We start from the raw sequence: 55,546 nt of genomic DNA, 5'->3' as shown, positions 1-55,546 counted from the left end.
AAACGGTTGGTATCGATGGGCTTGCCGGGGCCGATCATATTGTCCCACCAGCCGGCGGCTTTATCGTCTTCGCTATAGCGGCCTGCCACATGGTGGTGGCCGGACAGCGCGTGGCAGATCAGGATGGCGTTACTGCCTGCGGCGTTCAGCTGGCCGTAGGTTTCAAATACCAGCTCGTAGCTGGGCAGCACCGTACCGCCGGCAAGCGGCAGGGGTGTGTCGAACAGCGCGCGTTGTGCGCTGACAATACCGACAGAGGATGCGTTACTGGACATGGTTGTCTCTTTGATAGTCGGCCAGGGGCGGGTAGCGTGGCTACGGGTGGCCTTTGCGGCTCTGCCGCCCCTTTTTTCAAGGCTTCTCCCGGGCAATGCTGCGATTATATAGGCATCGCTGGCTTGCGCACCTGTCCTGTCGCTGCCAATAATCGTGCCCTCCCTGCTGATGGATGCTTTTGATGATAGGTCGCCTGTTTCGTCTGGCCCTGCTGTGCCTGGTGCTGGTGATGGTGGTGCGCTGGCTGCTGAACCGCCGGCAACGCGCCAGCGTGCACGAGTTTGTGCATACCTTGGCCATTGCCCTGCTGGTGAGCGGGGTGCTGTTTCTGGGCCTGGCGCTGGCAGGCATCCGCCTGTAGGCGCATGCTGGGCACAGCGGCCACCGGCCGCCCGAGAATTTTTCTGCCACGGGCCTGTCAGAAAGCCGGCTGCCACACGACTGATTGTCGATTCCCTCTGGAGCCCACGCCATGCTGATACGCCGCGCCACCGACATCCTGCCATCCGAGATTACCCCGCACAGTGTGTACCTGAACCGCCGCCAGTTCATGCTGGGCAGCGCAGGCCTGCTGCTGCCGGTGGCGTCCATTGCGGCGCTGCCGGCCAGCAAGAGCCGCTATTCCACCACGGACAAACCCAATAGCCGCCAGGACATCACCAGCTACAACAATTACTACGAGTTTGGCACCGGCAAGGACGAGCCGGCGCAGTACGCCGGGCGCCTGAAAACCCGGCCATGGACGGTGGCCGTGGGCGGCGAAGCGGGCAAGCCGCGCAGCTTCAGCATCGAGGAGCTGCTGAAGTTTCCACTGGAAGAGCGCATCTACCGCCTGCGCTGTGTGGAAGGCTGGAGCATGGTGATACCGTGGGTGGGCTTCCCGCTGGCCAGCTTGCTCAAACAGGTGGACCCTACCAGCCGCGCCAAATACGTGGCGTTCGAAACCGCGCTGCGCCCGGGCGAGATGCCCGGCGTGGCGCGCCGCGTACTGGACTGGCCCTACCGCGAAGGCTTGCGCATCGATGAAGCCATGCACCCGCTCACCATCCTGGCGGTGGGCCTGTACGGCGAGGCGCTACCCGGCCAGAACGGCGCGCCGGTGCGCCTGGTGGTGCCGTGGAAGTACGGTTTCAAGAGCATCAAGTCCATCAGCCGCATCACGCTGCTGGAAAAACAGCCACCCACCAGCTGGAATATGGCCGCCCCCAACGAGTACGGCTTTTACTCTAACGTGAACCCGGCGGTAGACCACCCGCGCTGGAGCCAGGCCAGCGAGCGCCGCATCGGCGAGTTCCTCAAGCGCAAAACCCTGCCGTTCAACGGCTACGCCGACCAGGTAGCCGGGCTGTACCGCGGCATGGATCTGGTGAAAAACTTCTGATGCGGCCAACCTTGCTCTATAACCCCTCCCCGGCCACCATTGGCCGCATCAAGGTGCTGCTGTTCGTGCTGTGCCTGCTGCCGCTGGCCGCCAGCCTGTGGCAAGCCTTGAGCGGCCAGGCGGTGAACCCGGTAGAAACGCTCACCCGCGACAGCGGCAGCTGGGCGCTGAACCTGCTGCTGGCCGGGCTGGCCATCACCCCGCTGCGCCGCCTGGGCGCGCCGGGCTGGCTGCTGCGCCTGCGCCGCATGCTGGGGCTGTACGCCTTTTTTTACGCCAGCGTGCACCTGCTGATCTACCTGTGGCTGGACCAGCTGTTCGACTGGGGCGCCATCGGCCACGACATCATCAAGCGCCCGTTCATTACCGTGGGCATGGCGGCGTTTGCCCTGCTGCTACCGCTGGCCATCACCTCTACCGACGGCTGGCTGCGGCGGCTGAAACGGCGCTGGGGCCAGCTGCACCGGCTGGTTTACCCGCTGGCCGTGCTGGCGGTGGTTCACTACCTGTGGCTAGTGAAGCGCGACCTGACCGAGCCGCTGCTGTACGCCGCGGTGCTGGCGCTGCTGCTGGGCCTGCGCCTGTGGTGGCGCTTGCGGCCAACCCTGGGCCGGCAGGTACAATAGCGCCCTGTCCTACCCTGCCCTATCGATAACCATGTCCAAGGAAAAAGCCCCGGTCACCCAGGCCGTGCGCATGCTGCGCGAACACCAGGTGGCCTACACCGAGCATCTGTACAAATACGAAGAAAAAGGCGGCACCCGCGTGTCGGCCCGCGAGCTGGGCGTAGACGAGCACGCGGTGATCAAAACCCTGGTGATGGAAGACGAACAGCGCAAGCCGCTGATTGTGCTGATGCACGGCGACTGCGAGGTGGCCACCGGCATGCTGGCCAAGCAGATAGGCGCCAAGAAAATTACCCCCTGCGACCCGAAAACCGCCGACAAACACAGTGGCTACCAGGTGGGCGGCACCAGCCCGTTTGGCACCAAGAGCAAGATGCCGGTATACATGGCAGCCGGCATTGCCACACTGCCGCGCATCTACATCAATGGCGGCAAACGCGGCTTTCTGGTGGGTATGGCGCCTGCCGAGCTGCAGCGCGTGCTGCAGCCGGTGCTGGTCGACGCCAGCGCCTGAGCGCGGCGGCTACACCGGCCGCTGGATACGGCGGCGGTAGGCGCTGCGCAACACAAAACCCGCCACCAGAAACACCAGCATGGTCAGCGCCAGGCTTTGCACGCTACCCCACACCAGCGGTGAAATCACCCCCGCCAGCAGGGTGGAAAACATGGTCTGCACAAAACCCTGCACCGACGATACCGTACCGCGCAGGTGCGGAAACTGGTCCATCAGCGTGAGCGTCATCGACGGCGCCGACATCGACATGCCCGTGGTGTACAGCGCCAGCGGCAGCACGGCCCACGGCACCGCCGGTGTCAGCAGGAACGCCTGCAGCAGGTTGGCCGCAGTGGCGGTAAACATCAGCGTGTAGCCAATATTGACGATGGTGCGGGTATCGCGCCGCCCCGCCAGCTTGCCGGACAAAAACGCGCCAAACATGATGCCGGACACGATAGGGCCGAACATCCACAGAAAGTCGTTATGCCCCAGCCCCAGGTGCTGCATGACAAACACCGGTGCCGACGGAATGTACACAAAAAAGCCGGCAAAATTGCACGACACCGCCAGCGCCAGCAGCTGGAATTCGCGCTTGCGGCCAACTTCCAGGTAGTTGGCCAGCAGCTGCCGCCAGGCAAACGGCGTACGCGCGGCGACCGGGTGGGTTTCCGGCATGGCCCGCCAGCACACGGCAAAAATCGTGAGCCCCAGCAGGGCCAGAAACACAAAGATGGACCGCCAGCCCAGTGCGCCAAACAGCAAACCGCCCACCAGCGGTGCCACCGCGGGTGACAGCGAAAACAGCATGGTGACCTGCGACATCATGCGCTGCGCATCATGGCCGTGGAAGGTATCGCGGATAATGGCCCGCCCCACCACCAGCCCCGCACCGCCACACAGGCCCTGCAGGCCACGGAACAGCAGCAAGGTGCCCAGGTTGGGCGCCAGCGCGCAGCCTACCGACGCCACGGCGAACACCAGCGTGGAGGCCAGAATCACCGCGCGGCGGCCTACCGAGTCGGAAATGGCGCCGTGCCACAGCATCATCACCGCGTAGCAAAACAGGTAGATCGACAGCGTTTGCTGCATTTCGATAGGAGATGCGCGCAGCGACGCGCCCATATCGTGCATGGCCGGCAAAAAGGTATCGATGGAAAACGGCCCCAGCGATGCCAATGCGGCCAACATCAGCGCCAGCACGCCAAAACGGCGGTTTGATGAATCAGACATGTGAAAAAAGACTTTCTTGCCCAGAAAACTGCGATATAAAAGTGACACTCTCGCAGCACATGGAAAGCATCATGATTCGTTACTACCACAACCCGCGCTGTTCGAAATCCCGCGAGGGCCTGCAGCTGCTACAGCAGCATGGCGCCCAGCTAGAGGTGATCGAGTACCTGAAAACCCCACCCACAGCCACCGAGCTGGCCGCCATCATTGCCCTACTGGGGGGCGACCCGCGCAGCATGATGCGCAAGAAGGAAGAGGAATACACCGCCCTGCACCTGGACGATGTCACGCTGGAAGACAAGCACCTGATACAGGCCATGCTGGCGCACCCCAAGCTGATAGAGCGCCCGCTGGCAGTGAGCGACAGCAAGGCTGCCATCGGCCGGCCGCCAGAAAACCTGCTGTCCGTATTATAGGGCAAAGGCGCGGCGTGCTTGCGCCGTGGCCAGGCCTGAAGGCCTGTTGCGGTGGGCAAGCCAGCCCGCCGCCTCAAAAAAATCATTCGTTTCAACAAGATAAAAAAATCCCCGGCGTGCCGGGGATTGTTCTTGCTGGTAGACCAGTGTGTTTACCGCCTTTTAGAACAGCTGGTCTTTCACATTTTCCACCGCATCCTGTACAGGTGCTGCGGGTTCTTCGGCCCCCGCTTCGGATGCATCGGTTTCGGTGCTGCGACCAGCGCCAGGTACCGAGCCACGGTTATTGATGCGCAGCTCCGGGTTGGTACGCTGGAACTCTTCCAGATAGTACTCATCGTTACCGCGCAGGCCGGCACCAGGTTTCACCACCACGCCAGCAGGTGGCGGCAGCTCGACATCCGGCACGCCTTTCAGCGCGTTACCCATGTAATTGACCCAGATAGGCAGCGCCGCCGTACCACCGTAACCGTAGCGGCCCAGGCTACGCGGCTGGTCGAAGCCCACCCAGGTGACCGCCACCAGGTTGGGGTTGAAGCCGGCAAACCAGGCGTCGCGGAAATCGTTGGTGGTACCGGTTTTACCGGCGATATCGTTACGGCCCAGCGCCATGGCGCGGTTGGCCGTACCGTAGCGCACCACGTCGCGCATCATATTGCTGATGATGAAAGCATTGCGCGGATCGATGGCCTGCGGGGCGTTCTGCCCGGCAATGGCCGGCAGGGTACGGGCCAGCACGCGGCCACCGGCGTCTTCGATACGGTCGATAAAGTAGGCACGGGTGCGGTAGCCACCGTTGGCAAACACCGAGTAGCCTTCGGCAATCTGCATCGGTGTCGCGGTGCCCGCACCCAGCGCCATGGTCAGGTAGGCCGGAATATTCTTGCCATCAAAACCGAAGCGCTGCACGTACTGCTGGCCAAAATCGGTACCGATAGACATCAGGATGCGGATCGACACCAGGTTTTTGGACAGCGCCAGCGCACGGCGCATGGTGATCATGCCAGAGTAGCGGCCGTCATCGTTTTTCGGATCCCAGCTCTGGCCACCGATGGTTTGCGGATCGACCGTGATCGGCGCATCGTTGATCATGGTCGACGGGGTAAAGCCCCGGTCCAGCGCTGCCGAGTAAACAAACGGTTTAAAGGTGGAGCCCGGCTGACGGATGGCCTGCGTCACGTGGTTGAACGGACTGCGGTTAAAGTCGAAGCCGCCCACCAGAGAACGGATGGCCCCGGTGCGCGGGTCCATCGACACAAAACCGCCTTCCACCTCCGGCATCTGGGTAATCTGCCAGCCGCCCTTGGCGTCTTTCACCACGCGCACATGGGCACCGGGGCGCAGGCGCTGCGCGGGGGTTACCCGCTCGGATAGCGCAGAACGGGCAAAGCTCAGGCCGCTACCGGTGATATCGATTTTTTTACCACCCCGCAGATAGACACGCACGCGGGACGGGCTGGCGGCCAGCACGATGGCAGGCTGCATATTGCCGCTGTCGCGGATGGCAGCCAGCGATTCGTCCAGCGCTTCTTCCAGCTCTTCCGGTGCAATGGCCGACAGGTCGGTAAACGATTCCGGGCCACGATAGGCCTGGCGACGGTCGTAGTCGATCAGGCCGGCGCGCAGCGAATCGAATGCCCATTGCTGATGCTTGCTATCCAGCGTGGTGTACACACGATAGCCCTCGGTATACGCCGCCTCTTTATAACGGCCATACATGGCCTGGCGCACCATTTCGGCCATGTACTGCGCCGGCAGGCTGGCCTCTAGCGTGGGTTTGGCCAGTACCAGGGGTTCGACCTTGGCCTGCTCGTACTCGTCCGTGCTGATGAAGCGCAGTTCGTGCATGCGACGCAGTACATATAGCTGTCGCAGGCGGGCGCGTTCCGGATTAACAACAGGATTGTAGCTGGAAGGGGCCTTGGGCAAACCGGCCAGCATGGCCATTTCCGCCACGCTCAAATTGGCCAAAGGCTTGCCATAGTAGGCTTGAGCAGCCGCAGAAAAGCCGTAAGCGCGTTGTCCGAGATAGATTTGATTGATATACAGCTCTAAGATTTGGTCTTTCGATAAAGTATGCTCAATTTTGAATGACAACAAAGCTTCATTGAATTTACGCGTGAAAGTGCGCTCACTCGATAAGAAGAAATTTTTTGCCACTTGCATAGTGATGGTGCTTGCACCAGAGTGCGCGCGACCGGATACTATATTGCCTACCGCCGCACGCAGTACGCCCAGGTAATCGATACCACCGTGTTGATAAAAGCGTTCGTCCTCGGCAGCCAGCAGTGCTTGCTTCATGTGCTGCGGCACATCCTGGATGCGGGTAAAAGAGCGGCGCTCTTCGCCAAATTCGCCAATCAGGACGTTATCGGCCGAGTAAACGCGCAACGGCATCTTGGGCCGGTAGTCGGTTAATACATCCAGACTAGGCAAGCGCGGGTAGGTAATCACCACGGCAATCAGCAACAAGCCCGCTACAATAACGGCCAAGCCGGCGAGCAGGCCTGCGGTAACGGTAAAGAAGCGCTGGAGCATCATTGTTCTAGCCTATAAAAGTGATGGCGCATTATAACCGCAAGGCAGCGCCTTAAGACGAATCGCAAACGTGCACCCTCGTGTGCGCTGCAACAAGGAGGTTGGTGACCAGCCCGCGATGGCGGCACCAGATAATGATGCCCGGAGAAAAAAGTCGTTTCGATAGAAACCGCCTTCAACAGCTGCTGAGCAGCTGGCTCCCCTCCTCACGTCAATCCATGCTTGGCCTGGATATCAGCTCCACTTCCATCAAGATGGTAGAACTCAGCCGCAGCGGCCGCACCCCGCAGCTGGAACGCTATGTGGTAGAGCCGCTAGCCAAAGACCTGATTACCGATGGCAACATCAATAATATGGACGAAGTGGCCGACGCCATTCGCCGTGCCTGGCACCGCCTGGGCTCGCCGACACGGCGCGCAGCCATTGCCCTGCCTACGTCCATGGCCATTTACAAGAAAATCCTGGTGCCGGCCGGTGCACTGGGGGATGACCTGGAAATGCAGGTTGAAAACGAGGCCAACCAGTACATCCCGTTTCCGCTGGACGAAGTGAACCTGGACTATCAGGTACTGGGCCCCTCCAGCAATAGCGCCGACGACCTGGACGTGATGATCTGCGCCTCACGCAAAGAAAAAGTGGAAGAGCGCGTAGCGGTAGCCGAAATGGCGGGCCTGAAAGTCGAGATTGTCGATATCGATGCTTTTGCCATGATGACCGCCTTCGAGCAGATTCAGCAGCAGCTGCCAGACCAGGGCATGAACCAAACCTTTGCCTTGTTCGATATCGGTGCCAGCAAGATTCACTGCTCGGTCATACGTAATGGCCAACAGCTTTACTATCGGGAACAGGTGTTTGGCGGCGTGCAGCTCACCCGCGATATCCAGCGCCGCTATGGTTATACCTATGAGGAAGCGGAAACGGGCAAACGCAGCATGTCGCTGCCGGACGGCTACGAATCCGAGCTGCTCTATCCCTTTGTGGATTCGCTCGCGCAGGAAATCCAGCGCGCCTTGCAGTTTTTCTATACCACGGTGAGTGTGTCGCAATACCTGCGCGTGGACTACATTCTGCTAGCAGGCGGCTGCAGCATGCTGTCCGGCCTGGACGACGCCATCCTGAACCGAACACAGATCAGCACCATGATTGCCAACCCGTTTACCACCATGACACAGGCACAGGGCATACAGCTCAAAGAGCTGCTACTCGATGCGCCGTCGCTCCTGGTGTCGTGCGGCCTGGCCCTGCGGAGATTTGACTAGATGATCCGCATTAACCTGCTGCCGCATCGCGAACAGAAAAAAGCGGCCCATCGCAAACGCTTCCAGACCTTGCTGCTAGGTAGCGTAATGCTGGCGCTAGGCCTGACTTACCTGTGCCATATGGCGCTGGAAGACCAGAAAGCCAGCCAGCTGGCACGCAATCAGCGCCTGGAAGAAGAGATCAACAAGATCAATAGCAAACTCAGCAATATCGAGTCGCTGCGCCAGAAAAAAGCCGTTCTGTTGTCACGCAAGCAACTGGTAGAAAAGCTGCAGTTCGACCGTACGCAGGCAGTCTACGTTTTTGACGAGCTGATCCGGCTGGTTCCGGAAGGCGTCTACCTGAAAGACTTCCGCCAGACTGGCAGCAGTATCGCCCTCAGTGGCTATGCCTTATCCAGCGCCCGCGTGTCTGGACTCATGCGCAATATGGCCGAATCCAGTACGTTTGCCGACCCGGTATTGATCGAAGTCAGCGCGGCCAACGTCGACAAAATACGCGCCAACCAGTTTAGCCTGAGCGTGGCACTCAAAGCCCAGCACGCACCCGCTACCGGAGCAGCACAATGACCCTAGACGAAGTACGTAACCTCGACTTCAAGGACATGCCGAACTGGCCCCTGCCCGGGCAGCTGGCCGCCCTGTGCCTGCTGGTTTTGCTGGTGTTGGGTGCGGCGTATATGGCCGTGTTCTCGTCGGTGCAGGACGAGATCGAACAAGCTCGGCTACAGGAAGAACAGCTGCGCCAGACCTTCGTCGACAAAAAGCGCCAGGCCAGCAACCTGGTCGCATTGGAAAACCAGCTCAAGCAGATCGAAGTCTCGTTTGGCACCCTGCTCAAACAGCTGCCGACCAAGTCGGAAATGGATTCGCTGCTCACCGAGATCAACCAGGCGGGTATCGGCCGGGGCCTGCAGTTCGAGCTGTTCCGCCCGGCTGGCGAGGTAAAAACCGACCAGATGGCCGAGCTACCCATCCAGATACGCCTGACAGGTACCTATAACGAGTTGGCCGCATTTGTTACCGACGTCTCCCAGCTGTCGCGCATTGTTACGATCAGCGACATCTCGCTCACCCCGGTGGGCGACGCAAAAAGCAACCGTCTGGTCATGATGGCCACCGCTAAAACCTATCGCGCGCTGGAGGCAGAAGAGAAACTCTCTGCACCGAAATGACCATGACGCGACTCATTCCACTGCTACTGCTGCTGGCTGGCTGCAGCTTTACCGAGCAGGACGACCTGGAACAATGGATGCAACAGGCCGGTAGCGGCCTGCACGGCCAGGTAGAGCCCCTGCCGCAAATCGAACCCTACAAACCTTACCAGTACCGCGGGCAAGACCTGATTTCGCCGTTTGAAACCAACCGCCTGCAGATAGCGCGCAAGAACACCGCCGGCAACCTGCCCGACACCGGCCGGCCGCGCGAGATACTGGAAAACTACGAGCTGGACAAGCTCAAGCTGGTCGGCACCATGCTGCTGAAATCAGAGCGTCTGGGGCTGATCCAGACACCGGAAGGGGGCATTTACCGTGTACGGGTGGGCAGCTTCATCGGCCCCAATTACGGCATGGTACGTGCCGTGGCAGAAACCGAAATCAAACTGGAAGAAACTGTCGAGGATGTGAACGGCGAGTGGGTAAAACAGGACAACAGCCTCTACCTGCTTCAGGAACAAGGAAAAACACCATGAAAACAATGACCCTGACGCACCTCGCTTGTGCCATATTGCTTGCCGGCCTGACCCAGGCCGTATGGGCAGCCAATGGAATTACCGGTATCGAGCTGATCAAGAACAGCCAGGACCAGCAAGTCCTGGCACTGACTTTCAATACCGCCCTGCCTGCCGCACCCAACAGCTTTGCCATTTCGAACCCGCCACGTGTCGCCTTCGACTTCCCCGACACGCGCAACCTCACCGGCAAGAGCCAGCTGCCGTTTGCGGCCAGCCTGCTTAATACGGCCACACTGGTAGAAGGCCAGGGCAAGGCACGCCTGGTACTGAACCTGAGCAAATCCACCGCGTACACCAGCGCGGTGCAGGACAACAAACTGCTGATCACCCTGAATGGCCCCAGCACCGCCAACCCGCAAAGCCCGGCAGTTGGCCGCACCGAAACCCCGACCGAGATTTTGCCGCCTGTCGTGGCTGCCGCCCCGCACGCCATGGCGCCGAATGGCGTCGTACAAAATGTTGATTTCAAACGCGGTGATAACGGCGAAGCACGCATCCTGATCGACCTGAACAGTGCCAGCACGCCGGTAGATATCAAGCGCGAAGGCAAGTCCGTTGTTATCGACCTGGCTGGCGTAAAAGTACCGCGCCACCTCGAGCGCCGCCTGGATGTGACCGACTTTGCCACCCCGGCACGCCGTATCGATGCCACCAACCAAGGCAGTGGCAGCCGCATCACCGTGCAATCCGAAGGCGACTGGGCTTACTCCTCTTACCAGACCGACAAACGCCTGGTGGTAGAAGTACGCAAGAGCTCGGCAGAGGAGGTAGAAGCTGCACTGCTGGCGCAGGGCAAGGCCAACTACAAAGGGGAAAAACTGTCGCTGAACTTCCAGAACGTGGAAGTTCGCTCCCTGCTGCAAGTGATTGCCGAATTTACCGGCATGAACATCATCACCAGCGACTCGGTCAATGGCACGCTGACACTGCGCCTGAAAGACGTCCCCTGGGATCAGGCACTGGACTTGATTCTGGCACAGAAAAACCTGGAAAAACGCCAGGTAGGCAACGTGGTACGCATCGCCCCGCGTGAAGAGCTGCTGGCCATAGAGCGCCAGGCCGCCGAGTCGCAAAAGCAGCGCACCACGAATGAGCCCATCATTACCGAAACGTTCCAGATCAAATACCGCGCCGCTGAAGAGATTCGCGAGGCACTGAAAGACCTGGCCGGCTTCTACAGCGAAAGCAGTACCTCGGCACAGGGTAGTACCAGCACGAGTAACAGTACCAAGGCAGCCATTCTGGTTGACCCGCGCTCCAACAAGATCATCATCCGCGAGCGCATCTCGGTCATCGAAGAAATCCGCAAGGTGATTCAGACGCTGGACATGCCACTACGCCAGGTGCTGATCGAAGCACGTATTGTCGAGGCCAAAGACAACTTCCAGCGTGACCTGGGCGTACGCCTGCAATACACCCGCGCCGGTGGCGATACCTCGGTTGGTTCGCTGGCCAATGGTGGTACCGTGCCTATTGGTGGCATTCCGGCCGGTGACGTGACCTTCAACCCGAACGTAAGCCTGCCATCGTCGCTATCTGGCGCCTCGATTGCGGCCATTTTCAAGGGAGCCAGCTCGATTATCGGCCTGGAGCTGTCGGCCATGCAGGCAGAAGACCGCGGCAAGGTGGTATCCAGCCCGCGCATTCTCACTGCAGACCGCACCAAAGCCACCATTACGGAAGGCACGGAAATCCCTTACCAGACCGTAGACGACAACGGCAAATCGTCCACCACCTTCAAGAAAGCCAACCTGAGCCTGTCCGTTACCCCGCAGGTAACGCCAGAGGACGATATTGTCCTGAAGCTGAACATCACCAAAGACACCCCCAACACCAAGCTGAAAGTGGGTGAAAACCCGGCTATCGATAACAAGACCGTCGATACCGAAGTGCGCGTAGAAAATGGCGGTACCGTGGTGATTGGTGGCATTTATATCCAGGAACAAAACACGGTAGAAAACCGTGTGCCCCTGCTAGGTGACCTGCCTGTGGTCGGTGCATTGTTCCGCAACAGCTCCAATACCAACAACCGCCGCGAACTGCTGGTTTTCATCACGCCACGTATCGTGGAGAATGAGTTCATCAGCCGCTAAGCTAGCAGACACGTTATGAAGTCATCCGATACAATGCCTGCCATGGAACTGGCAGGCAATTTTTTTCTGGTGGGCCTGATGGGCTCCGGCAAAACCACGGTTGGCCGCACACTGGCAAGGCATACGGGCAAAACCTTCTACGACTCGGACCATGAAATCGAGCGTCGTACAGGCGTGCGTATCACCACGATTTTCGATATCGAGGGTGAGCCGAAATTCCGCGAGCGCGAACGCGATACCATCGCCGAGCTGTGCCAGCAGCAAGGCATTGTATTGGCCACTGGCGGCGGTGCTATCCTGGCACCGGAAAACCGTCAGGCACTGCGCAAGCACGGCACGGTGATCTACCTGCGCGCCCAGATCGACGACATCCTGGCGCGCACCCAGCACGACAAGAGCCGCCCTCTGCTACAAACTGCCGACCCGCGCAGCAAACTGGAAGAGCTATTTGCCGTACGCGACCCGCTGTACCGTGAAATCGCCGATATCGTGATAGATACCTCGCACCAGAATGTAAACGTGCTCATTCACCGGCTGGAACAACGGCTGTTATCCCTTCAAAGCAAACCCCGCTAAACGCTATGATCACGCTGAACCTCACCCTGCCAGACACACGCTACCCCATCTATATCGGCCAGCACATCCTGGGTAATGCCGAACTGCTCTTGCCTCATCTGAAGCAGAAAAAAGCCGTGATCATCAGCAATACCACCGTAGCGCCGCTCTATCTGGCACCACTCAAAGCCGCATTGGAGCAGCACGGTGTCAGCGTTCTCACCGTCACCCTGCCCGATGGCGAAGACTTCAAAACCTGGGAAACCCTGAACCTGATTTTTGATGCCCTGCTGCGCCATAAGTGCGAGCGCAGCACCACGCTGATTGCCCTGGGCGGTGGCGTAATTGGCGATATGGTGGGGTTTGCTGCAGCCAGCTACCAGCGTGGCGTTCCGTTTATCCAGGTACCCACCACCCTCCTGTCGCAGGTAGATTCCTCTGTCGGTGGCAAAACCGCCATCAATCACCCGCTTGGCAAAAACATGATTGGTGCGTTCTACCAGCCCAAAGCCGTTATCGCGGACATGATGCTGCTGGATACGCTGCCTGAGCGCGAGCTGTCGGCCGGTCTGGCGGAAGTTATCAAATACGGCCTGCTGGGCGACGCCAGCTTTATTGGCTGGCTGGAAGACAATATGCCAGCGCTACGCGCCAAGGACAAAACCGTGCTGGCCGAGGCGGTACGACGCTGCTGCGCCATGAAGGCCGACATCGTGAGCCAGGATGAACGCGAAAGCGGTGTCAGGGCACTGCTGAACCTGGGCCATACCTTTGGCCATGCGATCGAAGCCGGGCTGGGGTTTGGTACCTGGCTACACGGCGAGGCCGTGGCTGCGGGCATGATGCTGGCAGCAGAAGCCTCCCGCCAGCTGGGTTATCTGAGTGAGGCCGATGTTGGCCGCATCGAAGCCTTGCTGCATGCTGCTGGCTTGCCGACGATCAGCCCCAACCTGGGCTACGAGGCCTGGCTGGAACACATGAGCCATGACAAAAAAGTGAGCGATGGCGCCATCCGCTTTGTGCTGATGCGCGAGCTGGGCCATGCCATTGTCGCAACGCTACCAGAGACGGTACTGCACGCTACCCTGCACAGCCGCTTCATCGGCGAATAGCGCCGTACAGATACTACGAATTTCTACGAATAGGCAGCGCTGCCTGAAGGCTGGAGAATAGCAACACTCGCTCAGGAGATTGCTATGCTAGGCCTTGTCAGAATACTTGCCGATAAAGTACAAACCAGCCAGGAATGCGGCCTGCTTAGCCACCGGCTGAGCCCGTGGCGCTATGTACCGCCGCGCGAAAGACTGATCGACCCCATTGGCGAGGCCGAAGTGTTCCTGGCCTACGGCAAACGCCGTGAAGCTTTGCAGGTGCTAAGCCATACATTGCGTAGCGAACCGGATAACCTGGAGGCCAAGGTGCTGTTGCTACAGACGCTGGCCTACCTGCGTGACATCCCGGGTTATTGCAAGCTGGCAAGAGAGCTGGCGCCACAACTTTCCGGCCAGCCATCCTGGCAGACCATCTGCGCCGCAGGCCAGGAGCTGGCCCCTTACGAACCCCTCTTCATGTACCAAGCCTGAGCTAGGCCAAACGGCAGCGCTCTTTGCTGCCATCGGGCATGCAGTATTTCATGATGCCGGTCTGCGTCAGCTCGACATAACCCAGCTGCGCGTCCACCGCAGTCGCGCGCAGCACAAAATAGCCATTGTCGGTATTGCGTGCGGCAGCGGCGAAACCCAGCGTATAACGTGCCGTCCCCTGCGCCGGGTACTGCGTATAGGGCACGTCAGGCCAGCTTGCTGCCGTTTCTTTGTAACGGCCATGCTGGCTGTAATACTGCTCCATGAACACGGCATTGTGTTGGAGTAGTGCTGCTACGGCAGACTGTGCTGCACGCTCTTGCTCGGCCTGATAGCGCCATACAGCCAACATGGTCAGCATGGTGGCGATCGCCAGAGCCATCATCAGCTCCAGCAGTGTAAAACCGCGGCTGGCCATCAGCAGTCACTCACTTGGCGAAAGCCCGTGGCACTCACCTGCAAACGCCGACATAAACCACTCGCCAGACCACGGGCGGTATAGCTGACACCGCCATGGGCAGACAATACACCGCTAGACCGGATGCGGTAGCTGGGAACACTGCTAAACAGCTGCAGGCGTACACTGGGAGGCAAGGTCAGCACGTCGAAAGCTTCCTTGCTGTCGTAGATGCCCGCCCTGCCGCCCGCGTTATCGATAAAGAACAGAATGCCCTCGCCCAAGCGATAACCATCCGCTTCCCTGGCAACCTGCTGGCAGCCCTGGATATCCAGGTTTGATTTCAAATTGCCGATGCAGATATGTACCGAGGCGTTACGGGTAATCGCCTCGCTACGTACACGCATCAAGCTAGATGCAATACGCGATAACTGCGTATCGACGGCCTGCTGCTCCTGAAAGCGGGCGTACGGAGCGGCCGACCAGCTCCATAGCAATACCAGCAGCGCCATCACCAATAGCAGTTCCAGCAAGCCTATTCCGTGTTGTGTGCGAGACATGGTGCCCCCACCGCACCGCGGCAACGCAAAGATCGCCGCCATGCCGTATGAATGAGATGAGGCAGCTTAGGAAAGTCGTTTTATCCATGTCAATGTCTTTTTCACATCCTGCGTCAGCGGTGTTTCTATTCATGAAAATGGTTCAAACTACGCAGCTCATTCAATAACCCACGCCCAAAATAAAAAACCGCAGCGCCAGGCTGCGGTTTGGTGTGCCATGAATCGGCTATTCCGTAAATTGCATGCTATGCAGCCTGGCATAAAAACCTTCGGCTGCCAGCAGCGACTGATGGGTACCCGTTTCCACGATCTCGCCCTGATGCATCACCACGATGCGATCGGCTTGCTCAATCGTGGACAGACGATGCGCAATCACCAGCGTGGTGCGGTTCTTCATCAGGTTATCCAGAGCTGCCTGCACCAAGCGCTCGGACTCAGTATCCAGTGCAGAAGTCGCCTCATCCAGAATCAGTAACGGTGCGTTTTTTAACAGGGCACGAGCAATAGCCAAACGCTGGCGCTGCCCACCCGACAGTCGGGTACCGTTTTCACCAATCTCGGTATCAAAACCCTGTGGGAGCGCCTCGATAAAGTCCAGCGCGTTAGCCGCACGGGCCGCCTCGACAACCTGCTCGCGGCTGACCTGATTCAAGGCACCGTAGGCAATGTTGGCCGCTACGGTATCATTGAACAGCACCACATCCTGGCTCACCAACGCTATCTGTTGGCGCAACGCCGGCAGCGCATAGTCTGCCAATGGTTTGCCATCCAGCAGCAGCTGGCCGCCTTCTGGCTCGTAAAAGCGCGGTACTAGGCTAGCCAGCGTGGTTTTACCCGAGCCTGACGAGCCCACCAGCGCAACGGTTTCCCCGGCACGTATGGTCAGGTTGATCCCTTGCAAAGCACGCTTCTCGACCCCCGGGTAGCTGAACGACAGGTTCACCATCTCCAGCTCGCCACGCGTTTTGTGCAGCATGGCCGCACCGGTGTTTTTCTCTTCCGGCTCATCCAGAAACTGAAAGATGGTTTCGGCCGCAGCCAGGCCGCGCTGCAACGCCTGCGAGATACCGGTAATGCGTTTGATCGGCGCGAACAGCAGCATCATGGCCGTGAGGAAAGACATGAAGTCGCCCGCACTGAAGTCACCATGCTGTGCACGCAGCGCGGCGAAATACAGGATGGCAGCCAACGCACAGGCAATCATCAGCTGGGTCACACCCGTATTGGCCGAGCTGGCCGCGCTTTGCTTGACCTGATTACGGCGCAGCGCATCGGCGGCCTCGTGAAAGCGGCCGATCTCATAACTTTCGCCACCGTAAATCTTGACCACCTTCTGGCAATCGATACTTTCGCTCACCACCTGCGTCATCTGTGCCATACGCAGCTGGTTTTCGCGCGCCAGGCCACGCAGGCGCTTGCCGACAAAATGCATGCAGGCAGTCACCGCAGGCATCACCACAAAGCAGATCAGTGTGAGCTGCCAATCGGTGTACAGCAGTAGCGCCAGCAAACCCAGCGTGGTGACGCCATCTTTTACCGCCACGGTAATCACGTTGAAACCCGCTTCGGTCACCTGGTTCACGTCGTTGGCGATACGAGAAATCAGTCGCCCGGACTGGCTCTCGTCGTAAAAGCTCACCGGCAGGCGCAGTAGCTTGGCAAACATTTCCTCACGCAAGGTCTGCACCAGGCGGCCAGTCAGCCAGCTGGCCGTGTATTCGTTGATAAAGCTGGTAAGGCCACGCAGCATGAACACACCGATGATGGCCAGGGGTACCCAGCGGATAGTGTCCGGGTCTTTGCTGACAAAACCGCCATCGATCAGCGGTTTGAGCAGGCGGGCAAACGCCGCCTCGGTCAACGCAGCGATGGTCATGGAAATCAGCGACAGGATCAGTACTTTCCAGTAACGCTGGATATAGGCGAGCAGCCGGCGATACACGCGCCAGCTATGGTTGAATGAATCGTTCATGGTCACTTCACGGCAGTAGCGGCCAACCCTGCCAGCGCCAGCAGGCGGGCAGTATTGGTATGGGGTGAAAAGCGGTGGCGCACGTCCTGGCGGCCCGCTTGGGCCAGGCTTTGCATCTTGTCTGGGTGCGATAAGGCATGGTCAATGGCGCTGGCCCAGGCCTGCACCTCACCCGGCGGCAGCAAGCAGCCGGTTTGCCCGTCGGTAATGGTTTCGGGAATACCGCCGGTACGGCTAGCCAGTACGGGCACGCCCAGGCCCAGCGCTTCGATCTGCGACATACCCAAAGGCTCGTAGCTGGACGGCATCAGTACCAGGTCGGCCCTGGCCAGCAAGGCAGCCACCGGCTGCACCATCCCGGCTAACAAGACATTCTCTGCCAGGCCAAGACGGGTGATTTCTGACTGCAAATGCGCAAGCTCCGGGCCTTCGCCCGCAATAACATAGCGTAGTTGCGGCCAACGTTCCCGCAGCAAAGCCATGGCCTGCAAAATCGTCTGGTGGCCCTTTTCGCCGCGCAGCATGGCAGCCTGCACCAGCAGTGGGCCGGGGTGTTCGCCCAGCCATTGCTGCACCGGCAGGGGCAAAGCGGCGTGGGCATCGCGGTCGATACGGTCAAAGTCGATACCCGGGTACACCACGTGCAAACGCTCAGCCCGGATAGCCGGGTTCTGCAGCAGGGCATCGCGCAGATACTGGCTAGGCAGCATGGTGGCATCCACCAGCTGGTTATACGACCACGCCGACGCCTTGCCCGGCTGATAGGTACGCGAACGCAACAGGAAGGGGCGGCGGCATACCAGGCGCGCCGCAATGGCCAGGTTGTTGCTATCGTGCCCGCTATGGCAGATGGCCAGCCGGGGCTGATAGGTAGCGATCCAGTGCCGCAGAATGGCAATGGAAGGCAAATGCACGCTGTTACGGAAACGCACCGGCAACACCTGCAAGCCCTGTTCTTGCGCTACGGTAGCCACCCGGCTGCCTGGCCGGCAAGCCAGCACCGGCTGGTAGCCCAGCAAGGCCAGCTGGTGCATTTGCTGCATCAGCTGCAGTTCCTGCCCGCCGACATTGGGGGAGGATTCGGTGAAAAGAACGTGACTAGACATGCGATTTACCAGCCTGCTCCTGATGGATATGGGCAAGCAGTGCCGCTACCGTAAACAAGAAAATATGCAGCATATGATCTTTACTGACACTTTCCAGCACCATGCGTCCAAGGAAGCCGCAGGTCACCAGCATCAGTGCCAAGCCAGCCACTTCGCGACGCAGGACAAAAGCCTTTAAACCGATCACAATCAGACTAATGCAAAAAGATAACCATAGCAGGACACCCGGGATACCAAGCCCGACCCCTAGATCGATAAACCCGCTATGGCTATGGCCAATCTGGTTCGGTTTACCAACGGTAAAGAGTGCCTGGCTAAACGCCCTGCGGTCATAGCCGTAACCCATGGGCCGCTCTACCATCAGATCCAGACCGGCACGAATCCACGCCACTCGTTCATAAGCAGAACTGTCTACTGTCCGGCCATCAGCAAGCGATGGGAAAGGCGCCATACGCAGCCACCCTAAGCCATCGCGATCCTGCCACCCCATGGTAGCGGACTGTACGAAAATCTGATTACGTGGATCCTTTTGGATGGCTTTGAACAAAAAACCGGTCATCCCGACACCCACTATCAGCAATAAAACTGCTAGTCGCGCTCGGGACAGTTGCTGACGATGCGTCAGTACATAAATGAAGGTAAATGACAGCACCAGGTAGCTGAGGCCAATCAAGCCATTACGCGCACCAGCATGAAAACTGGCAAAAAACATCAAGGTGCCAATGGCTAGCAGACTCCACAATGGGAAGCGGGTTTGGCCCTTGCCAAATCCGGCCAATACAGCAACAAATGCCATGACAAAGTTCACAAAAAACGTGAACTCGAGCTTAGTCGCAGTGGTGAACACATCCATATTAAGCCACGAGCCGTGTTGGTAGTAGTAACGCACAGCCATGAATACTTCAGCCACCACCAGCAGAAGCCCTGCAGTCACCACGCAATCCAGTATCGACAAAAGGCGTGGGCGGCTAAACAGTACCGTTCCAGCAATAAACCACAAGCCCCCCATCAGTAGCTGACTGCGCCACTCGGCCAACGATGTCGCCATCCAGCCGGACAGCACCACACTGTGTAGCAGGGCGTACAGCAGAAAGCCTCCCAGTAACAAGGTCGGTACGCACCAACCAGATAGCGTACGCAGCAACACCCGCCTCTCGACAGCGGCCCACACAAGAAAAACAGTCAGCAGCACGTAACGTAGTGCGATCGTATGGGAAATATTGGATACGGTCAGAAAGATTATGGCCAGCAGAACCGCCCAATAACCCGACTGACGCCATATGGCAAATGCCTTCATGTGATGAGTCCTGCTGTCAGAATAGAGTGAAGCACCGCCTCCGGCCGTACCGCCGCCATACATTGCACCTGCCTGCAACCGCCCGGCTGCTCGCCGGCGGGCCGGAAGCAGCGTAGCGCCCAGTCTACCGGGCGATGATGCACGCTACGCTGAAAACGGCAGGGGAACAGGGCCGGGCCGGCACCCAGACAGGTGTAACGGCTAAAGAAATGGCTGGCACCGAATAGCGTTTCACTGCCCGGGCCAAACAGCATGACCAGTGGCACCCCGGCGATCTTGGCCAGGTGGGCAATACCGGTATCCGGGCACACGCAAGCCTGGGCGGCGGCCAACACCGCACGCAGTTGCGGCAAGGAAAGCGTGCCGGAAATAACCGTATCTTGCGGCAGCGGGGCCACCCGCTCGATAAGGTGGTGCTCGCCAGGCCCGCCGGACCAGACCACCGCCAAACCCCGCTCGCGCAACGATGTCGCCAGGCTTTGCCAGTATTCGCTAGGCCAGTAGCGCGTGGGGGAGCTGGCCCCCACATGCAGCACCACATAGCGCTCTGGCAGGGCTGGCAGGCTTTGCTCACCCAGCGGCCAATGCGCCAGGTCGAACGGCTGCGGTGCGGGGCCGTCTACCAGCCTGGCGGCGGTATCCGTCCACGCTTCCGGCTCATCGGCGTAGGGGATGCGCTCGTCCACCAGCCAGTTTTTGTAATGCGGTATCTCGCCGTCAAAGCCCACAATCCAGCGCGCACCGATGGCGCGGGCCAGGTAGCTCAGGCGGTTCTCGCCCATCAGGTAAACCATATCGATACGCGGCAGGGCAAACAGGCGGCGGATGCTGGCAAAGTCACGCGGGTGCCACGGGATGGCACGCACACCGTAGGGGCGGCTATCGTACAGGCCGGCTTGCAGTGGCGGGCAGGCCAGCACGATGTCCGCAGCGGGGAAACGCTCGCGCAGCTTGGCCAGCAAGCTGGTGGCCATCAGCGCGTCGCCCAGCAAAAACTGGTGCAGCACCAGGATGCGCTGCACGGTGTGCGGCTGCGGTTTGCGCCGCAGCCATTGCCACGGCATACGGAACAACAAGGTAGCAAAAATCAGCACACGGCCCGGGAAGCGCCCTTTCATGCCAGGCCCTCCGCGTCGGGCAACAGCCGGGCGAACAAGGCCAGCATCTGCCCTACCATGCGCTGCTCGGTATAGGGCAGCACGGCCTGGCGCGCTTGCGCACCCATCTGCGGCCAACTAGCGCGTGCGGCCAACCATTGCCCTACATTGTGCTGCCATTCGTCCGTGGCATCAGGCGCGGCCAGCCAGCCGGTTTGCCCCGGCTGCAGCAGCTCGCCGCCACCGCAACGCGTGCTGGTAAGCACCGTCAGACCGCAGGCCATGGCTTCGGCGACCACCAGGCCAAATGGCTCGTAAATAGACGGCAGGATGAAACCATCGGCCATGCCGTAGTAGCTGCGTACATCGCGCTGGGCGCCGGCAAAATGGACGCGCCCCGCCACACCCAGCTGCTGGGCCAGGGTGTGGTAATGGCGGCTTTTCTTGTCGCTGCCCACCACCACCAACTGCACCTCGGGGTGAGGCACGATGGCTTGCAGGGCTTGCGCTAGGCCTTTGCGCTCGAAACCGGAGCCGACATACAGCAATACCGGTGCGTTGGCGCTGACACCGTATTGCTGGCGCAGGCTATCGCGCTGGGCGCGGGCATCCTGCGGATTGAAAAACGCGCTGTCGATGCCGTTGTAAACCACGTGGCAACGCTCGGCCGGCAAGCCGGTGTATTGCATCACGTCGCGCTTGACCATCTCGGAGATACACACCACGCCGCGGAACGCCGGGTCGCGGTACATGCGCTGCTCCATGGCCAGCATGTAGTGGTGGTACGGGTTCAGCGCCATCGCCACGCGGGCGCCGATGCCGCCGCGCTGGCGGCGCACCGCAAGCCAGGCTGCGTGCACGCCATCATCCGCGCGATACACATGGCAGCCGGGAATGCGCTCGTGCGATAACACCAGTGCCGCGTCCAGCGCCTGCCACAAGCGGCGCGCAGCGCGGGCAAAGCCCCAATCCCGCCACACACTGCCCAGATAAAACGGGTTGACGCTATGCGCCTCGATACCCGGCACCGCTTCCCATTTCCGGTTTATCAACAAGGTATGCAGGGCAGCATGGCCCTGTAGCTGGCGCAGGATGGCGCTCACCACTCGCTCGGCACCACCGGCGGGGTTAAATTTCTGGCGGATGATGGCAATACGCTTCATGCCAGCTCCTCTTGCAGGCTATCTACCGCGGCCAACACCTGCTGCACGCTGATTTTTTCCAGGCATTCGCTGCGCCAGCTGCCACCGCAACCGGCATTGCCACAGGGGCGGCAGGCCATGTTGGCCGCCACCACGCGGTGCGCGACCTGCCACGGGCCCCATTCGATATCGCCGGACGGGCCAAACAAGGCCACGCAGGGCGTTTGCACCGCAGCGGCAATATGCATGGGGACGGAGTCCACACCAATGTACAAACGCGCCGCGGCAATGGCGGCAGCCAGCTCTTTCAGGCTGAGCTGGCCTGCCAGGCTGGCAACCGGCCGCTGCAAACGCGCGGTAATGTCGGCCAGCATGGCCATTTCGTCCGCGCTAGGGGCCGCCGTCAGCAAGATCTGCTCGCCACGGGCGGTAAGCTGGTTGATCAGCTCGGCCATTTTGTCTGCCGGCCAGCTTTTGAACAGCCAGCGCGAGGTGGGGTGCACCAGCACGTAACCACCAGGGGTCAAGCCCGATGCGGCCAACTTGGCGGCCAGGCTGGCTTCGGCGTCGGCACCCGGCATTAGCGTGAGGTGGCGGGCATCTGGCGCGGGGTAAATACCGATACGACGCAAGGCATCCAGGTGGATTTCCACGGTGTGGCGGTGGTTACCCGGTACCTGCAGGTAGCGGTGGGTAAAGGTTTTTTTAAAGAAGCGCCCATAGGGGCCATGCGGCCCGACCGACCAGCGCGGCTTGAGCAAGCGGACCAGCCAGGCACCGCGGTTGTGCTCGGTCAGGGTGATCACCAGGTCGTACTGACGCGCTTTCAGCGCCGACAGCAGCTGCCACTCGGCACGCAGCTGGCCCAGCGGGCCTAACTTTTTCCACTGCCGGTCTATGGTGTGCAGCTGCGACAACGCCGGGTGGCCGGACAGCATCTCGCGCGTGTCGTGGTACACCAGCGCGTCTATCTCGGCGTGCGGGGCGTGCGTCTTCAGCGCCGACAAGACCGGCGAGGACAATAGCACGTCGCCGTGGTGGCGTAGCTTGATCAGCAATACGCGGCGCACGGCAGTCAGATCGATGGCGTCTATGAGCATGAAAAGAAAAAAGCCGGATCAGGCGTCCGGCCCGGCATTCAGTTGTGTCAACAAGTCAGCGATTCTATCAGGGTCTTCGCTGCGCAGGATACGCGCGACCTGCGGGGCCAGGGTATCCAGATGGCTGTTGAGCACATTCTGTTTGACGGCCAGCAGGTTGGCCGGGTGCATGGAGAAGCGGCGCAGCCCCATACCCAGCAGCAAGCGGGTCAGGCGCTCGTCGCCCGCCATCTCGCCGCATACCGACACCTGCACGCCAGCTTTGGTAGCGGTCTTGATGGTGTGGGAAATCAGCTTCAACACCGCCGGGTGCACCGGGTCGTACAGGTGGCTGACCGAATCATCGTTACGGTCTACCGCCAGCGTGTACTGGATCAGGTCGTTGGTACCGATAGACAGGAAGTCCACGTATTTGACAAAGCTGCCCACCACCAGCGCGGCAGACGGGATCTCGATCATGGCGCCCACTTCTACCTTGTCGGCAAAGGGGATGTTTTCTTCGCGCAGCTCTTTCTTGGCGTACTCCAGCTGCGCCAGCGCCTGTTTCAGTTCCCCCAGGCCGTTGATCATGGGGAACAGGATACGGATCTTGCCGTACACGGTAGCGCGCAGCAGCGCACGCAGCTGCGCACGGAACATCAGGGGCTCGGCCAGGCACAGCCGCACGCCGGTCAGGCCCAGTGCCGGGTTTTCAGCGGCGCCGTGGTTGAGCCAGCGCGGGTTTTTGTCTGCGCCCAGGTCCATGGTGCGAACCGTAACCGGGGCACCACGTGTGGCCTCGGCCACCTCGCGGTAGGCGGCAAACTGTTCGTCTTCCGACGGCAGGCTGTCGCGCCCCAGAAACAGGAACTCGCTACGGAACAGCCCTACCCCGACGGCGCCAGACTCCAGCACGTTGGCCGCATCCTGCGGCAGCTCGATATTGGCCAGCAGCTCGATGGGCGTACCGTCCTGGGTCAGCGCGTCGGTCTTGCGGATGCTGGACAGCTTGCGTCGCGCTTCTATCCAGTTACGCTGGCGGCGGCGGTATTCGGCCAGCACGCTTTCTTCCGGGTTGATGATCAGCACACCTTGCTGACCATCCACCACAATCAGCTCGTCCTCACGGATCAGCTCGCGCGCATGGTGCAGCGCGATGACCGACGGCAGGTCCAGGCTGCGGCCCAGAATGGCGGTGTGGCTGGTGGCGCCGCCCACGTCAGTGACAAACGCGGCGACGCTGGAATCCTTGAAATACACCATATCGGCCGGTGACAAGTCGTGCGCCACCAGAATGGCGTCTTCGTCCATGTCTTCGACAAACTGCAAATCGGTACTGTGGCCGGCCAGGTTCTTGAAGATGCGCTCTACGACCTGCAGTACATCGTGCTTGCGCTCGCGCAGGTAGTCTTCCTCGATCGCGTCAAACTGCTCTACCAGGGTATCGCACTGCAGCTTCAGTGCCCATTCGGCATTGCAACGCTGGCTCTCGATCAGGTCGCGCGGGTCGCGCGAGATGGTCACGTCCGACAGCAACATGATGTGCAGGGATAAAAATGCGCCCAGTTCAGCAGGCGCATTTTCGGGGATACTGCCCCACAGCAGCTCCAGCTGCTTGCGGGTATCGCGCACGGCGCTATCGAAACGCTGCTGCTCGGCGGCGATCTCGCTGTCTTCCAGCGCCAGATGCACCACATCGTCCATGCTTTGCGATAGCAAATGCGCCCGCCCGATGGCGACGCCGCCACCGATCGGTACACCGTGCAGCACGATACTCATGTTTCCTCCCCTGCCTGTTTATTATCGCGGGCGTTTATTCCGCCTCGTCGAAGCGGTTGTTGATCAGTTCGACCAACGCCGCCATAGCCTGCTCTTCATCTTCACCGTTTGTTTCCAGCTCGACCGTGGCACCTTTTGCGGCAGCCAGCATCATCACGCCCATGATGCTTTTACCGTTCACACGGCGGCCGTTGCGCGCAATCCAGACCTCGGCCTTGAAGCGGCTGGATATCTGGGTAAATTTGCTGGAAGCCCGTGCGTGCAGGCCCAATTTATTGATGATTTCAATTTGCTGTTTTTGCATTTTTTCCCTCCGGAAGCATATAGAAGACCCCTTCCAGGCCCCCGGTAATGGCCTTGCTGACCACAATCTCCAGCGGCTGGCTGCTATAACTCAGCGCCCGCACCAGCATGGGCAGATTCACGCCTGCCACGGCTTCTACCCGGCCTGCCTGTACCAGGCGGCCGGTAATATTGGCCGGTGTGCCACCGACCATATCGGTCAGTACCACCACGCCATCCCCTTGTTCCAGCCGGGCAATCAGGTCCTGCGCTTCTTGGCGCTTGACCTCGGGGTCGTCGTGCTTTTCCACCCCCATGATGGCCAGGTTGTCCGGCACACGGCCCAGCACGTGGTGGGCACAGTCGGCCAGGCTCAAGCCTAGATTGCCATGCGAAATTAGTAATACACCAACCATATTCTTCACCCCGGCGCATGCCGGCTATTGCCAACACGTGAACACTGCCCGGCGGGCAGCCCCTGATGGCCGTGCCCTCAGCCCCCCGCCACAGAGCTGCGATACCAGCCCAGCTGCGGTGCCAGCGACACCACCTCACCTACGATAATCAATGCAGGTGAGCTGATACTATTCGCACGAATCAAGGCAGGCAAGGTTTCCAGTGTCCCCAGCACGGTTCGTTGCCGGGGTGTCGTAGCTTGCTCCACCACAGCGGCCGGCGTGGTGGCAGCCTTTCCATGACTGATGAATGCCTGGCAGAGTTCCTCCGCCATGGCCAAACCCATGTACACCACCACCGTTTGCCCGCTACGCGTCAGGGCTGGCCAGTCTAGCGTAATGCTGCCGTCCTTTTTATGACCTGTGACAAAGGTCACCGACTGCGCATGGTCGCGGTGTGTCAGCGGGATGCCAGCGTAGGCGGCCGCACCACTGGCAGAGGTAATGCCGGGCACCACTTCAAACGGTATGTGGTGCGCCGCCAGCAGGGCAATTTCTTCGCCACCACGGCCAAAGGTAAACGGGTCGCCGCCTTTCAGGCGCAACACGCGCTTGCCCTCCTGCGCCAGGCGCACCAGCAGGGCGTTGATGTCTTCCTGCGGCAAGGTGTGGTTGGCGCGCTGTTTACCGACAAACACGCGCTCGGCGTCGCGGCGTACCAGCTCCAGCAGCTCGGGCGCCACCAGGTTATCGTACAGCACCACATCGGCCTGCTGCATCAGCCGCAGGGCACGAAAGGTCAGCAGGTCCGGGTTGCCCGGCCCGGCCCCTACCAGATACACCGCACCTGCCGGCGCCGCATCCGCTGCGGCCAACCTGCGCTGCATGTCTTCACGGGCGGCCGTTTCATCGCCATTCATGACCTGCTCGGCCAAGGGCCCTTCCAGCACGGCTTCCCAGAACGCACGGCGCTCTTCCACATTACTGAAGCGCGCTTTCACCTGCTCGCGAAAACCCGTGGCAAAACGCGCCAGGCGGCCAAACCCAGCCGGGATCATGCTTTCCAGCCGGGCACGCACCAAGCGCGCCAGCACCGGTACACCGCCGCCGGTGGACACAGCAATCACCAGCGGGGAGCGGTCAACAATGGCGGGGGTGATGTAGCTGGATAGCTCCGGGTCGTCTACCACGTTCACCGGAATGCCCAGCGCCTGCGCGGTGTCCGACACCACACGGTTGACTGCACGCACATCGGTAGCGGCCACCACCAGCTTGTAACGGCCGATCTGTGCCGGCTCGAAGTTGGCCGCAATGTGTGCCACCTCGCCACGTGCAGCCATCTGTGCCAGCTCGGGCGCCAGCTCGGGGGATACCACGGTAAGGCGCGCCCCGGCGGACAGTAACAGCCGCGCCTTGCGCAGGCCGACTTCGCCCCCACCTACCAGCAAGCAGGGCTCGCCCTGCAAGCGCATGAAAATCGGAAAATACTCCACATTGCCTCCTGCCAGAATGCGCTCGAGCATACCCCGCAGCGCCACGCTTGGCGACCGCTACACCACAGATAGTCCCAGACCGATCATGAAAAAGGCATGATCCAGCATGCATTTCATGACAGCCCGACTTTTATCGCTACAATCCAGAGTAAGCACGGTCTGTCCGTGCATGCCCAGCCATGGAGAACAATGTGCCGGCCATTGCTACACTGGAAACAGCCCTCAGCGCCCTGCCGGGGGGGTACCTGCTACTGGATGAAAACCACCTCGTGCGCTTTGCTACCGCACGCTTCTACCAGCTATTACATTGCGAACCGCTGCAGTGCGGGCAAGCCCTGCCAAGCGGCTTGCTACCGGCGGAAATGCTGCCAGCCTTGCTGGCCGGCCAGGCGCACGCCAGCCAGCAGCTTTACACCGGCCAACTGCTGGACTGGCTGCTGACACCGCTGCCGGATGGCACCATGTTAAGCATTCGCGAAGACCGGCAAACCTTCCGCAACCTGATAGAAAACTCGCCGGACATCATCAGCCGCTATAACCCGCAGCTGGTTTGTCTGTATGCCAACAGCGCACTTGCCCGCTACTCGCCCCTGCCACCTGCCTTGCACGTCGGCCTGGGCATAGAAGAACGTGGTTTGCCGGCTCACGTGTGCGATGCGTTTCGCCACGCCAGCAGCCAGGTACTGGCCAGCGGCAAACCGGTGATTTTTGAAAACCAGCTGAACCACCACGACAAACACTACGTTTTTGAGTCGCGCTTGTTTCCCGAAACCGACGAGCACGGCCAGGTGCAATCGCTGCTGTGCATCGACCGCGATATCAGCGAAGAACACGCCATGCGGCTCTGGCAGGCTGACGAAAACCGCCTGCTGGAAATGATTGCCAACGACCGGCCCATGAAAGAAGTCATGGTGTGGACCTGCCACATGATCGAGTCGCAGATTGAAGGCTCGATGTGCTCCATCATGCTGCTGGACGATGACGGCATCCACCTGCACGTGGCTGCCGGCCCCAGCCTGCCAGACGAATACAAGGCGCAAATAGACGGCATCGCCATAGGCCCCGGTGTAGGCTCCTGCGGTACGGCAGCCTTTACCGGCGAGGCCGTCATTGTGACGGATATCCAGCAGCACCCGTACTGGGCAGATTACGCCGCCTTGGCCAGCAGCCATCAGCTGCATAGTTGCTGGTCTTACCCGATCAAGTCACACGATGGCCGTGTACTGGGCACCTTTGCCATCTACTTTTCCCACCCTAGTACGCCGGACAACCATAGCGAATACATCACCCTGCGTACCTCGCACCTGATGGCCATTGCCATCCAGCAAGAGCGCCGCGCCAGCCAGCTGTTCCAGCTGGCCACACAAGACTCACTTACCGGGCTATACAACCGCCGTCACTTCATGACCCTGGCGGAAGAAGCGTGTGATCACACCCTCGTACACCCCAAACCACTGTGCATGCTGATGTTTGATCTGGACCATTTCAAACAGGTCAACGACCGCTACGGCCATGCCGCCGGCGACGACGCGCTACGCTCGTTTGCCCGCATCCTGCAAGACAGCCTGCGCGCGCAAGATCTGGTGTGCCGCATGGGCGGGGAAGAGTTTGCCGCCCTGCTGACCGACACCAGCGCAGAAGATGCCATGACTGCGGCGCAGCGCATTTGCAACCTGGTGGCGCAAACCCCGGTGCTGAGCCACGGCCAAAGCATCCCGCTCACCGTCAGTATCGGCCTGGCCAGCTGCGTACCCGGCCAGGCACTGGGCGACATGATGCGTCAGGCAGACAAAGCGCTGTACGAAGCCAAAAACGCTGGCCGCAACCGTGTGCATGTCGCCCAATGCCCTTAAGGGCCCGCCTGTCCGGCTGCCACAATGCAGTTGCGGCCGGCGCGCTTGGCTTGATAAAGCAAATCGTCAGCCTGGTGCAGGCATTTTTCGGGGTTAACCTCGGCATCGTCCCAGCTCACCAGACCCACAGAAAAAGTACAGTGCAGCGTGTGCCCCCCTGCCTGCAATGGCAGCCGGGCAAACTGCTCGCGCAGGGCATCGAGCTTGCGCAGGGCATCTGCCGGGCCAGCGCCCGGTAACAGCACACAAAACTCCTCGCCACCGTAGCGGGCAAACACATCCTGCTCGCGCAATGACTGCTGGAAAAAACGCGCCAGCGCACGCAAGACCTCATCCCCTGCTGCATGGCCATAGCGGTCGTTGACCTGTTTGAAGTGGTCCACGTCCAGCATGGCCATCGCCACGCGCCGGAACGGTGGTACCGCTAGGCGCAGCTGCTGCAAGGCCTCGTCCAGCCCGCGACGGTTCAGCGCACCGGTCAGGCTGTCTTGCAGGGTTTCGCGCACCAGGTGCAGGGTACGGCGGCGCAAGATCACCATCAGAAAACCAAAGCTGCCATAGATGGTAGCCGTCGACACAAACAGATAGAGCAGCGGGTCGGACATATCCACCAGCACGATACTGCCGCCCTCCCAAGCCAGCGCAGCCAGGCGCAGGGCAAACGTAATGGCCCCCAGCGCGTACAGCGTGGTCAGGATAGGGTAGCCTGGACGGATATGCTGTTCGATCTGCCAGTGCAGCCACGACAGGCGTACAAACACGATGCCCAGCGCTACCACATTCCACATGGCCGCCCACTGCGCCGGCAACAGGTCGGTATTGGCCAGCAGGGTCAGCAGGCAGAGCACGGTGCCCACCACGTACCAGGGCTTGCGCCCCTGCAGGCTGGCCAACACCAACGCAAACTGCTGATAACCACCCAGCAACAAACCCATGCTGAACGCGTCCAGTACACGCCAGTGCAGTACCGGCTGCGCCTCGATCACCATGCCGAAGGCAATACACAGGCAACCCTGCAGCCAGATACGCCGCTCGCGCACCAGCTCGGCCTGGCTGGCGGCAAAACGCCAGCTGCTCCAGCCCACCAGAATGATAGTGAGGGCAATGGGCATAATATGGACATCGATCATGACAAGCGTTGCATTCGATAAACAGACTTACTGTTTTATAGCGCAGCCCTTGCGACCGCTGCGGCCAACCTGCCGCTGGCCCGCACAATCAGCTAGCCATCAATGCGATCTGCCACCGCGGCATCGTGCAGGGCACGGGTGGTCTGACAGGCGGCACGTTGCAAGCACCGCCAGCTGCGCCACCGCCAAGCAAAGAAAAAACCTGGCTGCAGGGCAACCAGGGTGCGGTATCGGGGTAGCAAGGCCGCCCGGCGGGCGGCCTTGCGCTGGCCACTGCGGCCAACCTTGTCGGCCAGGCGATGCTTAGTGAGCGGCCTCCCAGCTATCGCCTACGCCCACCTCGGCCAGTAGTGGCACCTTCAGCGCCGCCACACCCGCCATCAGCTGCGGCAGGCGCGTCCGCACCAGCGCCAGCTCGTCCTGCGCCACTTCCAGCACCAGTTCATCGTGTACCTGCATGATCAGGCGGCTGCGCAGGCCGTCCTGCAGCAGCCAGCCCTGCACCGCGATCATGGCCAGCTTGATCAGGTCGGCAGCGGTGCCCTGCATCGGCGCGTTAATGGCGGCGCGCTCGGCACCGGCGCGGCGTGCCTGGTTACCGGCGCGGATGTCCGGCAGGTACAGGCGGCGGCCGAACACGGTTTCCACGTAGCCCTGCTCGGCGGCCTGCTCGCGGGTGCGCTGCATGTAGTCGGCCACGCCGGGGTATTTGCGGAAATAGCTGTCGATATACACCTGCGCCGCGTCGTTGCTGATGCCCAGCTGCGCGGCCAGACCGTACTTGCCCATGCCGTAGATCAGGCCGAAGTTGATGGCCTTGGCAGCGCGGCGCTGCTCGCTGCTTACCTCGGCCAGCGGTGTGCTGAACACCTCGGCGGCGGTGGCCTTGTGAATGTCCTCGCCGCTGGCAAAGGCGGCCAACATGCCTTCGTCGCCAGACAGATGCGCCATGATGCGCAGCTCGATCTGCGAATAGTCGGCGCTGACAATCACGAACCCCGGCTGGGCGATGAAGGCCTCGCGCACGCGGCGGCCCTCGGCGGTCCGTACCGGGATGTTTTGCAGATTGGGCTCGCTACTGGCCAGGCGGCCGGTAATGGCCACGGCCTGTGAATAAGTAGTGTGCACGCGGCCGGTCTGTGGATTAATCAGCGTCGGCAGCTTGTCGGTGTAGGTGGACTTCAGCTTGGCCAGGCCGCGGTACTGCAGGATCAGCTTGGGCAGCGGGTGGTCCAGCGCCAGTTTTTCCAGCACTTCTTCGTCGGTAGAGAAGCCCCCCGACGGCGTTTTGCGCACGCCCTTGGAGGGGATGCCCAGCTTGCCGAACAGGATTTCCTGCAGCTGCTTGGGCGAATTCAGGTTGAACGGCTGGCCGGCCAGCGCGTAGGCCTGCTGCTCCAGCTGCAGCATCTCGCTACCCAGCTGGTGGCTTTGTGCGGCCAACTTGTCGCGGTCGATCAGCACGCCGGTGCGCTCCATGGCAAACAGCACCTCGGCCACCGGCAGCTCCATGTCGCGGTACACACTGCCCAGCGCGCCATCAAGCTGCGGGGCAAAGTGCTGCGCCAGGCGCAGGGTGATGTCGGCGTCTTCGGCGGCGTAGTTGGCCGCTACATCTACGGCCACTTCGGCAAAGCCGATCTGCTTGGCGCCTTTACCGCAAATTTCCTCGTAGGTCACCGTGGTTTCGCCCAGATGGCGGCGCGCCAGGTCATCCATGCCGTGGCGCTCGTGGCTTTCGATCACGTAAGACGCCAGCAGGGTGTCGTCCACCACGCCGCGCAGGGTAATGCCGTGGTTGGCCAGCACGTGGCGGTCGTATTTCAGGTTCTGCCCCAGCTTGGGACGGCTGGCGTCTTCCAGCCACGGTTTGAGCTGTGCCAGCGTGGTGTCGAAGTCCAGCTGCTGCGGCGCGTCCGGCCCGCAGTGCGCCAGCGGCAGATAAGCAGCCTCGCCCGCCTGCACGGCAAAACTCAGGCCAACGATGCGCGCCTGCATCGGGTCCAGGCTGGTGGTTTCGGTATCTACCGACACCACTTCGGCGGTGGCCAGCTTGTGCAGCCAGGCGTCCAGCTGGGCCTGGGTCAGGATGGTTTCGTAGCTGCGCGCTACCGCCGGCGGCGGCGCCAGCTGCGGCTCGATACCGGCGGCGATGGCCGACACGCTGTCCAGATCGTCGCCAAACAGGCTGCCGCTCACGTGCAACGGTGCCTGCACAGGCGCCGGGTTGGCCGCCACCGCACCGCCCAGCTTGTCGTTGACCTCGCGCAGGAAGGTGCGGAAGCCACACTGGGCAAACAGCACCGCCAGCTGCGCGTACTGCTTGCTGCCGTGGCGCAGGTTGTCCATGCCCTGCGGCAGCTCGTGGTACAGCTCCACATCGCACTTGATGGTAATCAGCTCGCGCCCGCGCGGCAGCCAGTCCAGCACTGCGCGCAGGTTCTCGCCCACCTTGCCGCCCACGTTGGCCGCATTCTCCATCACAGCCGCCAGCGAGCCGTACTGCTCCAGCCATTTCACCGCCGTCTTCGGGCCGCATTTATCCACGCCCGGCACGTTGTCCACCTTGTCGCCGATCAGCGTCAGGTAGTCGATGATCAGGTCTGGCGGCACACCGAACTTTTCCTTCACGCCGGCTTCGTCCAGGTTTTCGTTGGTCATGGTGTTCACCAGGCTCACCGCCGGGCTCACCAGCTGCGCCATGTCCTTGTCGCCGGTGGAGATGATCACCTTCATGCCGGCTGCCTCGGCCTGGCGCGCCAGCGTGCCGATCACATCGTCGGCCTCCACGCCTTCCACCATCAACAACGGCCAGCCGCTGGCGCGCACCACCTCGTGCACGGTCTCGATCTGCGCGGCCAGCTCGCTGGGCATGGACGGGCGGTTGGCTTTGTACTCGGGGTACAGGTCGTCGCGGAACGTCTTGCCCTTGGCGTCGAATATGCAGGCGCTATAATCGAATTGGACTTCCTTTTCCAATCGGGCCAGCATGTTCACCATGCCGTAGATGGCACCGGTGGGCTCCCCCTGCGGCGAACGCAAGTCGGGCATCGCGTGGAAGGCGCGGTACAGATAAGAAGAGCCATCGATCAATAACAAGGTTTTCATAATCAAAAAGGGCTAAGGTATGGGCTTGCACGATAAATTACCGCAAACAAGCGACCGTTACGCGATGATGCAACGCTTCCGGGCGCGCGAAGCGTGGCACGTGATGAAGATTTTGTCGGAATTCGTCGAATCCGCCGAAGAGCTGCAGACCATTACCCCGGCGGTGAGCATCTTCGGCAGCGCACGAACCCCGCGAGACCACCCGTATTATAAGCTCACCGAGGACATCGCCCGTCTGCTTTCGGACGCCGGCTTTTCGGTGATCTCCGGCGGCGGCCCCGGCATCATGGAAGCGGCCAACAAGGGCGCCTTCTACGGCAAGAGCCCGTCGGTGGGCCTGAACATCGTGCTGCCACACGAACAGCGCCCCAACGAATACCAGGACCTGAGCCTGACATTCGACCATTTCTTCAGCCGCAAGGTGATGTTTGTCAAACACGCACTGGCCTACGTGGTGATGCCGGGCGGCTTTGGCACGCTGGACGAAATGTTCGAGGCGCTCACGCTGATCCAAACCGGCAAAAGCCGCAAAATGCCCATCATCCTGTGCGGCAGCGCCTTCTGGGGCGGCCTGCTGGACTGGGTACGCGAACGCCTGGCCGGCGACGGCATGATCAACCCGGCCGACCTCGACCTGCTGCAGCTGATCGACGACCCGCAGGAAATTGTGGAAACCATCTTCCGTTTTTACGAAACCCGCGGCTTCGAAACGCTGCCGGAGGAGCGCGAACAGCTGCTAAACCTGTAGAATTGGCCTGACAGAGGGGGCAATAGCCCCCCACCACCAAGCCCAGGACCAAGGAAACCCTCATGCAGCGCCTTTTGCTGGCTACCCTCATGGCAGCCTCGCTCGCGGCTTACGCCGACACGCCCCCCGCCACCGTTCCGCCACCACCGGCCACACTCAGCGGCCCGCAGCCGGAAGTACGCGTTTACCAGAACGGTCCGGACACCGTGGAAGAGTACCGGATGAACGGCAAGGTCTATATGGTGAAAGTAACCCCGCAGGGTGCACCGGCCTACTTCATGATGGACGAAGAAGGCAAAGGCGTGATGCAGCGTGTTTCCCCCTCCCAGCAGCAGGTTACCCCGCGCTGGGTGCTGATGACGTTCTAGGAGGCCGCCATGTCCGTGTACACCTCGGTTTCCAACGACGACATGCAGGCCTGGCTACAGCGCTACGCGCTGGGCGAGCTGGTGGAACTCAAAGGCATTGCCGCCGGCATCACCAATACCAACTACTTTGTCACCACCACGCACGGCCGCTACGTGCTGACGCTGTTCGAAGTACTGCAACTGGCCGAGCTGCCGTATTTCCTGCAGCTCAAAAGCCACCTGTCGCGTCATGGCGTAGCCTGCCCGGCGCCCATTGCCGACCACAACGACCAGTTTGCCTCCTTGCTGGCCGGCAAGCCCGCTTGCCTGGTGAGCTGCCTGCAAGGTAGCGATGTCAGCCACCCCAATGCCGCACAGTGCCACGCCGTGGGCGAAATGCTGGCGCAAATGCACCTGGCCGGCAGCACCTTCCCGCTGCGCATGGACAACCCGCGCGGCCCGGCCTGGTGGGCGCATACCGCCAGCACGCTATACCACGCCATGCCGGCAGCCGACGCCGCCATGTTGCGCGACGAAATTGCCTTCCAGGCCAGCCACCGCTTCGACTTCTTGCCACACGGTGTCATCCACGCCGACCTGTTCAAAGACAATGTGCTGATGGATGGCGACCGCATTGCCGGCTTTATCGACTTTTACTACGCCTGCAACGACATCCTGCTGTACGACGTGGCCATTGCGCTGAACGACTGGTCACGCCTGCCGGATGGCCAGATAGACGATGCCCTGGCCAGCGCGCTGCTCGCCGGCTACCAGGCGGTACGCCCGTTCACCCACAGCGAAATCGCCGCCTGGCCGGTGATGCTGCGCGCCGGTGCGCTGCGCTTCTGGGTATCGCGCCTGCTGGATTACCACCAGCCGGCCAGCGGTGAACTCACGTTTACCAAAGACCCGGGCGTGTTCCAGCAACTGTTGGCCGCACACCGCCAGCGCAGCAGTTTCTGGCTGTAATAGCAGAGAAAATCTATCGAAATAACAAGCCGCGCACAATCATACATAGGTCATATTGCGACCTGCGCGGCTTGCCACTAACATGCAGCACTACCTCAACGCATGGAGCATCAAGATGAAAAAGAACCTGCTACTGCTGGCCCTGCTGGCACCACTGGCGGCCTACGCGGTTGACAGCAGCAAAGACGAATACATCGGCGGCAACCTGTCGCTGACCCGTCATAGCGTGAGCATGCCGGGCTTTACCACCACCAAAACCGACAACAACAGCAATGGCTACGGCCTGCGTGCCGGTTTTTATAGCCACGACCAGCTGTCGTGGGAGCTGGACTACCAGAACTACGGCACCAGCGAGCGCACCCTGAGCAATGGCAGCAAAGTAGAATCCGAGCTGTCCAGCGTCGGCATCAGCGCCATTGGCCACCTGCCGCTAAACGACAAGCTGGGCCTGTACGGCCGTGCCGGCATGGCCCGACTGGAAAGCAAAACCAGTGGCGCCAACAGCTTCAAGGCACGCAAGACCGTGCCGGTTATCGGCCTGGGCGTAGAAACCCAGCTGCAGCCGGATCTGCGCGCTTATGTAGAAGTCGCCAAGACCGGCAAGGTAAAATCCAGTACCGGCAGCCAGGAAGACACCCACTCCGGCACCCGCCTGAGCGGTGGCATCACCTATCATTACTGATACCGGTCTGCCGTACGCAACAGCCCGCCTGGCGGGCTGTTTTGCATTGATCGCCCCTAACCCGCTAGACGAGACACCGCATGTCCCCACGCCTGCTACTAGTAGAAGATGACCAACGCCTGGCCGACCTGGTACGCGTATACCTGAGCAAACACGGCTACGAGGTACTGCACCACGGCCGGGGGGATACCGCGGCCGAGCTGATCCTGGCGGAAAACCCCGACCTGGTGATACTGGACGTGATGCTGCCGGGCAAGGACGGCTTTGAAGTCTGCCGCGATGTCCGCCCGCGCTACCACGGCCGCATCCTGATGATGACCGCGCGCGACGAAGAAATAGACGAAATCCTGGGCCTGGAGCTGGGCGCCGACGACTACCTGACCAAACCGGTAGAGCCGCGCCGCCTGCTGGCGCGCATTCGCGCCCTGCTGCGCCGTAGCGAAGGCGAGGCCAGCCAGGCCGCAGAAGAAGGCCGCATCGTTTTTGGCCAGTTCAGTATCAGCCAGGCCACGCGCGAAGCCATGCTGGGCAGCGACACGCTGGAGCTCACCACCGCCGAGTTCGACCTGCTGTGGCTGCTGGCCAGCCACGCTGGCGAGATCCTGTCGCGCGACGACATCATGAACGCCCTGCGCGGTATCGGCTTTGACGGCCTGGACCGTTCCATCGACGCCCGCATCTCGCGCCTGCGCAAAAAACTGGGCGACAACCCAGACACCCCGACCCGCATCAAAACCGTCCGCGGCAAAGGCTACCTGTTCTCGCGGAGCGACTGGGAGTGAAGCCCCCCGCCACGTTGGCCGCACTGTTTGCGCGCTACTTCGTGCAGACCATGGTGGTGCAATTTGTCCTGCTGCTGGGCTTTGTCACCCTGCTGATCTTTCTGACCTCCGGCGCCGACCGCGACCGTATCCAGCAGCAAATGGATGGCACCGTGCGCATGATCCAGCGCCAGCTGCTGTCGCAACAGCCGGCACGGCGCCCGGCCGAGCTGGCCACCATCAACGAGCTGTTCACCTACCCCATCAAGCTGCTGCCCGCCATACCCGCCGGCCTGGACGACGAAGCCCGCGCCCGGCTGGCCAGCGGGCAAAGCTGGCTGGACTACGGCAACGAGCTGCTATACGCCCCACTGCCCGGCACCAGGCAGATACTGCAGCTGGGCCCGCTGAACCAGGAAGCCGAACCGCATAACTTCCTGCAAACAGAATGGGGGCTGTTCTTGCTGTGGTTCGGCTTTTTTGGTGTGCCCATGGGCCTGCTGATTTACCTGAACCTGCGCCCGCACTGGCAGTCGCTCATTACCCTGCGCAGCACGGCCAACCAGTTGGCAGAAGGCGATCTGTCGGCCCGCGCCGCTGCGCTGAAAAGCCCCTTGTTTGCCCCGCTGGGTAGTGTCATCAACGACATGGCCACCGCACTGGAACGGCAGGTAGAAACCCGCCAGGCCCTGGCCCACGCGGTAGCCCACGAGCTGCGCACCCCGGTAGCGCGCCTGCGCTTCGGGCTATCCATGCTGGACGAGGCAGATGATGATGACGAACGCCAGCAGTACCGCGAAGGCATGGAGCGCGACCTCACCGAGCTGGACGAGCTGCTGAACATCAGCCTCAGCTACGCCAAACTGGACCGTGGCGAAGTGGCCTTGCAGTACGAAACCATCGACCTGAACGAATGGTTCGACGATCTGATCAACCTGATGCAGCCCTTGTGCCCCGGCCAGCTGCAGCTGGGCCTGAGCTGTGAGCCCGGCAGTGCCACCTTCGACCGCAAGCTGATGTACGTGGCCACGCGCAACCTGCTGCTGAACGCGTTCAAATACGCCAGCAGCCAGGTACACATGACCGTCAGCCTGGCGGATGCCCAACTGCATATTGCCGTGGAAGACGATGGCCCCGGCATCCCGGCCGCCGAACGCGAGCGCATTTTCGAGCCATTCCAGCGCCTGGACCGCTCGCGCGACCGCGCCACCGGTGGCCACGGCCTTGGCCTGTCGTTTGTCCGGCTGATCGCCCTGCACCACGGCGGCCATGCCCACGCCGGCGTGGCCAGCCTGGGTGGTGCCCGCATGGCGATTACCGTGCCGCAGCACCCTGCGGCCAACTAGCACCGCCCGCCAGGGCCGCCCGGCGCGGGCGGCCCTGTCACACAGCGTCACACAACGGCATGTTGGCCGCACATTCCCCGCACGCAAGCGACATAGTGTTAAGACCCACTGCTGGGCACAATAGCCCCATCGAGTTCACAGATGACCCAACAGGAGCCTCACATGAAAAAGCTGATTATTGCCACCCTCTTCGCCGCTGCCGGCACCACCGCATTCGCAGCCGATACCGGCACCTACGTATTCGGCAATCTGGGCGTGTCCGCCAACCAGTGGACCCTGAAAGACGGCTCGGCCGCCAAAGCCGGCGTGAGCGACAAGAAAGTGAAAAACGACGATGCCACGTCGGGCATGTTTGAGATCGGTGCCGGCCAGCGCATCAACGACAACTTTGCGGTAGAGGGCAGCTACCTGAGCCACGGTGACGCTACCGAACTCAAAGGCGCAGGCAAGCTGGACTACGACGCCTTTCGTGTCGCTGCACTTGGCATTATCCCTGTAAACGACCAGTTTGAAGTGTACGGCAAGGTATCGGCCAACCACATCCGCAGCAAGTTCACCAGCAGCACCGCCGCGCTGCAAGGCAGCAAGGACAGCACCTTCGGCATGGGCCTGGGTGTGGGTGCCAACTACAAGCTGAACAAACAAGTGAGCCTGCGTGCCGAATACGACGGCATCGGCAACATCAAGCACAAAGAGATCACTGACACCGCCCCGGTGGGCGCGCTGAAAGTGGGCCTGACTTACCGCTTCTAAGCCCCAGGGCGGCCTGATATCAGGCACCAGGCCGCCTGCTTTACCTGTTTTACCCCGTTTCTCCTCGTGTGTATTCCCGGCCCGCTTTGCGGTGGGCCTCTCCTTAGTGAGTGCTAGTGCGTTGCTTGGCCCGTCCGCTGGACGGGCATTTTTTTTGCCGCCAAACGCTCAGGCGGGGGCGCCTTCCGGCTGGCGGCGCTGGCGTATCCACGACTCGAATTGTGCCGGCGGCAAAGGCTTGGCATACAGATAACCCTGCCCCAGCACGCAGCCGCGATTGTTCAGGCACAGCTCATCGCCCTCGGTTTCTATGCCCTCGGCCACCGTGGTCAGGTTCATGCGCTTGGCCAGCTCGATCACGCTATGCACCACGTTTTCCAGGTGGGATTTGTTGCTGATGGACTGCACCAGCGACTGGTCGATCTTCAGCTCGGTAAACGGGAAGCGTACCAGCTGCTGCATGGTGGCAAAACCGGTACCGAAATCGTCTATCGACAGGCCAAAGCCCGCCAGCCGCAAGCGCGCCGCCACGCCCATGGCTTCGGCCAGGTTGTCGGCCACCGCGGTTTCGGTAATCTCGAAAATGATATAGCGCGGCGGCACCTTGCTCTGCGCCACTTGCTGTTCGATGCGCCCCACCAGCTCGTCGCTATCCATGGACAGGGCCGACAGGTTGATGGACATGGGCAGGCGCAGGCCGCGCCGTGCCCATTGCTGCCACTGCGCCAGGCCCTGCTGCAGCATCAGTAGCGTCAGCTCGGTACTCCAGCCGCACTGCTCTATCACCGGGATAAAACGCGCCGGCATCACCACGTCGTCGCCTTGCGGCCAACGTGCCAGCAGCTCGGCCCCTTTCAGCAGCTGCCCATGCAGCGTCACCTTGGGCTGGTAGTAGGGCACGATCTCGGCGCGGTCCAGCGCCAGGCGGATATCGCTATCGGTACACAAGGCCTGCTGGTGGGCGCTATTGCCCCCCTGCTGGTACGCCCGGCTCACCAGGTCGCCCAGTTCGGCCAGGCTGATGGGCTTTTGCAAGGCGCCCAGTACCGGCAGCCCCAGCTCGCGGCCCATCAGCTCTACCGTGGCAATCAGCATGGGGTCTTTGGCCGATGCCACCACCACCGGTGTCACCAGCCCTTCGCGCGCCATGCGCTGTAGCACCTGCACGCCATCCACTTTAGGCATTTCCAGGTCGAGCAACAGCAAAGAAGGCAGGCGACTGCGCATGGCTTGCAGCGCCTCCTCGCCATTGCGTGCAGTACGCACCTCGCTCATACGCATCTTGCGGCACAGCTCGGACAGCAACACCAGCTGCGACGAGCTGTCATCAACGATCAGAACATCTTGCAAGGTAAACTTGGGCATGGGCCGCCACTCTGCTAATCGAACAATACAAGCAGGCGCCTGGCATCAGGTGCCCTGTCATGTTTTTATATTAAACACGGGTTATTAAAATTCAAGGGCATACAGGCACTAGTGTTTACTAATGGCCCCCGGTAGCGCATCCAGCGACAGCACGTCGCGGGCGGCACCCAGTTTGATGGCTTCTTTGGGCATGCCGAATACCACGCAGCTTTGTTCGTCCTGGGCAATGGTATGCGCGCCGGTATCGTGCAGCTCTTTCAGCCCCTTGGCGCCGTCGTCGCCCATGCCGGTCATGATCACCCCCAGCGCGTTGCGCCCGGCAAACTTGGCGGCCGAGCGGAACAGCACGTCCACCGACGGTTTATGCCGGCTCACCGGCGGCCCGTCCACAATGTCGACGTGGTAAAACGCCCCGCTACGCTTGATCATCATGTGCTTGCCGCCCGGCGCAATCAGCGCACGGCCGGGAATGATGCGGTCGCCGTTGGCCGCTTCTTTTACTTCGATCACCGATAGCCGGTTCAGCCGCTCGGCAAACGACGAGGTAAAGCGCTCCGGCATGTGCTGCACGATGGCGATGCCCGGGCAGCCACGCGGCAGCCGGGTCAGAATATGCTCCAGCGCCTGGGTACCGCCGGTGGAGGTGCCAATCACCACAATGCGCTCGGTGGTGCTGAACATCTCGCGCCCGGTAGGCGCATCCAGCACCGCATCCGCCGACAGCTTGCTGGGCGTGGCCAGCAACGGCTTGCCACTGGCGCCAGCCTGCGGTGCTGCCGCCGGGGCAACACGCACATTGCCCATACGCGCCGAGGCGGCGGCTTTTACCGCCTGCACCAGCGCATTGCCGTTGGCCTCCAGAAACGCTTTTACCCCGCCGGTGGGCTTGGCAATCACCTCTACCGCGCCCGCGGCCAGCGCGTTCATGGCCATGTCCGAGCCTTTTTGCGTCAGCGAGGAGCAAATCACCACCGGGGTTGGCCGCGTGCTCATCAGCTGCTTGAGGAAGGTGATGCCGTCCATGCGCGGCATTTCCACGTCCAGCACAATCACGTCTGGCCAGCGTGCTTTCATTTTCTCCATGGCCATGATGGGGTCGTGCGCCACGTCGGCTACCTCGATGCCCGTGGCCTGGGTAAACACGGCAGTCAGCACCTGGCGCACTACGGCGGAATCATCTACCAGCATTACCTTGATCGTCATGTTGACGCCCTCCTTCTATGACTTACGCGGCTGCCGGCCGGCACGTCGCGTTCATTACTCTGCCGCACCCACACATCGCCGCAGGCCACGTCAAACAACACCAGCCGTGCACCGCTACCGCCAAAGTCTTCTGCCTGCACATTCAGCCCCAGCTGGGTAGCCAGTAGCCTGGCCATGACGATGTTTTCACCAGGTACATCGGTGACCTGGCCATCGCGCTCGGTGCCGGACAGTACCGACGCGCCGCCGATCAGCTTGACCTGGAACTCGCGCAGCGGCCGCCCGCTACGCAGTGCCTCGCGCACCAGCAGCAGCATGGCCTCGTCGGCGTAGCGCCCGCTGAAGGTGTCGCTGATCTCGCCGTTTTTGCGCTGCGACAGCAGGTAGTGGCACATGCCACCCAGCTTCAGCCGCGGGTGCCACAGGGTGATGGACACACAGGAACCCAGCAGGGTCTTGATCAGCGCCTCGGCACCGCCGAAATACCATTCACCGGGTTTCAGGAATACCTCGGTACGCTGGTGGGATTCGCTCATGACAGTTTCCGGTAAATACCCGGTGCCACCAGCTGGATAGGCAGCGGCAACCCGTGCAGGCTTTCAGAATGGCTCACCAGCAAAAAGCCGCCCACCGACAAGCGGCCCAGCACGCGCTGCACCACTTGCAGCTTGGTGGCTGCATCAAAGTAGATCAGCACATTGCGCAGGAAAATCACGTGGTACGGCCCGATGGTGGGCAGCTCTCTGTCCAGGTTGATCAGCTGGAAATTCACTTTGCGCCGCAGCTCCTTGCACACCATAAAGGTGCCCGCGTGCTGGCGTACCCCTTTCAGACAAAAGCGGCGCAGGTAGTCTGGCGGCATGCCTTCACAACGCTGCAGGGTGTAGTGCCCTTTTTCGGCGCGCGCCAGCACCCCCTGGCTGATGTCGCTGCCCATCAGGGTCCAGTCGCCATCCAGCCCGCGGATATCGGCCAGCAGCATGGCAATGCTCCACACCTCTTCGCCGCTGGACGACGCCGCGCTCCAGATACGCAGCGTGCCGGCGACCGGGTGCTGGCGCAGCTGTGCCTCCAGCCAGTGAAAATGCTTGGGCTCGCGAAAGAAAAACGTTTCGTGCGTGGTCAGCAGGTCAATAGCGGCCTCGCGCTCGGCCAGCTCCGCCGGGTCCTGCAACATGCGGAAATACGCCTCGAAGGTGGCCACATTGCGTGCGGCCAACCTGCGGGTCAGGCGCTGGTGCACCAGGGTTTTCTTGCCAATGGGGAAATGCACCCCGGTCTGGGCCTTCATCCATACGGCAAAACGTGAAAATGTCGCATCAGATAACTGCATGCTCCCCTCCTTGCGGCCTGCCGGCCAGGCGCCGGCAGCCAGTGCGCTGTGTCGCCCGCCCGGGCCGTAGCCGGGGCGGGCCGTTTTATACTTCGGCTTCGCGCAGGTCTGCTACCTCGCCGCCATTCATGGCAGACAGCGTGGCCATTTCTTCTACCGACAAGACTTTTTCCACGTCCAGCAGCACCACAAAGCGGTTATCAACCCTGGCCATGCCCGAGATGAAATCCACGCGGATACGGCTGCCAAACTGCGGCGGCGGTTCGATGTCGGCAGCGCGTATCGCCAGCACCTCGTGCACCGCGTCCACCAGAATGCCGATGTACTGCTGCATCTCCTCGTTGGCCACCTCGATAATCACCACGCAGGTGCGGCGCGACACGCCGGTTTCGTTACGGCCAAAACGCACGGCCAGGTCGATCACTGGCACCACGGCGCCGCGCAAGTTCATCACCCCGCGGATAAACGCCGGCATCAGCGGCACCTGGGTCAGCGTGGTGTACTCCAGAATCTCCTTGATGGACAAAATACCGATGGCGTAGGTCTCGCCGCTGAGCTGAAAAGTCAGGTATTGCAGGACGTCCTCGTGGACCTCCTCGACCTGGGCGGCATCCCGCCCCCGGCGTATGGTGAGTGCACCCATAGTGGTCTCCCCGCTTAGAAGCGCACGAAATCGTTTTCGTCCGCCTCGCCACCTGCGCTGCCGTGCAGGTTGGCCGCAGGCTGACTGCTGGCCGTGCCACGCCCGCTGCTGCGACGGCGAGCCAGGCCCGATGTTTCGATACGGAAGAACGAAATCAGGTCTTGCAGGTTTTCCGCCTGGCCGCTCATTTCCTCGGCGGTAGACGCCAGCTCCTCGCTGGACGACGCGCTTTGCTGGGTCGCCGAGTTAATCTGCTGTACCGAGGCATTGATCTGCCCTACGCCGGTGGCCTGCTCCATCGAGGCGGCAGAAATCTCTTGCACCAGGTCGGCAGTTTTGGAGCTGGAACGCACGATTTCTTCCAGCAGCTGGCCAGCACGCTCGGCCATGGACACGCTGCCGCTGGCTACTTCGCCAATTTCCTGCGCCGCCACCTGGCTGCGCTCGGCCAGCTTGCGCACCTCGGCCGCCACCACGGCAAAACCTTTGCCGTGTTCGCCGGCCCGCGCGGCCTCGATCGCTGCGTTCAGCGCCAGCAGGTTGGTCTGGTAGGCAATATCGTCCACGATGCTGATCTTGTCGGCAATCTGGCGCATGGCCACCACGGTCTGTTTCACCGCGTCGCCGCCTTCTGCTGCCTCGCGTGCGGCCTTGGTGGCAATGCTCTCGGTGAGCTTGGCGTTATCGCTGGTCTGGTTGATGGACGAAGACATTTCTTCTACCGACGCCGAGGTTTCCTCTACGCTGGCAGCCGATTCGCTAGCGCCCTGCGCCAGCGACTGGGCGGTGGCGCTCACCTGCTGCGAGGCAGACGACAGGTTGTCGGCATTGCTGCGTACCTCGGCCATGATGCCGCGCAGCTTGTCGATGGTGGTGGCAATGGACGCCGCCAGGCTGGTGGTATCGCCCGGTTTTACCACCACGTTCACCATCAGGTTGCCGTTGGCCACTTCGCGCATGGCGTCGGCCACATAATGCGGCTCGCCACCCAGCGAACGGGCGATGTTACGGATGATCAGGATAGCCACCACAATGCCGACCACCAGCGCGATGATGGACACGGTCAGCATCTGCATGAAGGCGGCGTTGTATTTGTCGTCCGCCTCTTTGGCCATGTCAAAGCTCAGCTGGGTTTCGTAAGCCGACAGCTCAGCAATCAGGCTGCGCAGCTTGCCCATGGCCGGGTTGGCCTGCTGCTGCATCATGGTGGCGGCTTCTTCGTTCTGGTTGGCCGCCCCCAGCTGCACCACGCGGTCCACCAGCGGGAAGGCCACCGCTGCCTGCGCCGCAATCTGGTTCATCAGATCGCGCTCTTTCTCGCTTATCGGCTCTACCTGGCCGGCAAACAGGTCTTGCAGTTTGCGGTACGCGTCCGGGTATTTGTTTTTGTTGCTGTTATAGATTTCTACGGCCTTGCTCAGCTCGGCAGCGTCGGTAAGGATGATCACGTTGCGGTACTGCACGCGCATTTCCTGCACCGCGTCGTTCATGGCGTTGATCTGCACCAGCTCGGGACTGTTTTCCTTGGTAATGGCATTGAGCTGCACATTGATCTGCCTAAAACCATTCATGGCAATGACAAACACCAGCAGCATGAAGAAAATCACGGCACCAAAGCCCAGGCCCAGGCGCATGGCGACAGACATTTGTTTTGTGCTCATTTCTATACTCCCCCGCAGCCACCGGCTGCCATGGTTGATTTAGTGATTACCGTGGCCACCACGCTGCTGTGCGTGTTCGGCGTGGCTGGCAAAACGCTCTGCTTCCTGGCTTGTTGCAAAATGAATCAACGACGGTACATCCAGAATCAGTGCCACCTCGCCCGAGCCCAGAATGGTGGACCCGCTGATGGCGCGCAGGTGGCGGAACAGGTTACCCAGCGGCTTGATCACGGTCTGGAACTCGCCCAGCAGCTCGTCCACCACCAGCCCGGCCTTGCTGTCGCCGTAGCGCACGACCACCACGTTCTGGCGCTTGGCGTGCGGCTGGCCCAGCTCCAGGAAACGGTTCAGCCCCAGCAGCGGCAGCACTTCGCCGCGCAGGTTCAGGCAGTTGTGTGCGTCGCCCTGCAGTGCATCGGGCGGTAGCTCGATGCACTCGATCACGGTTTCCAGCGGTATCACGAAGGTGGCGTTGCCCACCGACACCAGGAAGCCATCGATAATGGCCAGGGTCAGCGGCAGGCGAATGCGGAAGGTGGTGCCTTCGCCGGGTGCCGAATCGATATCGATGGTGCCGCGCAGCTGTTCGATGCTGCGCCGTACCACGTCCATGCCCACGCCACGGCCAGAAATATTGGTGACCTGCTCGGCAGTGGAGAACCCGGGCTCGAAGATCAGCTTGTAGATGTCGCCATCCGGCATCACGCTGTCGGCGGCCACCAGGCCATTGGCCACGGCTTTGGCCAGAATCTTGTCTTTACGCAGCCCGGCGCCATCGTCGGCGACCTCGATCACCACGCTGCCGCTTTCGTGGTAGGCGTTCAGCCACACATTGCCCTCGGCGGGCTTGCCTGCGGCCAACCTGGCCTCGGACGACTCGATGCCGTGATCCATGGCGTTACGCACGATATGCATCAGCGGGTCGCCCAGCTTGTCCACCATGGATTTATCCAGCTCGGTGTCGGCACCGGACACATTCAGCTGGATGCTCTTGCCCAGCTCCTTGGACACATCGCGCACCACGCGCGGGAAGCGGCTGAAAATATCGCCGATCTGCACCATGCGCATGCTCAGCGTGCCGGCGCGGATCTGCTCGATCAGGTTGGCAATGGCGATGGTGGATTCCACCAGCGCGCTTTGCGACGAACGCCTGGCCATCAGGTTGGCCGCGGCACCGGCAATGACCAGCTCGCCGATCAGGTTGATCAGGCTGTCGAGTTTGGCGGCCTCCACCTTGATAAAGCGGCTTTCGCTACCGCGCGGGGCTTTGGTTTCCGCCACGCTGGCAGCCGGTTTGTCGGCTTTGTCGCTGGTTTTCTCGGCGGCTTTAGCGACCGCAGCTGCGGGCTCCGGTGCCGCGGCAACGCTGGCGGGGGCATCGGGGCTGAGCCCCAGCGCCTGCCAGGCCTGGCGCACGGCGGCTTGCTCGGCCTCGTCAGCGTGGGCGATCAGCTGCGGCCAGTGCGCGGCAGCCTCGCCCACCGGGAAGATATGAATCTGGCTGTCTTCGCGCACAAACTCGAACACGTCCAGCAGCATTTGCTGGCTGGCATCGCTGGAAAACAGCAGCTCGAAACGCAGGTAACAGCTTTCCGGGTCAAAGCGCTCGGCCTGCGGCAGGCGGCACAGTACCGGCTGTACGATCAGGAACTCGCCCAAGAGCCGCAGGTAGCGAAAGAAGGCGGACGGGTCCATGCCGTTGCGCAGCACGTCTTCGTTAAAACGTAGCGACATTACCCAGTCGCGCAGGCCGCCTTGCTCGGGCACGCTGGTCTGGCTGGTACTGGCTGGCTCGTCTGCGGCGGTGGGCTGGGCGTAGTGGCGCAGCTCGTCCAGCAGGCTGGTTTTCAGCATGTCCTGCTGCATGGCTTTGTCGTCTACCACGGCCAGCATGGCTTTGACGTGGTCGTGGCAGCGCAGCAGCAGGCCGGACAGGTCTTCGCTGAGCGCCAGGTGGCCACCGCGCAGCAGGTCCACCACGTTTTCGGCTTCGTGGGTGAAGTGCACGATTTCGTCCATGCCAAACAGCCCGGCCGAGCCCTTGATGGTGTGCATGGCGCGAAACAGGGCGTTGAGCTGCTCGTCGGTGGTGTCGGTGGCTTCTACATCCAGCAGGATGCGCTCCATGTCTTCCAGCAGCTCGCGCGCTTCTTCCAGAAACGTCTGCTTGGCGGCATCAAGATTCATGGCCGGCCTCCTCTTCCACGATTGGCAGGTGTATCAGCAGCCCCAGCATGGTGAGCAGCTCGCGGGCGGCGGCAGACAGGTGTACCAGCGATAGCTGTTTTTGCAGCCGGGTGGCTTCGCTGTGCAGCCACAGCAGTACCTGGGCCGCCGAGCTGTCCATTTCACCGACTGCCGACAAATCCACGGTCAGGCTGTCGCTGGCGATCAGGGCGTCGGCTAGCTGCTGGCGCAGCTGGGCCGCTTGGTAAATGGTGCATTCTTCGTCCAGCTTGATGGTGGATGGCATGGCGTTCCTCCGGCAGCGTGGCAGTGTGTCCCTGGTGGCGCGCGGCCGGGGCTAGGGCAGAATCAGCTTGGAGATGGCAGACAGCAGGATGGGCGGCTGGAAGGGCTTGACCACCCAGGCTTTGGCGCCGGCTTCCTGGCCGGATTTTTTCTTTTCGTCGCTGGTTTCCGTGGTGAGCATGATCACCGGGGTAAATTTGTACGACGCGTGCTGCTTCACGTTTTTCAGAAAGGTGATGCCATCCATCACGGGCATGTTCACATCGGACACGATCAGGTGGATCTTGCGGCCATCCAGTTTTTGCAGGCCTTCCTGGCCATTCCCCGCTTCTATGACGTCATAGCCGGCGTCCATCAGGGCTATTTTCACCACCTGACGCAGGCTGGCAGAGTCGTCAACGATCAATATGGTCTTTGCCATGGCAAGTCTCCCCGTTATCAGAAAAAGGTTACTTCTTCACTGGCACTACCGCCCTGCGCCTTGCCGCCGCTGTGCAGTGAGTGCTGCTCGTGTGTGGTGTAGGTACGCTTCAGGTCTGCCAGCCAGCCTTGTGTATCCGGCGGTGGTGGCGGCTGGTCTTGCGGTGCAGCCAGAGCCTGGCCCAGCGTGCTTTCCAGCCGCTGCATATCGGCCATGACATGGCCCAGAATCTGGCTGATGCGGTCCTGGAACTGCAGGTTCACCAATACATCCTGGATTTCGTCGCGCACATGGCTGCCGCTGGCAGACAGGCTCTGCTGGCTGTCTTTCAGCTCGCGCGTCACGTGCTGGTAGGTCTGGATCACCTCGGTTACCGAGCTGCTGGCCTCGCCCATCAGCGCTTTTTCTTCCTGCCCCAGCTGCTGGGCGCGCTGCGCGGCCGCGTCCAGCTCGCCCACAATCTGCTCTACCGCGCTGGCCATGCTCTTGCCGGTATCGTTGGACTGCATGGACAGCTTGCGCACCTCGTCGGCCACCACGGCAAAGCCACGACCGGCCTCACCTGCACGGGCGGCTTCAATGGCCGCATTCAGCGCCAGCAAGTTGGTTTGCCCGGCAATGAAGGACACCGACTCGGCCATGTCCTGCAGCTTGTGCGTATGGCCCTGCAGCTGGGTAATGCGCTCGATCAGCTGGTTGCGCTTGGTCACCGACTCATCCAGCACCTGCAGGGTTTGCAGCAGCTTGTGCTCGGCTTGCTCCAGCCGGGCAAAGTCGCTGATACCTGCGGGCTTGTCGCCCAGCGACTGGCGAATAATGTCGTTCATGCTGGCAAAGCGTGTCGCCAGTTTGCCAATGGCGTCTTCCACCTGGCCTGCGGCCAACTGCACCTGGCCAGACCACAGCGGCAGCACCTGGCTGACCAGGCGGCCGGCCTCTGGCCAGTACGGTGGCGGGGCGGGCTCCGGCAGCCCTGGCGGCTCGGCGTCGCTACTGTCTTGCGGCGCGCCTGGCAGTAGCAATACGGCCAGTACAGGCAAGATAAACAGCACTGCTGCCAGCCACCAAGCGCTGCCGGCAACCCAAGCCAGTAGCGGGCCGAGCACGGCGGACCCGGCCAGATAAGCAATATGCGAGGTGTTTTTTTGTAGGCTCAGCACGGCGAGACTTTCTTGTTTTATGAGTTTCACTAGTGCTATAGCTGCCTTTTTTTATAGTTTCAATGTAAGGCTGAGCACTTCATGATGCACAGTCGCGTATAAAATCCATCCGGCTTACCTGCATCAAATACTGGCGCCATGAAACTGCAGCCATGCCAGTGGCAGGCACAGCGAATACAAGAAATAACAAAGCCATACTTTTGCAGCAAAGCATAGCCGTGCAAGGCAGGCCACTGGCGAGCGGTGCGCGCAGCCGGTGCATTCGCCAGCGACACGCACAGCAGCCCTGTCGTTTACGCCGCGGTTTGCCATTACAATCCGGCATGACTTTCGAACCCGGACTACGCGCATGAGCCACCCGCACGCCAATCAGGTAAAACAGTTTCTTTTGGGTCTGCAGGATCACATCTGCCAGGGCCTGGCCACCGCTGACGGTACGGCCAACTTTATCGAGGACAGCTGGCAGCGCTCGGCCGGTGGCGGCGGGCGTAGCCGCGTGCTGACCAACGGCGCGGTATTCGAGCAAGCCGGGGTGAACTTCTCGCACGTGTCCGGCGACGCGCTGCCCGCCAGCGCCACCGCGCACCGCCCGGAGCTGGCGGGGCGCCGCTTCGAGGCCATGGGCGTGTCGCTGGTGATCCACCCGGAAAACCCCTACGTCCCCACCAGCCACGCCAATGTGCGTTTCTTCATTGCCGAAAAAGACGGCGAGGCGCCGGTATGGTGGTTTGGCGGCGGCTTCGACCTGACGCCCTACTACGGCAATGTGGACGACGTGGTGCACTGGCACAGCGTGGCGCGTGACCTGTGCACGCCGTTTGGTGACGACGTCTACCCGCGCTACAAGAAATGGTGCGACGAGTACTTCTATCTGAAACACCGCAGCGAGGCGCGCGGCGTGGGCGGCCTGTTCTTCGACGACCTGAACCAGCCGGATTTCGACACCAGCTTTGCCTTCATGCAGGCGGTGGGGAACGGCTTTACCGACGCCTATCTGCCTATCGTGGCACGCCGCAAGGCCACACCGTGGGGCGAGCGCGAGCGCCAGTTCCAGCTGTACCGCCGTGGCCGCTACGTGGAATTCAACCTGGTATGGGACCGCGGCACGCTGTTCGGTCTGCAAACCGGCGGCCGCACCGAATCCATCCTGATGTCCATGCCGCCGCTGGTACGCTGGGAATACGGCTACCAGCCAGAAGCCGGCAGCCCGGAAGCCGCGCTGTATACCGACTTTTTACCGCACCGCGACTGGGTATGAGCATGCTGCGGCCAACCATGCGCCAGCTAGCCATGGCGCTGATGCTGCTAGCGGCACAGGCCAGCCAGGCGGCCAAGCCGCCAGCTGATGTGCAAGCTGCGCTACCTGCCGGCCAGACGCTGCTGGCCTGGGAAGCCGCCGACCTAAACCGCGACGGCCGGCCCGACGCCATCATGGTGAGCGAAGCCAAAGCAACCAGCGAAGATGAGGGCCCCAGGCTGTTGCAAGTACTGCTGCGCCAACCTGACGGCAAGCTCAAAGTCGTCGTCCGCAGCGCGCGTGCGGTAATGTGCCGCCAGTGTGGCGGCGTGTTTGGCGACCCGTTTGAAGGCGTACAGACCCAGGCCGGTGGCTTTACCCTGCTGCACTACGGCGGCAGCAACTGGCGCTGGCGCGAGGACTTCCGCTTTGCCTGGTCGCGCCGCGACCAGACCTGGCAACTGGTGGCGGTAGATAGCCTGAGCTACCACACCAGTGACCCGGACCAGCAAAAACAGCAACACGCCCGCCCGCCACGCGACTTCGGCCTGATCAACCTGGCCGACTTCGACTACGAAAACTGGCAAGGGCGCGGCCAACGTTAAGCCCGTAAAGGACACCCCATGCACTGCGAACTGTGCCACCAGGACGGTGGCGACATCCTGTACCGCGACGACAAACTGCGCGTGATTCTGGTGGCCGACGCCGATTACCCGGCGTTCTGCCGCGTAATCTGGCACGCCCACGTCAAGGAAATGACCGACCTGGCCCCGGCCGACCGCGCCCACGTGATGGACTGGGTGTACCGCACCGAGGCCGCACTGCGCAGCCTGCTTAACCCGGACAAAATCAACCTGGCCAGCTTCGGCAATATGGTGCCGCACCTGCACTGGCACGTGATTCCACGCTTTGCCGACGACAAGCACTTCCCGCAGCCGCTATGGGGCCAGCCCCAGCGCGATGGCGTAGCGCACGGCATGCCACAGTTGGCCGCCGCCTTGCGCGCCGCACTGGCCGGCTGAAGCCCGGCCGTGCTATGGTGGTCAACGTTTAATATTTCAAACAACGCTTGACCACCGTCAACGGCAGCCCGCCTGCCAGGACGCCTTGCGAAGCCGGCCACCGGCTGGCTTCGCAAGGTGCCCAAGCGTGTGCAAAGGAGAACCCCATGTACCGTACCCTGATCAGCGCAGCAGACCTGCTACAGCACGACACCACCGACCTGGTGCTGCTGGACTGCCGCTTCCAGCTGGCCGACCCGTCCTACGGCCCCACCGTCTACGAAGCCGGCCACCTGCCCGGTGCCCACTACCTGCACCTGGATTACCACCTGTCTGGCGCTAAAAACGGCAATAACGGCCGCCACCCGCTACCAGACGGCCAACGCCTTGCGGTGAACTTTGGCGCGCTGGGCATCGGACCCAACACCCAGGTGGTGACCTACGACGACGCCGGCGGCATGTACGCCGCGCGCGCCTGGTGGCTGCTGCGCTGGCTGGGCCACGAGGCTGTGGCTGTGCTGGATGGCGGCTTCCAGGCCTGGCAGGCCGTGGGCGGCGCCGTGACCACCGACGCACCCGAGAAAAACAGCACCCGCTTCGTGATGCGCCCGGCGCTGGAGCAGCTGTTCGATGTGGATATGGTGGCGGCCAACCTGGACAAAGTAGAACGCGTGCTGATCGACGCCCGCGCCCCCGACCGCTTTGCCGGCCAGAACGAAACGCTGGACCCGGTAGCCGGCCACATTCCCGGCGCGCGCAACCGCTTCTTCCAGCACAACCTGCAGGACGGCCGCTTCAAACCGGCTGACGTACTGGCTACAGAATGGAACGCAGTACTGGGTGACACGCCCGCCAGCGACGTGGTGCTGTACTGCGGTAGCGGCGTCACCGCCTGCCATAACCGTCTGGCCATGGCCCACGCCGGCCTGGACGGCGCCGCGCTGTACGCTGGCAGCTGGAGCGAATGGTGCAGCGACGACAGCCGCCCGGTGGCGACTGGCAACTAAGCCACGCTCACCCGCACATGAAAAAGGTTGGCCGCATGCGGCCAACCTTTTTTGCTTCTCAAGCCAGATTCAACCCAGCATCAGTTGCTGGATCAGCTTCTGCCCGGCCTTCCAGTCGCCCAGCCCGCTGTGGCTACCCATATGGCCGGCGTTGCCGGCGTCCAGCAGCGGCACCCCCCAGCGCGCCGCCATGGCTTCGCTGCTGGCGTAATCGCAAAACAGGTCGTCACGGCTGGCCACCATGCGCGCCGGCACCGGTACGCGCATGTCACGCGGCGCGGCAAAGCCATCAAAACCGGGCAGCGCCGCCTCGTCAGGCAGCTCGCCGCTGGCACGCGCCCGCGCCTCGGTAATCGGCAACGCCGGCGGCGCCACCAGCAGCAGGCCTTTTACCTTGCGCTGCTGCAGCAGGCTGGCCTGACCCAGCCATTCCACTGCGGTATGGCAGCCCAGGCTATGGGCGGCCAACACCACCTTGCCGCTGCAGCCGTCTACCGTGTCGGCCAGGCGCTGCACCCAGGCATCGCGACTAGGGTACAGCCAGTCGTCCTGCTCCACACGGCGCGCCAGCGGGTACAGCATTTCCCAGTAGCTTTGCCAGTGTTTGGGGCCGGAGTTACCCCAGCCGGGCACGGTAATCAGGAAGATATCGTCGTCATCCCACATCACAGGCTCCGCTCGTAATCGACGGTCAGCGGGGCGTGGTCGGAGAACTTCTCGTCTTTGTACACGCTAGCCGCACGCGCCAGCGCCATCAGGCCGGGGCTGACAATGTGGTAGTCGATACGCCAGCCCACGTCTTTGGCGTAGGCCTGGCCACGGTTGCTCCACCAGCTGTAGCCCGGTGCGTCGGGGTACAGCGTGCGCCATGCATCGCACCAGCCGCTACCCAGCAGCTGCGTCATCCAGGCGCGCTCTTCTGGCAGGAAGCCGGAGTTTTTCAGGTTGCCCTTCCAGTTTTTCAGGTCGATCTCGTTATGGGCAATGTTCCAGTCACCGCAGATCACCACGTCGCGGCCGCTGTCGCGCAGCGCTTCCATATGCGGCATGAACACGTCGAGAAAATCAAACTTCACCTGCTGGCGCTCGTCGCTGCTGGAGCCGGACGGCAGGTAGAGCGATACCACCGACAGGTTGCCGATATCCAGCTGCAGGTAGCGGCCTTCGGCGTCGATCCAGTCCACGCCCAGCCCGGTAATCACGCGGTCCGGCACGTGGCGGGTGTAGATACCTACCCCGCTGTAACCTTTTTTCTCGGCGTAGTGAAAGTAGCCGGTCAGGCCATCCGGGTTCTGCATGCGCGGGCTCAGGTCGCCTGCCTGTGCCTTCAGCTCCTGCAGGCAGACAAAATCCGCCTGATGGCCCGCCAGCCAGTCAAAAAAACCTTTCTTGTCCGCCGAACGGATGCCGTTCAGGTTGGCGGAAACGATTCGAAGCATGGGGTCTCCCGTGGTATCCTTGCGGCGATTTTTCAGCCACGTCAACGCGTTAAAAGTATATAGGGGTATTCAGATGAGCGATTTCCGCCAGGATTTTATTCGTTTTGCGCTTAAGAAGCAGGTATTGCGCTTTGGCGCCTTCGTCACCAAGGCTGGCCGCACTTCCCCTTACTTCTTCAATGCCGGCCTGTTCAACGACGGCGAAAGCACACTGCAGCTGTCCCGCTTTTACGCCAAGTCTATCAGCGAGAGCGGCGTAGCATTCGATATGATCTTCGGGCCTGCTTATAAAGGCATCATCCTGGCCGCAGCCACCACCATGGCGCTGGCCGAGCAGGGTCGCAACGTGCCTTTTGCCTATAATCGTAAAGAAGCCAAAGACCACGGCGAAGGCGGCACCCTGGTAGGCGCCCCGCTGCAAGGCAAGGTGCTGATTATCGACGACGTGATTTCTGCCGGCACCTCGGTACGCGAGTCGGTACAGCTGATCCGCGCCGCCGGCGCCGAGCCAGCCGGTGTGGCCATCGCGCTGGACCGCATGGAACGCGGTACCGGTGAGCTCTCCGCTGTGCAAGAAGTGGCGCGCGACTATAATCTACCCGTCATTGCCATCGCCAACCTGAAAGACTTGCTCGGTTTCCTTGAAGGCAGCCCGGAACTGGCCGACAATCTGGAAGCCGTGCGTGCCTACCGCGCCCAATACGGAGTCAACGACTAACCATGCGCCCACACCACCTCGCCCTGCTTATCCCCCTGCTCGCCTCGGCAGCAGGGGCAGAAGGTCTGTACAAATGGACCGACGAACGCGGGGTGGTGCACTACAGCGATTACCCGCCACCGACAGAACAAAAAAGCGGTGTCAGCAAGCTGAACAAGCAGGGCATCCTGCTGCGCAAGGGTGAAAGCGAAGCAGACAAGCGGGCACACGAAGCCGAGCTGGAACGCAAAAAACAAGAACAGGCACAACGCGCCGAACAAATCCGCTACGACCGTGCATTACAAGAGCGCTACCGCTCTGCCGCAGACATTGCCGCAGAACGCGACAAACAGGTCAAAACGCTGCAAACCGGCTTGCGTACACTGGAAAGCCAGCTACGCATGGCCAGTGCACAGCTCACCGACCTGAACAACGAAGCCAACAAACTGCGCAGCAGCGGCAAAAGTATCTCCCAAGGCCTGAGCAGTCAGCTGCAAGAGAAACAGCGCCTGCAAAACGAAACCTTGGCCTTGATCCAGTCCCGCCGAGCCGAAATCGAACGCCTGCGCATGAAAGCGGCACAAGACATGCTGCGCTTTCAAGAACTGAACCAAGCCACGCCGGCAGCGCCCCGGTAAAACCCGTTACTGCCCTTCTTTCTGCTGCCAGGCATCCCGCAAACGCTGCGTAGCCTGCTGCATCACCGTATCAGCGGCCGCTTTGTCCGCTAATGCCTGCTGCTGTAACTGTGCTGCTTGCTGCACCTGCAATTGGGCATCTGCCAAACGCTTTTGCGCCTGTTTCAACTCGTCCTCGGCCTGCAGCAAACGCTTACGCGCCTGCTCCTGCTTACCATCCGCCTCCTGATACGCCATCTGCGCAGAAAGCAGTAGCGCATCAACATTCGCCGTTTGCGCCCATACGGGCAGGCTTGCCAGGCAGCAAAGCAACATTACAGCCTTCTGTTTCATGACTTACCCCAATAATGAAAAAACCAAGCTTAACGTATATGCCTGCAGGCTGCCCAGCACGACCTCAGTCGGTAATCGGTCTGGCGACCACGTAAACAAAAGCCCCAGGTCTAAACCCAGCCTGCGTAGCCCGGCATAAGCCGCAGGCGCATCCGCAGGCCGGCGGGGGGACGTGGTGAGCGGGGGTTGTTGTCGGGTATCGGTTGAGACCACCACGCCACGGCCAAAGTTGGCCGCAGCAGTGCTGGTCTGCTGCGCGGCGCGCACCAACACCCCAGCCAAGCGGACTTTTTATGTTTGCTCAAACAAGCCAAAGCCCGCTTGCGCGGGCTTTTTTATTGACTGGGCTGGGAGCGACCCGTAGCCCGGCATAAGCCGCAGGCGCATCCGGGGGGCGGCCGTAGGCCGGCGGGGGTGGGTGGCGTGGTGGGCGGGGGTTGTTGTCAGGTATC

Annotated in this window: 57 protein-coding genes (1 of these 57 cut by a window edge); 27 read left to right on the top strand and 30 right to left on the bottom strand. The window is 61.4% G+C overall.

The features are described from left to right. Window positions 1-275, bottom strand: the 5' end (the start) of a protein-coding gene (metX, locus tag ACZ9XP_RS06920) for a homoserine O-succinyltransferase MetX (protein ID WP_147688532.1). It extends 868 nt beyond the left edge of the window; only the first 275 of its 1,143 coding nucleotides appear in the window; its start codon is at window positions 273-275; its stop codon lies off the left edge, out of view. A gap of 182 nt (window positions 276-457) precedes the next feature. On the opposite strand from metX, the gene ACZ9XP_RS06915 reads away from it, so the two are divergent. The 4 genes from ACZ9XP_RS06915 to ybaK all read left to right on the top strand — a co-directional run bounded on the left by ACZ9XP_RS06915 (window position 458) and on the right by ybaK (window position 2,797). Continuing rightward, on the top strand, window positions 458-637 hold the full coding sequence (locus ACZ9XP_RS06915) for a protein MIGRI (RefSeq protein WP_147688530.1): 180 nt from the start codon (window positions 458-460) through the stop codon (window positions 635-637). Window positions 638-748: 111 nt separating this feature from the next. Beyond that, window positions 749-1,657, top strand: a complete 909-nt coding sequence (msrP, locus tag ACZ9XP_RS06910) for a protein-methionine-sulfoxide reductase catalytic subunit MsrP (RefSeq protein ID WP_465188196.1) — start codon at window positions 749-751, stop codon at window positions 1,655-1,657. Continuing rightward, the gene (locus ACZ9XP_RS06905) at window positions 1,657-2,283 is read left to right on the top strand and encodes a ferric reductase-like transmembrane domain-containing protein (protein WP_147688526.1); all 627 of its coding nucleotides are present in this window, start codon (window positions 1,657-1,659) and stop codon (window positions 2,281-2,283) included. The genes msrP and ACZ9XP_RS06905 overlap by 1 nt, the downstream gene beginning before the upstream one ends. A 31-nt stretch (window positions 2,284-2,314) precedes the next feature. After that, on the top strand, window positions 2,315-2,797 hold the full coding sequence (gene ybaK / locus ACZ9XP_RS06900; protein ID WP_147688524.1) for a Cys-tRNA(Pro) deacylase: 483 nt from the start codon (window positions 2,315-2,317) through the stop codon (window positions 2,795-2,797). Window positions 2,798-2,806: 9 nt separating this feature from the next. On the opposite strand, the gene ACZ9XP_RS06895 is transcribed toward ybaK, so the two are convergent. Continuing rightward, window positions 2,807-4,009 carry a multidrug effflux MFS transporter gene (locus ACZ9XP_RS06895; protein ID WP_147688522.1) on the bottom strand — a complete coding sequence of 401 codons (1,203 nt, stop codon included), beginning with the start codon at window positions 4,007-4,009 and terminating at the stop codon, window positions 2,807-2,809. 71 nt (window positions 4,010-4,080) lie between these two features. Between ACZ9XP_RS06895 and arsC the strand changes: the two genes are divergently transcribed. Beyond that, window positions 4,081-4,425, top strand: coding sequence for an arsenate reductase (glutaredoxin) (gene arsC / locus ACZ9XP_RS06890; protein WP_147688520.1), 345 nt, complete (start codon window positions 4,081-4,083; stop codon window positions 4,423-4,425). Window positions 4,426-4,587: 162 nt separating this feature from the next. Here arsC and ACZ9XP_RS06885 read toward each other — a convergent pair whose 3' ends face one another. Beyond that, on the bottom strand, window positions 4,588-6,966 hold the full coding sequence (locus ACZ9XP_RS06885; protein WP_147688518.1) for a penicillin-binding protein 1A: 2,379 nt from the start codon (window positions 6,964-6,966) through the stop codon (window positions 4,588-4,590). A 215-nt stretch (window positions 6,967-7,181) separates the two neighbouring features. Between ACZ9XP_RS06885 and ACZ9XP_RS06880 the strand changes: the two genes are divergently transcribed. The 8 genes from ACZ9XP_RS06880 (at window position 7,182) to ACZ9XP_RS06845 (ending at window position 14,188) form a co-directional block, all read left to right on the top strand. Further along, window positions 7,182-8,222: a pilus assembly protein PilM gene (locus ACZ9XP_RS06880; RefSeq protein WP_147688517.1), complete on the top strand. Its 1,041-nt coding sequence runs from the start codon at window positions 7,182-7,184 to the stop codon at window positions 8,220-8,222. Then, complete coding sequence (locus tag ACZ9XP_RS06875) at window positions 8,223-8,792, top strand: PilN domain-containing protein (RefSeq protein ID WP_147688515.1); 570 nt, start codon at window positions 8,223-8,225, stop codon at window positions 8,790-8,792. Further along, entirely contained in the window at window positions 8,789-9,397 is a 609-nt protein-coding gene (locus ACZ9XP_RS06870; protein WP_147688513.1) for a type IV pilus inner membrane component PilO, read from the top strand. The genes ACZ9XP_RS06875 and ACZ9XP_RS06870 overlap by 4 nt, the downstream gene beginning before the upstream one ends. Before the next feature lie 2 nt (window positions 9,398-9,399). Beyond that, on the top strand, window positions 9,400-9,915 hold the full coding sequence (locus ACZ9XP_RS06865) for a pilus assembly protein PilP (protein ID WP_206211446.1): 516 nt from the start codon (window positions 9,400-9,402) through the stop codon (window positions 9,913-9,915). Then, the gene (pilQ, locus tag ACZ9XP_RS06860) at window positions 9,912-12,050 is read left to right on the top strand and encodes a type IV pilus secretin family protein (protein ID WP_147688510.1); all 2,139 of its coding nucleotides are present in this window, start codon (window positions 9,912-9,914) and stop codon (window positions 12,048-12,050) included. The genes ACZ9XP_RS06865 and pilQ overlap by 4 nt, the downstream gene beginning before the upstream one ends. Before the next feature lie 33 nt (window positions 12,051-12,083). Then, window positions 12,084-12,626, top strand: coding sequence for a shikimate kinase AroK (gene aroK / locus ACZ9XP_RS06855; protein WP_206208693.1), 543 nt, complete (start codon window positions 12,084-12,086; stop codon window positions 12,624-12,626). A 5-nt stretch (window positions 12,627-12,631) separates the two neighbouring features. Continuing rightward, window positions 12,632-13,717: a 3-dehydroquinate synthase gene (aroB, locus tag ACZ9XP_RS06850; protein ID WP_147688508.1), complete on the top strand. Its 1,086-nt coding sequence runs from the start codon at window positions 12,632-12,634 to the stop codon at window positions 13,715-13,717. An 84-nt stretch (window positions 13,718-13,801) separates the two neighbouring features. Beyond that, a complete protein-coding gene (locus ACZ9XP_RS06845) occupies window positions 13,802-14,188 on the top strand; it encodes a type IV pilus assembly protein FimV (RefSeq protein WP_147688506.1) in 387 nt (128 codons plus the stop codon). A gap of 1 nt (window position 14,189) precedes the next feature. On the opposite strand, the gene ACZ9XP_RS06840 is transcribed toward ACZ9XP_RS06845, so the two are convergent. From ACZ9XP_RS06840 to cysG, 12 genes are all read right to left on the bottom strand, one after another. Further along, window positions 14,190-14,606 carry a type IV pilin protein gene (locus ACZ9XP_RS06840; RefSeq protein WP_147688684.1) on the bottom strand — a complete coding sequence of 139 codons (417 nt, stop codon included), beginning with the start codon at window positions 14,604-14,606 and terminating at the stop codon, window positions 14,190-14,192. Then, window positions 14,606-15,145: a GspH/FimT family protein gene (locus tag ACZ9XP_RS06835; RefSeq protein ID WP_170253758.1), complete on the bottom strand. Its 540-nt coding sequence runs from the start codon at window positions 15,143-15,145 to the stop codon at window positions 14,606-14,608. The genes ACZ9XP_RS06840 and ACZ9XP_RS06835 overlap by 1 nt, the downstream gene beginning before the upstream one ends. Window positions 15,146-15,371: 226 nt before the next feature. Continuing rightward, window positions 15,372-17,117, bottom strand: a complete 1,746-nt coding sequence (msbA, locus tag ACZ9XP_RS06830) for a lipid A export permease/ATP-binding protein MsbA (protein ID WP_147688502.1) — start codon at window positions 17,115-17,117, stop codon at window positions 15,372-15,374. 2 nt (window positions 17,118-17,119) lie between these two features. Then, on the bottom strand, window positions 17,120-18,223 hold the full coding sequence (locus tag ACZ9XP_RS06825) for a glycosyltransferase family 4 protein (protein ID WP_147688499.1): 1,104 nt from the start codon (window positions 18,221-18,223) through the stop codon (window positions 17,120-17,122). After that, the gene (locus ACZ9XP_RS06820; RefSeq protein ID WP_170253757.1) at window positions 18,216-19,520 is read right to left on the bottom strand and encodes an O-antigen ligase family protein; all 1,305 of its coding nucleotides are present in this window, start codon (window positions 19,518-19,520) and stop codon (window positions 18,216-18,218) included. Before ACZ9XP_RS06820 ends, ACZ9XP_RS06825 begins: the two co-directional genes overlap by 8 nt. Next, window positions 19,517-20,638, bottom strand: coding sequence for a glycosyltransferase family 9 protein (locus ACZ9XP_RS06815; RefSeq protein WP_147688495.1), 1,122 nt, complete (start codon window positions 20,636-20,638; stop codon window positions 19,517-19,519). Before ACZ9XP_RS06815 ends, ACZ9XP_RS06820 begins: the two co-directional genes overlap by 4 nt. Continuing rightward, window positions 20,635-21,780 carry a glycosyltransferase family 4 protein gene (locus ACZ9XP_RS06810; protein ID WP_147688493.1) on the bottom strand — a complete coding sequence of 382 codons (1,146 nt, stop codon included), beginning with the start codon at window positions 21,778-21,780 and terminating at the stop codon, window positions 20,635-20,637. The genes ACZ9XP_RS06815 and ACZ9XP_RS06810 overlap by 4 nt, the downstream gene beginning before the upstream one ends. Next, complete coding sequence (gene rfaQ / locus ACZ9XP_RS06805; RefSeq protein WP_147688491.1) at window positions 21,777-22,859, bottom strand: putative lipopolysaccharide heptosyltransferase III; 1,083 nt, start codon at window positions 22,857-22,859, stop codon at window positions 21,777-21,779. Before rfaQ ends, ACZ9XP_RS06810 begins: the two co-directional genes overlap by 4 nt. Window positions 22,860-22,877: 18 nt before the next feature. Continuing rightward, the gene (ptsP, locus tag ACZ9XP_RS06800; RefSeq protein WP_147688488.1) at window positions 22,878-24,617 is read right to left on the bottom strand and encodes a phosphoenolpyruvate--protein phosphotransferase; all 1,740 of its coding nucleotides are present in this window, start codon (window positions 24,615-24,617) and stop codon (window positions 22,878-22,880) included. Window positions 24,618-24,651: 34 nt separating this feature from the next. Further along, window positions 24,652-24,921, bottom strand: coding sequence for an HPr family phosphocarrier protein (locus tag ACZ9XP_RS06795; RefSeq protein WP_017508632.1), 270 nt, complete (start codon window positions 24,919-24,921; stop codon window positions 24,652-24,654). After that, complete coding sequence (locus tag ACZ9XP_RS06790) at window positions 24,902-25,315, bottom strand: PTS sugar transporter subunit IIA (RefSeq protein WP_147688486.1); 414 nt, start codon at window positions 25,313-25,315, stop codon at window positions 24,902-24,904. The genes ACZ9XP_RS06795 and ACZ9XP_RS06790 overlap by 20 nt, the downstream gene beginning before the upstream one ends. 77 nt (window positions 25,316-25,392) lie before the next feature. Further along, window positions 25,393-26,817, bottom strand: a complete 1,425-nt coding sequence (cysG, locus tag ACZ9XP_RS06785; RefSeq protein ID WP_465188195.1) for a siroheme synthase CysG — start codon at window positions 26,815-26,817, stop codon at window positions 25,393-25,395. Between the two features lie 149 nt (window positions 26,818-26,966). On the opposite strand from cysG, the gene ACZ9XP_RS06780 reads away from it, so the two are divergent. Beyond that, on the top strand, window positions 26,967-28,640 hold the full coding sequence (locus tag ACZ9XP_RS06780) for a diguanylate cyclase (protein ID WP_147688483.1): 1,674 nt from the start codon (window positions 26,967-26,969) through the stop codon (window positions 28,638-28,640). Here the strand turns inward: ACZ9XP_RS06780 and ACZ9XP_RS06775 are convergent. Both ACZ9XP_RS06775 and polA read right to left on the bottom strand, forming a co-directional pair. Beyond that, entirely contained in the window at window positions 28,637-29,770 is a 1,134-nt protein-coding gene (locus ACZ9XP_RS06775; protein ID WP_147688481.1) for a GGDEF domain-containing protein, read from the bottom strand. The genes ACZ9XP_RS06780 and ACZ9XP_RS06775 overlap by 4 nt on opposite strands. 303 nt (window positions 29,771-30,073) lie before the next feature. Then, window positions 30,074-32,878, bottom strand: coding sequence for a DNA polymerase I (polA, locus tag ACZ9XP_RS06770; protein WP_147688479.1), 2,805 nt, complete (start codon window positions 32,876-32,878; stop codon window positions 30,074-30,076). Window positions 32,879-32,897: 19 nt separating this feature from the next. On the opposite strand from polA, the gene ACZ9XP_RS06765 reads away from it, so the two are divergent. From ACZ9XP_RS06765 to ACZ9XP_RS06735, 7 genes are all read left to right on the top strand, one after another. Beyond that, on the top strand, window positions 32,898-33,626 hold the full coding sequence (locus tag ACZ9XP_RS06765; RefSeq protein ID WP_147688477.1) for an LOG family protein: 729 nt from the start codon (window positions 32,898-32,900) through the stop codon (window positions 33,624-33,626). Between the two features lie 62 nt (window positions 33,627-33,688). Next, on the top strand, window positions 33,689-33,994 hold the full coding sequence (locus tag ACZ9XP_RS06760) for a DUF2782 domain-containing protein (protein ID WP_147688475.1): 306 nt from the start codon (window positions 33,689-33,691) through the stop codon (window positions 33,992-33,994). 9 nt (window positions 33,995-34,003) lie between these two features. Then, complete coding sequence (locus tag ACZ9XP_RS06755; protein ID WP_147688473.1) at window positions 34,004-34,942, top strand: homoserine kinase; 939 nt, start codon at window positions 34,004-34,006, stop codon at window positions 34,940-34,942. Window positions 34,943-35,057: 115 nt separating this feature from the next. After that, window positions 35,058-35,624 carry an outer membrane beta-barrel protein gene (locus tag ACZ9XP_RS06750; RefSeq protein ID WP_170253756.1) on the top strand — a complete coding sequence of 189 codons (567 nt, stop codon included), beginning with the start codon at window positions 35,058-35,060 and terminating at the stop codon, window positions 35,622-35,624. 80 nt (window positions 35,625-35,704) lie between these two features. Beyond that, complete coding sequence (locus ACZ9XP_RS06745; protein ID WP_147688469.1) at window positions 35,705-36,406, top strand: response regulator; 702 nt, start codon at window positions 35,705-35,707, stop codon at window positions 36,404-36,406. Beyond that, a complete protein-coding gene (locus tag ACZ9XP_RS06740) occupies window positions 36,403-37,731 on the top strand; it encodes an ATP-binding protein (RefSeq protein WP_147688467.1) in 1,329 nt (442 codons plus the stop codon). The genes ACZ9XP_RS06745 and ACZ9XP_RS06740 overlap by 4 nt, the downstream gene beginning before the upstream one ends. 162 nt (window positions 37,732-37,893) lie before the next feature. Beyond that, window positions 37,894-38,484, top strand: coding sequence for a porin family protein (locus ACZ9XP_RS06735; protein WP_170253755.1), 591 nt, complete (start codon window positions 37,894-37,896; stop codon window positions 38,482-38,484). A 168-nt stretch (window positions 38,485-38,652) separates the two neighbouring features. Here ACZ9XP_RS06735 and ACZ9XP_RS06730 read toward each other — a convergent pair whose 3' ends face one another. The 10 genes from ACZ9XP_RS06730 to ACZ9XP_RS06685 all read right to left on the bottom strand — a co-directional run bounded on the left by ACZ9XP_RS06730 (window position 38,653) and on the right by ACZ9XP_RS06685 (window position 48,742). Next, a complete protein-coding gene (locus ACZ9XP_RS06730) occupies window positions 38,653-39,849 on the bottom strand; it encodes an EAL domain-containing response regulator (protein WP_147688464.1) in 1,197 nt (398 codons plus the stop codon). A gap of 108 nt (window positions 39,850-39,957) precedes the next feature. After that, window positions 39,958-41,052 carry a protein-glutamate methylesterase/protein-glutamine glutaminase gene (locus ACZ9XP_RS06725; RefSeq protein WP_170253754.1) on the bottom strand — a complete coding sequence of 365 codons (1,095 nt, stop codon included), beginning with the start codon at window positions 41,050-41,052 and terminating at the stop codon, window positions 39,958-39,960. Then, window positions 41,049-41,588, bottom strand: coding sequence for a chemotaxis protein CheD (locus ACZ9XP_RS06720; protein WP_147688462.1), 540 nt, complete (start codon window positions 41,586-41,588; stop codon window positions 41,049-41,051). The genes ACZ9XP_RS06725 and ACZ9XP_RS06720 overlap by 4 nt, the downstream gene beginning before the upstream one ends. Next, window positions 41,585-42,385, bottom strand: coding sequence for a CheR family methyltransferase (locus ACZ9XP_RS06715; RefSeq protein ID WP_147688460.1), 801 nt, complete (start codon window positions 42,383-42,385; stop codon window positions 41,585-41,587). The genes ACZ9XP_RS06720 and ACZ9XP_RS06715 overlap by 4 nt, the downstream gene beginning before the upstream one ends. 85 nt (window positions 42,386-42,470) lie before the next feature. Further along, complete coding sequence (locus tag ACZ9XP_RS06710) at window positions 42,471-43,028, bottom strand: chemotaxis protein CheW (RefSeq protein WP_147688458.1); 558 nt, start codon at window positions 43,026-43,028, stop codon at window positions 42,471-42,473. A 14-nt stretch (window positions 43,029-43,042) separates the two neighbouring features. Continuing rightward, entirely contained in the window at window positions 43,043-44,689 is a 1,647-nt protein-coding gene (locus ACZ9XP_RS06705; RefSeq protein WP_465188194.1) for a methyl-accepting chemotaxis protein, read from the bottom strand. Between the two features lie 39 nt (window positions 44,690-44,728). Then, a complete protein-coding gene (locus tag ACZ9XP_RS06700; RefSeq protein WP_465188193.1) occupies window positions 44,729-46,876 on the bottom strand; it encodes a chemotaxis protein CheA in 2,148 nt (715 codons plus the stop codon). Continuing rightward, entirely contained in the window at window positions 46,866-47,162 is a 297-nt protein-coding gene (locus ACZ9XP_RS06695) for an STAS domain-containing protein (protein ID WP_147688453.1), read from the bottom strand. The genes ACZ9XP_RS06700 and ACZ9XP_RS06695 overlap by 11 nt, the downstream gene beginning before the upstream one ends. A gap of 51 nt (window positions 47,163-47,213) precedes the next feature. Then, window positions 47,214-47,582, bottom strand: a complete 369-nt coding sequence (locus tag ACZ9XP_RS06690; protein ID WP_147688451.1) for a response regulator — start codon at window positions 47,580-47,582, stop codon at window positions 47,214-47,216. 17 nt (window positions 47,583-47,599) lie between these two features. After that, the gene (locus tag ACZ9XP_RS06685) at window positions 47,600-48,742 is read right to left on the bottom strand and encodes a methyl-accepting chemotaxis protein (protein ID WP_465188192.1); all 1,143 of its coding nucleotides are present in this window, start codon (window positions 48,740-48,742) and stop codon (window positions 47,600-47,602) included. Window positions 48,743-49,091: 349 nt separating this feature from the next. Between ACZ9XP_RS06685 and hemF the strand changes: the two genes are divergently transcribed. The 4 genes from hemF (at window position 49,092) to ACZ9XP_RS06665 (ending at window position 51,987) form a co-directional block, all read left to right on the top strand. Continuing rightward, window positions 49,092-50,000 (top strand): oxygen-dependent coproporphyrinogen oxidase, encoded by a 909-nt coding sequence (gene hemF / locus ACZ9XP_RS06680; protein ID WP_465188191.1) that lies wholly within the window; start codon window positions 49,092-49,094, stop codon window positions 49,998-50,000. 2 nt (window positions 50,001-50,002) lie between these two features. Next, window positions 50,003-50,584 (top strand): hypothetical protein, encoded by a 582-nt coding sequence (locus tag ACZ9XP_RS06675; RefSeq protein ID WP_147688445.1) that lies wholly within the window; start codon window positions 50,003-50,005, stop codon window positions 50,582-50,584. A gap of 18 nt (window positions 50,585-50,602) precedes the next feature. Beyond that, the gene (locus ACZ9XP_RS06670) at window positions 50,603-51,001 is read left to right on the top strand and encodes an HIT family protein (RefSeq protein WP_465188190.1); all 399 of its coding nucleotides are present in this window, start codon (window positions 50,603-50,605) and stop codon (window positions 50,999-51,001) included. 146 nt (window positions 51,002-51,147) lie between these two features. Then, window positions 51,148-51,987: a sulfurtransferase gene (locus ACZ9XP_RS06665; RefSeq protein ID WP_147688442.1), complete on the top strand. Its 840-nt coding sequence runs from the start codon at window positions 51,148-51,150 to the stop codon at window positions 51,985-51,987. 69 nt (window positions 51,988-52,056) lie between these two features. Here the strand turns inward: ACZ9XP_RS06665 and ACZ9XP_RS06660 are convergent, their stop codons facing one another. Both ACZ9XP_RS06660 and ACZ9XP_RS06655 read right to left on the bottom strand, forming a co-directional pair. Continuing rightward, window positions 52,057-52,653 carry an RBBP9/YdeN family alpha/beta hydrolase gene (locus ACZ9XP_RS06660; protein WP_465188189.1) on the bottom strand — a complete coding sequence of 199 codons (597 nt, stop codon included), beginning with the start codon at window positions 52,651-52,653 and terminating at the stop codon, window positions 52,057-52,059. Beyond that, the gene (locus ACZ9XP_RS06655) at window positions 52,653-53,426 is read right to left on the bottom strand and encodes an exodeoxyribonuclease III (protein WP_465188188.1); all 774 of its coding nucleotides are present in this window, start codon (window positions 53,424-53,426) and stop codon (window positions 52,653-52,655) included. Before ACZ9XP_RS06655 ends, ACZ9XP_RS06660 begins: the two co-directional genes overlap by 1 nt. Before the next feature lie 73 nt (window positions 53,427-53,499). On the opposite strand from ACZ9XP_RS06655, the gene pyrE reads away from it, so the two are divergent. Beyond that, window positions 53,500-54,144, top strand: coding sequence for an orotate phosphoribosyltransferase (gene pyrE / locus ACZ9XP_RS06650; protein ID WP_147688436.1), 645 nt, complete (start codon window positions 53,500-53,502; stop codon window positions 54,142-54,144). A 2-nt stretch (window positions 54,145-54,146) separates the two neighbouring features. Next, complete coding sequence (locus ACZ9XP_RS06645) at window positions 54,147-54,761, top strand: DUF4124 domain-containing protein (protein WP_147688434.1); 615 nt, start codon at window positions 54,147-54,149, stop codon at window positions 54,759-54,761. 6 nt (window positions 54,762-54,767) lie between these two features. Here ACZ9XP_RS06645 and ACZ9XP_RS06640 read toward each other — a convergent pair whose 3' ends face one another. Continuing rightward, window positions 54,768-55,094: a hypothetical protein gene (locus ACZ9XP_RS06640; RefSeq protein ID WP_147688432.1), complete on the bottom strand. Its 327-nt coding sequence runs from the start codon at window positions 55,092-55,094 to the stop codon at window positions 54,768-54,770. Window positions 55,095-55,546: the final 452 nt, after the last annotated feature.

This window comes from Vogesella perlucida (assembly GCF_979366545.1).
The sequence above is the reverse complement of the archived record's forward strand: the minus strand, read 5'-3'. Positions and strand labels throughout refer to the sequence as shown.

Bases quoted from the DNA above. Each gene is read 5' to 3' on its own strand.
- arsC (WP_147688520.1), top strand. From the start codon at position 4,081: ATGATTCGTTACTACCACAACCCGCGCTGTTCGAAATCCCGCGAGGGC.
- ACZ9XP_RS06765 (WP_147688477.1), top strand. From the start codon at position 32,898: ATGGGCTTGCACGATAAATTACCGCAAACAAGCGACCGTTACGCGATG.
- ACZ9XP_RS06645 (WP_147688434.1), top strand. From the start codon at position 54,147: ATGCGCCCACACCACCTCGCCCTGCTTATCCCCCTGCTCGCCTCGGCA.
- rfaQ (WP_147688491.1), bottom strand. From the start codon at position 22,859: ATGCTCATAGACGCCATCGATCTGACTGCCGTGCGCCGCGTATTGCTG.
- ACZ9XP_RS06735 (WP_170253755.1), top strand. From the start codon at position 37,894: ATGAAAAAGCTGATTATTGCCACCCTCTTCGCCGCTGCCGGCACCACC.
- ACZ9XP_RS06865 (WP_206211446.1), top strand. From the start codon at position 9,400: ATGACGCGACTCATTCCACTGCTACTGCTGCTGGCTGGCTGCAGCTTT.
- ACZ9XP_RS06670 (WP_465188190.1), top strand. From the start codon at position 50,603: ATGCACTGCGAACTGTGCCACCAGGACGGTGGCGACATCCTGTACCGC.
- hemF (WP_465188191.1), top strand. From the start codon at position 49,092: ATGAGCCACCCGCACGCCAATCAGGTAAAACAGTTTCTTTTGGGTCTG.
- ACZ9XP_RS06815 (WP_147688495.1), bottom strand. From the start codon at position 20,638: ATGAAAGGGCGCTTCCCGGGCCGTGTGCTGATTTTTGCTACCTTGTTG.
- ACZ9XP_RS06725 (WP_170253754.1), bottom strand. From the start codon at position 41,052: ATGACGATCAAGGTAATGCTGGTAGATGATTCCGCCGTAGTGCGCCAG.
- ACZ9XP_RS06835 (WP_170253758.1), bottom strand. From the start codon at position 15,145: ATGTCTCGCACACAACACGGAATAGGCTTGCTGGAACTGCTATTGGTG.
- ACZ9XP_RS06870 (WP_147688513.1), top strand. From the start codon at position 8,789: ATGACCCTAGACGAAGTACGTAACCTCGACTTCAAGGACATGCCGAAC.
- aroK (WP_206208693.1), top strand. From the start codon at position 12,084: ATGCCTGCCATGGAACTGGCAGGCAATTTTTTTCTGGTGGGCCTGATG.
- pilQ (WP_147688510.1), top strand. From the start codon at position 9,912: ATGAAAACAATGACCCTGACGCACCTCGCTTGTGCCATATTGCTTGCC.
- ACZ9XP_RS06660 (WP_465188189.1), bottom strand. From the start codon at position 52,653: ATGTGGGATGACGACGATATCTTCCTGATTACCGTGCCCGGCTGGGGT.
- ACZ9XP_RS06885 (WP_147688518.1), bottom strand. From the start codon at position 6,966: ATGATGCTCCAGCGCTTCTTTACCGTTACCGCAGGCCTGCTCGCCGGC.
- ACZ9XP_RS06820 (WP_170253757.1), bottom strand. From the start codon at position 19,520: ATGAAGGCATTTGCCATATGGCGTCAGTCGGGTTATTGGGCGGTTCTG.
- ACZ9XP_RS06640 (WP_147688432.1), bottom strand. From the start codon at position 55,094: ATGAAACAGAAGGCTGTAATGTTGCTTTGCTGCCTGGCAAGCCTGCCC.
- ACZ9XP_RS06675 (WP_147688445.1), top strand. From the start codon at position 50,003: ATGCTGCGGCCAACCATGCGCCAGCTAGCCATGGCGCTGATGCTGCTA.
- ACZ9XP_RS06665 (WP_147688442.1), top strand. From the start codon at position 51,148: ATGTACCGTACCCTGATCAGCGCAGCAGACCTGCTACAGCACGACACC.
- ACZ9XP_RS06915 (WP_147688530.1), top strand. From the start codon at position 458: ATGATAGGTCGCCTGTTTCGTCTGGCCCTGCTGTGCCTGGTGCTGGTG.
- ACZ9XP_RS06710 (WP_147688458.1), bottom strand. From the start codon at position 43,028: ATGGGTGCACTCACCATACGCCGGGGGCGGGATGCCGCCCAGGTCGAG.
- polA (WP_147688479.1), bottom strand. From the start codon at position 32,878: ATGAAAACCTTGTTATTGATCGATGGCTCTTCTTATCTGTACCGCGCC.
- ACZ9XP_RS06810 (WP_147688493.1), bottom strand. From the start codon at position 21,780: ATGAAGCGTATTGCCATCATCCGCCAGAAATTTAACCCCGCCGGTGGT.
- aroB (WP_147688508.1), top strand. From the start codon at position 12,632: ATGATCACGCTGAACCTCACCCTGCCAGACACACGCTACCCCATCTAT.
- ACZ9XP_RS06895 (WP_147688522.1), bottom strand. From the start codon at position 4,009: ATGTCTGATTCATCAAACCGCCGTTTTGGCGTGCTGGCGCTGATGTTG.
- ACZ9XP_RS06700 (WP_465188193.1), bottom strand. From the start codon at position 46,876: ATGAATCTTGATGCCGCCAAGCAGACGTTTCTGGAAGAAGCGCGCGAG.
- ybaK (WP_147688524.1), top strand. From the start codon at position 2,315: ATGTCCAAGGAAAAAGCCCCGGTCACCCAGGCCGTGCGCATGCTGCGC.
- ACZ9XP_RS06730 (WP_147688464.1), bottom strand. From the start codon at position 39,849: ATGCCCAAGTTTACCTTGCAAGATGTTCTGATCGTTGATGACAGCTCG.
- ACZ9XP_RS06880 (WP_147688517.1), top strand. From the start codon at position 7,182: ATGCTTGGCCTGGATATCAGCTCCACTTCCATCAAGATGGTAGAACTC.
- ACZ9XP_RS06745 (WP_147688469.1), top strand. From the start codon at position 35,705: ATGTCCCCACGCCTGCTACTAGTAGAAGATGACCAACGCCTGGCCGAC.
- msbA (WP_147688502.1), bottom strand. From the start codon at position 17,117: ATGAACGATTCATTCAACCATAGCTGGCGCGTGTATCGCCGGCTGCTC.
- ACZ9XP_RS06780 (WP_147688483.1), top strand. From the start codon at position 26,967: ATGGAGAACAATGTGCCGGCCATTGCTACACTGGAAACAGCCCTCAGC.
- ACZ9XP_RS06755 (WP_147688473.1), top strand. From the start codon at position 34,004: ATGTCCGTGTACACCTCGGTTTCCAACGACGACATGCAGGCCTGGCTA.
- msrP (WP_465188196.1), top strand. From the start codon at position 749: ATGCTGATACGCCGCGCCACCGACATCCTGCCATCCGAGATTACCCCG.
- ACZ9XP_RS06690 (WP_147688451.1), bottom strand. From the start codon at position 47,582: ATGGCAAAGACCATATTGATCGTTGACGACTCTGCCAGCCTGCGTCAG.
- ACZ9XP_RS06715 (WP_147688460.1), bottom strand. From the start codon at position 42,385: ATGCAGTTATCTGATGCGACATTTTCACGTTTTGCCGTATGGATGAAG.
- cysG (WP_465188195.1), bottom strand. From the start codon at position 26,817: ATGCTCGAGCGCATTCTGGCAGGAGGCAATGTGGAGTATTTTCCGATT.
- ACZ9XP_RS06795 (WP_017508632.1), bottom strand. From the start codon at position 24,921: ATGCAAAAACAGCAAATTGAAATCATCAATAAATTGGGCCTGCACGCA.
- ACZ9XP_RS06750 (WP_170253756.1), top strand. From the start codon at position 35,058: ATGAAAAAGAACCTGCTACTGCTGGCCCTGCTGGCACCACTGGCGGCC.
- ACZ9XP_RS06760 (WP_147688475.1), top strand. From the start codon at position 33,689: ATGCAGCGCCTTTTGCTGGCTACCCTCATGGCAGCCTCGCTCGCGGCT.
- ACZ9XP_RS06695 (WP_147688453.1), bottom strand. From the start codon at position 47,162: ATGCCATCCACCATCAAGCTGGACGAAGAATGCACCATTTACCAAGCG.
- ACZ9XP_RS06655 (WP_465188188.1), bottom strand. From the start codon at position 53,426: ATGCTTCGAATCGTTTCCGCCAACCTGAACGGCATCCGTTCGGCGGAC.
- ACZ9XP_RS06875 (WP_147688515.1), top strand. From the start codon at position 8,223: ATGATCCGCATTAACCTGCTGCCGCATCGCGAACAGAAAAAAGCGGCC.
- ACZ9XP_RS06845 (WP_147688506.1), top strand. From the start codon at position 13,802: ATGCTAGGCCTTGTCAGAATACTTGCCGATAAAGTACAAACCAGCCAG.
- ACZ9XP_RS06720 (WP_147688462.1), bottom strand. From the start codon at position 41,588: ATGAGCGAATCCCACCAGCGTACCGAGGTATTCCTGAAACCCGGTGAA.
- ACZ9XP_RS06705 (WP_465188194.1), bottom strand. From the start codon at position 44,689: ATGAGCACAAAACAAATGTCTGTCGCCATGCGCCTGGGCCTGGGCTTT.
- pyrE (WP_147688436.1), top strand. From the start codon at position 53,500: ATGAGCGATTTCCGCCAGGATTTTATTCGTTTTGCGCTTAAGAAGCAG.
- ACZ9XP_RS06775 (WP_147688481.1), bottom strand. From the start codon at position 29,770: ATGATCGATGTCCATATTATGCCCATTGCCCTCACTATCATTCTGGTG.
- ACZ9XP_RS06905 (WP_147688526.1), top strand. From the start codon at position 1,657: ATGCGGCCAACCTTGCTCTATAACCCCTCCCCGGCCACCATTGGCCGC.
- ACZ9XP_RS06840 (WP_147688684.1), bottom strand. From the start codon at position 14,606: ATGGCCAGCCGCGGTTTTACACTGCTGGAGCTGATGATGGCTCTGGCG.
- ACZ9XP_RS06790 (WP_147688486.1), bottom strand. From the start codon at position 25,315: ATGGTTGGTGTATTACTAATTTCGCATGGCAATCTAGGCTTGAGCCTG.
- ACZ9XP_RS06825 (WP_147688499.1), bottom strand. From the start codon at position 18,223: ATGTCTAGTCACGTTCTTTTCACCGAATCCTCCCCCAATGTCGGCGGG.
- ptsP (WP_147688488.1), bottom strand. From the start codon at position 24,617: ATGAGTATCGTGCTGCACGGTGTACCGATCGGTGGCGGCGTCGCCATC.